The organism is Pseudomonas sp. SIMBA_068 (assembly GCF_046534705.1).
Taxonomy (GTDB): domain Bacteria; phylum Pseudomonadota; class Gammaproteobacteria; order Pseudomonadales; family Pseudomonadaceae; genus Aquipseudomonas; species Aquipseudomonas putida.
Genome location: NZ_JAWRYI010000003.1, coordinates 112,051 through 167,625, shown reverse-complemented (window position 1 = coordinate 167,625; position 55,575 = coordinate 112,051). Strand labels below are relative to the sequence as shown.

55 protein-coding genes, 1 tRNA gene and 1 riboswitch (1 of these 57 only partly in view) are annotated in these 55,575 nt (G+C 63.0%); of the genes, 26 read left to right on the top strand and 30 right to left on the bottom strand.

Going from position 1 to position 55,575, the window contains the following annotated elements; translation table 11 throughout:
- Nucleotides 1–2: 2 nt before the first annotated feature.
- Nucleotides 3–1,193, top strand: coding sequence for a glycosyltransferase family 4 protein (locus SB756_RS09925; RefSeq protein WP_410910759.1), 1,191 nt, complete (start codon nt 3–5; stop codon nt 1,191–1,193).
- A gap of 124 nt (nt 1,194–1,317) precedes the next feature.
- Here SB756_RS09925 and SB756_RS09920 read toward each other — a convergent pair whose 3' ends face one another.
- Nucleotides 1,318–1,800: a glutathione peroxidase gene (locus SB756_RS09920; protein ID WP_341797580.1), complete on the bottom strand. Its 483-nt coding sequence runs from the start codon at nt 1,798–1,800 to the stop codon at nt 1,318–1,320.
- Between the two features lie 145 nt (nt 1,801–1,945).
- Complete coding sequence (locus SB756_RS09915; protein ID WP_016501463.1) at nt 1,946–2,431, bottom strand: peptidylprolyl isomerase; 486 nt, start codon at nt 2,429–2,431, stop codon at nt 1,946–1,948.
- Between SB756_RS09915 and SB756_RS09910 the strand changes: the two genes are divergently transcribed.
- A complete protein-coding gene (locus tag SB756_RS09910; RefSeq protein ID WP_138737441.1) occupies nt 2,430–2,732 on the top strand; it encodes a DUF3565 domain-containing protein in 303 nt (100 codons plus the stop codon). The genes SB756_RS09915 and SB756_RS09910 overlap by 2 nt on opposite strands.
- Nucleotides 2,733–2,763: 31 nt before the next feature.
- Complete coding sequence (gene pta, locus SB756_RS09905; RefSeq protein WP_341797578.1) at nt 2,764–4,851, top strand: phosphate acetyltransferase; 2,088 nt, start codon at nt 2,764–2,766, stop codon at nt 4,849–4,851.
- Nucleotides 4,852–4,958: 107 nt separating this feature from the next.
- Here pta and SB756_RS09900 read toward each other — a convergent pair whose 3' ends face one another.
- From SB756_RS09900 to SB756_RS09865, 8 genes are all read right to left on the bottom strand, one after another.
- Complete coding sequence (locus SB756_RS09900; RefSeq protein WP_016501466.1) at nt 4,959–5,681, bottom strand: OmpA family protein; 723 nt, start codon at nt 5,679–5,681, stop codon at nt 4,959–4,961.
- 109 nt (nt 5,682–5,790) lie between these two features.
- Nucleotides 5,791–6,435: an MBL fold metallo-hydrolase gene (locus SB756_RS09895; RefSeq protein WP_341797577.1), complete on the bottom strand. Its 645-nt coding sequence runs from the start codon at nt 6,433–6,435 to the stop codon at nt 5,791–5,793.
- Between the two features lie 146 nt (nt 6,436–6,581).
- The gene (locus SB756_RS09890; protein ID WP_341797576.1) at nt 6,582–7,274 is read right to left on the bottom strand and encodes a sensor histidine kinase; all 693 of its coding nucleotides are present in this window, start codon (nt 7,272–7,274) and stop codon (nt 6,582–6,584) included.
- Nucleotides 7,271–8,878, bottom strand: a complete 1,608-nt coding sequence (locus SB756_RS09885) for a tetratricopeptide repeat-containing response regulator (protein ID WP_258655237.1) — start codon at nt 8,876–8,878, stop codon at nt 7,271–7,273. The genes SB756_RS09890 and SB756_RS09885 overlap by 4 nt, the downstream gene beginning before the upstream one ends.
- Nucleotides 8,879–9,037: 159 nt before the next feature.
- Nucleotides 9,038–11,755 carry a LuxR C-terminal-related transcriptional regulator gene (locus SB756_RS09880; RefSeq protein WP_341797575.1) on the bottom strand — a complete coding sequence of 906 codons (2,718 nt, stop codon included), beginning with the start codon at nt 11,753–11,755 and terminating at the stop codon, nt 9,038–9,040.
- A 421-nt stretch (nt 11,756–12,176) separates the two neighbouring features.
- Entirely contained in the window at nt 12,177–13,541 is a 1,365-nt protein-coding gene (locus SB756_RS09875; RefSeq protein ID WP_016501472.1) for a DUF1329 domain-containing protein, read from the bottom strand.
- A 25-nt stretch (nt 13,542–13,566) separates the two neighbouring features.
- Nucleotides 13,567–15,453, bottom strand: coding sequence for a DUF1302 domain-containing protein (locus SB756_RS09870; RefSeq protein ID WP_341797573.1), 1,887 nt, complete (start codon nt 15,451–15,453; stop codon nt 13,567–13,569).
- A gap of 332 nt (nt 15,454–15,785) precedes the next feature.
- Nucleotides 15,786–17,468, bottom strand: coding sequence for a fatty acid--CoA ligase (locus SB756_RS09865; protein WP_197864923.1), 1,683 nt, complete (start codon nt 17,466–17,468; stop codon nt 15,786–15,788).
- Between the two features lie 162 nt (nt 17,469–17,630).
- On the opposite strand from SB756_RS09865, the gene SB756_RS09860 reads away from it, so the two are divergent.
- From SB756_RS09860 to SB756_RS09850, 3 genes are all read left to right on the top strand, one after another.
- Nucleotides 17,631–18,596 carry a 2-hydroxyacid dehydrogenase gene (locus SB756_RS09860; protein WP_410910758.1) on the top strand — a complete coding sequence of 322 codons (966 nt, stop codon included), beginning with the start codon at nt 17,631–17,633 and terminating at the stop codon, nt 18,594–18,596.
- A 54-nt stretch (nt 18,597–18,650) separates the two neighbouring features.
- Nucleotides 18,651–19,649 carry a methyltransferase gene (locus SB756_RS09855; RefSeq protein WP_410910757.1) on the top strand — a complete coding sequence of 333 codons (999 nt, stop codon included), beginning with the start codon at nt 18,651–18,653 and terminating at the stop codon, nt 19,647–19,649.
- Nucleotides 19,650–19,688: 39 nt separating this feature from the next.
- Nucleotides 19,689–19,828: riboswitch (yybP-ykoY riboswitch) on the top strand.
- Nucleotides 19,829–19,916: 88 nt separating this feature from the next.
- Nucleotides 19,917–20,501 (top strand): TMEM165/GDT1 family protein, encoded by a 585-nt coding sequence (locus SB756_RS09850; RefSeq protein WP_063423738.1) that lies wholly within the window; start codon nt 19,917–19,919, stop codon nt 20,499–20,501.
- A gap of 150 nt (nt 20,502–20,651) precedes the next feature.
- Here the strand turns inward: SB756_RS09850 and SB756_RS09845 are convergent, their stop codons facing one another.
- From SB756_RS09845 to SB756_RS09830, 4 genes are all read right to left on the bottom strand, one after another.
- Nucleotides 20,652–21,470, bottom strand: coding sequence for a M48 family metallopeptidase (locus tag SB756_RS09845; RefSeq protein WP_410910756.1), 819 nt, complete (start codon nt 21,468–21,470; stop codon nt 20,652–20,654).
- 127 nt (nt 21,471–21,597) lie between these two features.
- Nucleotides 21,598–22,218 (bottom strand): SOS response-associated peptidase, encoded by a 621-nt coding sequence (locus SB756_RS09840; protein ID WP_341797569.1) that lies wholly within the window; start codon nt 22,216–22,218, stop codon nt 21,598–21,600.
- A gap of 15 nt (nt 22,219–22,233) precedes the next feature.
- A complete protein-coding gene (locus SB756_RS09835) occupies nt 22,234–22,494 on the bottom strand; it encodes a putative signal transducing protein (protein WP_341797568.1) in 261 nt (86 codons plus the stop codon).
- The gene (locus SB756_RS09830) at nt 22,494–22,676 is read right to left on the bottom strand and encodes a CPXCG motif-containing cysteine-rich protein (protein ID WP_341797567.1); all 183 of its coding nucleotides are present in this window, start codon (nt 22,674–22,676) and stop codon (nt 22,494–22,496) included. The genes SB756_RS09835 and SB756_RS09830 overlap by 1 nt, the downstream gene beginning before the upstream one ends.
- 125 nt (nt 22,677–22,801) lie before the next feature.
- Between SB756_RS09830 and SB756_RS09825 the strand changes: the two genes are divergently transcribed.
- Nucleotides 22,802–23,968 carry a 1-acyl-sn-glycerol-3-phosphate acyltransferase gene (locus SB756_RS09825; protein WP_410910755.1) on the top strand — a complete coding sequence of 389 codons (1,167 nt, stop codon included), beginning with the start codon at nt 22,802–22,804 and terminating at the stop codon, nt 23,966–23,968.
- 36 nt (nt 23,969–24,004) lie between these two features.
- Here SB756_RS09825 and SB756_RS09820 read toward each other — a convergent pair whose 3' ends face one another.
- Nucleotides 24,005–24,265, bottom strand: coding sequence for a hypothetical protein (locus SB756_RS09820; protein ID WP_016484887.1), 261 nt, complete (start codon nt 24,263–24,265; stop codon nt 24,005–24,007).
- A gap of 159 nt (nt 24,266–24,424) precedes the next feature.
- On the opposite strand from SB756_RS09820, the gene SB756_RS09815 reads away from it, so the two are divergent.
- On the top strand, nt 24,425–24,631 hold the full coding sequence (locus SB756_RS09815) for a hypothetical protein (RefSeq protein WP_016501484.1): 207 nt from the start codon (nt 24,425–24,427) through the stop codon (nt 24,629–24,631).
- A 106-nt stretch (nt 24,632–24,737) separates the two neighbouring features.
- On the opposite strand, the gene SB756_RS09810 is transcribed toward SB756_RS09815, so the two are convergent.
- Nucleotides 24,738–25,322, bottom strand: a complete 585-nt coding sequence (locus tag SB756_RS09810) for a YajG family lipoprotein (protein WP_016484885.1) — start codon at nt 25,320–25,322, stop codon at nt 24,738–24,740.
- A gap of 145 nt (nt 25,323–25,467) precedes the next feature.
- On the opposite strand from SB756_RS09810, the gene SB756_RS09805 reads away from it, so the two are divergent.
- Together SB756_RS09805 and mqo are read left to right on the top strand one after the other, a co-directional pair.
- Nucleotides 25,468–25,701, top strand: coding sequence for a hypothetical protein (locus tag SB756_RS09805; protein WP_410910754.1), 234 nt, complete (start codon nt 25,468–25,470; stop codon nt 25,699–25,701).
- 600 nt (nt 25,702–26,301) lie between these two features.
- Entirely contained in the window at nt 26,302–27,810 is a 1,509-nt protein-coding gene (gene mqo, locus SB756_RS09800) for a malate dehydrogenase (quinone) (protein WP_410910753.1), read from the top strand.
- Between the two features lie 116 nt (nt 27,811–27,926).
- On the opposite strand, the gene SB756_RS09795 is transcribed toward mqo, so the two are convergent.
- The 4 genes from SB756_RS09795 to SB756_RS09780 form a co-directional block, all read right to left on the bottom strand.
- Nucleotides 27,927–28,217, bottom strand: a complete 291-nt coding sequence (locus SB756_RS09795; RefSeq protein WP_016501487.1) for a PA4642 family protein — start codon at nt 28,215–28,217, stop codon at nt 27,927–27,929.
- A gap of 68 nt (nt 28,218–28,285) precedes the next feature.
- Nucleotides 28,286–28,756, bottom strand: coding sequence for a hypothetical protein (locus SB756_RS09790; protein WP_016501488.1), 471 nt, complete (start codon nt 28,754–28,756; stop codon nt 28,286–28,288).
- 51 nt (nt 28,757–28,807) lie between these two features.
- Nucleotides 28,808–29,281: a WbuC family cupin fold metalloprotein gene (locus SB756_RS09785; RefSeq protein ID WP_341797563.1), complete on the bottom strand. Its 474-nt coding sequence runs from the start codon at nt 29,279–29,281 to the stop codon at nt 28,808–28,810.
- 2 nt (nt 29,282–29,283) lie between these two features.
- Nucleotides 29,284–29,841 carry a hypoxanthine-guanine phosphoribosyltransferase gene (locus SB756_RS09780; protein WP_016501490.1) on the bottom strand — a complete coding sequence of 186 codons (558 nt, stop codon included), beginning with the start codon at nt 29,839–29,841 and terminating at the stop codon, nt 29,284–29,286.
- A 160-nt stretch (nt 29,842–30,001) separates the two neighbouring features.
- Between SB756_RS09780 and upp the strand changes: the two genes are divergently transcribed.
- Nucleotides 30,002–30,640 carry a uracil phosphoribosyltransferase gene (gene upp, locus SB756_RS09775; RefSeq protein WP_016501492.1) on the top strand — a complete coding sequence of 213 codons (639 nt, stop codon included), beginning with the start codon at nt 30,002–30,004 and terminating at the stop codon, nt 30,638–30,640.
- Between the two features lie 2 nt (nt 30,641–30,642).
- Entirely contained in the window at nt 30,643–31,917 is a 1,275-nt protein-coding gene (locus tag SB756_RS09770; RefSeq protein ID WP_016501493.1) for a uracil-xanthine permease family protein, read from the top strand.
- 132 nt (nt 31,918–32,049) lie between these two features.
- On the opposite strand, the gene hemH is transcribed toward SB756_RS09770, so the two are convergent.
- Nucleotides 32,050–33,066 carry a ferrochelatase gene (hemH, locus tag SB756_RS09765; protein ID WP_341797562.1) on the bottom strand — a complete coding sequence of 339 codons (1,017 nt, stop codon included), beginning with the start codon at nt 33,064–33,066 and terminating at the stop codon, nt 32,050–32,052.
- 13 nt (nt 33,067–33,079) lie between these two features.
- On the bottom strand, nt 33,080–33,985 hold the full coding sequence (locus SB756_RS09760) for a TIGR01777 family oxidoreductase (protein ID WP_410910752.1): 906 nt from the start codon (nt 33,983–33,985) through the stop codon (nt 33,080–33,082).
- A 187-nt stretch (nt 33,986–34,172) separates the two neighbouring features.
- Here SB756_RS09760 and SB756_RS09755 point away from each other — a divergent pair, with 187 nt between their 5' ends.
- From SB756_RS09755 to SB756_RS09735, 5 genes are all read left to right on the top strand, one after another.
- Nucleotides 34,173–35,159, top strand: coding sequence for an NAD(P)/FAD-dependent oxidoreductase (locus SB756_RS09755; protein WP_341797560.1), 987 nt, complete (start codon nt 34,173–34,175; stop codon nt 35,157–35,159).
- A gap of 100 nt (nt 35,160–35,259) precedes the next feature.
- The gene (locus tag SB756_RS09750) at nt 35,260–36,228 is read left to right on the top strand and encodes a YbgA family protein (protein ID WP_341797559.1); all 969 of its coding nucleotides are present in this window, start codon (nt 35,260–35,262) and stop codon (nt 36,226–36,228) included.
- The gene (locus SB756_RS09745; protein WP_341797558.1) at nt 36,218–37,117 is read left to right on the top strand and encodes a MerR family transcriptional regulator; all 900 of its coding nucleotides are present in this window, start codon (nt 36,218–36,220) and stop codon (nt 37,115–37,117) included. The genes SB756_RS09750 and SB756_RS09745 overlap by 11 nt, the downstream gene beginning before the upstream one ends.
- On the top strand, nt 37,108–38,535 hold the full coding sequence (gene phrB / locus SB756_RS09740) for a deoxyribodipyrimidine photo-lyase (RefSeq protein WP_341797557.1): 1,428 nt from the start codon (nt 37,108–37,110) through the stop codon (nt 38,533–38,535). The genes SB756_RS09745 and phrB overlap by 10 nt, the downstream gene beginning before the upstream one ends.
- Before the next feature lie 11 nt (nt 38,536–38,546).
- Nucleotides 38,547–39,245, top strand: a complete 699-nt coding sequence (locus tag SB756_RS09735; RefSeq protein WP_341797556.1) for an SDR family oxidoreductase — start codon at nt 38,547–38,549, stop codon at nt 39,243–39,245.
- Nucleotides 39,246–39,379: 134 nt separating this feature from the next.
- Here the strand turns inward: SB756_RS09735 and SB756_RS09730 are convergent, their stop codons facing one another.
- From SB756_RS09730 to hemA, 6 genes are all read right to left on the bottom strand, one after another.
- Entirely contained in the window at nt 39,380–39,898 is a 519-nt protein-coding gene (locus SB756_RS09730) for an acyloxyacyl hydrolase (RefSeq protein WP_410910751.1), read from the bottom strand.
- A 104-nt stretch (nt 39,899–40,002) separates the two neighbouring features.
- Entirely contained in the window at nt 40,003–40,800 is a 798-nt protein-coding gene (gene murI, locus SB756_RS09725; protein ID WP_410910750.1) for a glutamate racemase, read from the bottom strand.
- Nucleotides 40,793–41,548, bottom strand: a complete 756-nt coding sequence (locus tag SB756_RS09720; protein WP_049277203.1) for a molybdopterin-synthase adenylyltransferase MoeB — start codon at nt 41,546–41,548, stop codon at nt 40,793–40,795. Before SB756_RS09720 ends, murI begins: the two co-directional genes overlap by 8 nt.
- Nucleotides 41,542–42,372, bottom strand: coding sequence for a peptide chain release factor N(5)-glutamine methyltransferase (prmC, locus tag SB756_RS09715; RefSeq protein WP_063423723.1), 831 nt, complete (start codon nt 42,370–42,372; stop codon nt 41,542–41,544). The genes SB756_RS09720 and prmC overlap by 7 nt, the downstream gene beginning before the upstream one ends.
- Complete coding sequence (gene prfA / locus SB756_RS09710; protein WP_016501505.1) at nt 42,372–43,454, bottom strand: peptide chain release factor 1; 1,083 nt, start codon at nt 43,452–43,454, stop codon at nt 42,372–42,374. The genes prmC and prfA overlap by 1 nt, the downstream gene beginning before the upstream one ends.
- Nucleotides 43,451–44,728 carry a glutamyl-tRNA reductase gene (gene hemA, locus SB756_RS09705; RefSeq protein WP_016501506.1) on the bottom strand — a complete coding sequence of 426 codons (1,278 nt, stop codon included), beginning with the start codon at nt 44,726–44,728 and terminating at the stop codon, nt 43,451–43,453. Before hemA ends, prfA begins: the two co-directional genes overlap by 4 nt.
- A 498-nt stretch (nt 44,729–45,226) precedes the next feature.
- On the opposite strand from hemA, the gene SB756_RS09700 reads away from it, so the two are divergent.
- From SB756_RS09700 to SB756_RS09660, 9 genes are all read left to right on the top strand, one after another.
- On the top strand, nt 45,227–46,948 hold the full coding sequence (locus tag SB756_RS09700) for a tetratricopeptide repeat protein (protein ID WP_410910749.1): 1,722 nt from the start codon (nt 45,227–45,229) through the stop codon (nt 46,946–46,948).
- Between the two features lie 4 nt (nt 46,949–46,952).
- On the top strand, nt 46,953–47,570 hold the full coding sequence (gene lolB / locus SB756_RS09695) for a lipoprotein insertase outer membrane protein LolB (RefSeq protein ID WP_176512172.1): 618 nt from the start codon (nt 46,953–46,955) through the stop codon (nt 47,568–47,570).
- A gap of 4 nt (nt 47,571–47,574) precedes the next feature.
- On the top strand, nt 47,575–48,435 hold the full coding sequence (gene ispE / locus SB756_RS09690; protein WP_341797551.1) for a 4-(cytidine 5'-diphospho)-2-C-methyl-D-erythritol kinase: 861 nt from the start codon (nt 47,575–47,577) through the stop codon (nt 48,433–48,435).
- A gap of 20 nt (nt 48,436–48,455) precedes the next feature.
- Nucleotides 48,456–48,530, top strand: a tRNA-Gln gene (locus SB756_RS09685).
- A 47-nt stretch (nt 48,531–48,577) separates the two neighbouring features.
- Nucleotides 48,578–49,519, top strand: coding sequence for a ribose-phosphate pyrophosphokinase (locus SB756_RS09680; RefSeq protein WP_003247410.1), 942 nt, complete (start codon nt 48,578–48,580; stop codon nt 49,517–49,519).
- 118 nt (nt 49,520–49,637) lie between these two features.
- Nucleotides 49,638–50,231, top strand: a complete 594-nt coding sequence (locus SB756_RS09675; RefSeq protein ID WP_063423720.1) for a 50S ribosomal protein L25/general stress protein Ctc — start codon at nt 49,638–49,640, stop codon at nt 50,229–50,231.
- 79 nt (nt 50,232–50,310) lie between these two features.
- Complete coding sequence (gene pth, locus SB756_RS09670; protein WP_016501511.1) at nt 50,311–50,895, top strand: aminoacyl-tRNA hydrolase; 585 nt, start codon at nt 50,311–50,313, stop codon at nt 50,893–50,895.
- 24 nt (nt 50,896–50,919) lie between these two features.
- Nucleotides 50,920–52,020, top strand: coding sequence for a redox-regulated ATPase YchF (gene ychF / locus SB756_RS09665; RefSeq protein WP_043204081.1), 1,101 nt, complete (start codon nt 50,920–50,922; stop codon nt 52,018–52,020).
- Between the two features lie 217 nt (nt 52,021–52,237).
- Nucleotides 52,238–53,950, top strand: coding sequence for a SulP family inorganic anion transporter (locus tag SB756_RS09660; RefSeq protein WP_341797548.1), 1,713 nt, complete (start codon nt 52,238–52,240; stop codon nt 53,948–53,950).
- Between the two features lie 27 nt (nt 53,951–53,977).
- Here SB756_RS09660 and SB756_RS09655 read toward each other — a convergent pair whose 3' ends face one another.
- Entirely contained in the window at nt 53,978–55,000 is a 1,023-nt protein-coding gene (locus SB756_RS09655; protein ID WP_410910748.1) for a DUF2955 domain-containing protein, read from the bottom strand.
- Nucleotides 54,990–55,575: the 3' portion of an HlyD family secretion protein gene (locus SB756_RS09650; protein ID WP_410910747.1), read on the bottom strand. Its footprint extends 503 nt past the window's final position; the window shows 586 of its 1,089 coding nt (coding positions 504–1,089); its start codon lies beyond the right edge, outside the window — the gene reads right to left on this strand; its stop codon occupies nt 54,990–54,992. The genes SB756_RS09655 and SB756_RS09650 overlap by 11 nt, the downstream gene beginning before the upstream one ends.

The following is a 55,575-nucleotide window of genomic DNA, read 5'->3' as shown; positions in this document are numbered from 1 at the left end:
TCATGAATACACCCGCCCTACGCATTACCTTGGTCAGCGAAACCTTCCCACCCGAAATCAACGGCGTGGCCAACACCCTTGGCCGCCTTGGCGAAGGGCTGCTTCAGCGCGGCCATGAGGTGGAGGTGGTGCGCCCGCGCCAAGCCGGCGAAGCCCCCGTGCACAACGACCCGTACCTGATGCTCTGCCGTGGCTGGGCGCTGCCTGGTTACCCCGGTTTGCAGTGGGGCGAGGTGTCGATGCACAAGTTGTTGCGCCGCTGGCGGCGGCAGCGCCCGGATGTGCTGTACATCGCCACCGAGGGGCCGCTGGGGCTCAGCGCACTGCGCGCGGCCAGGCGCCTGGGAATCGCGGTCGTCAGCGGCTTCCACACCAACTTCCCGCAGTACTCCGGCCAGTACGGCCTGGGTTTGCTGGCACGCTTGCTCACCCACTACCTGCGCTGGTTCCATCGGCGCACGGCAATCACCCTGGTGCCCAGTGTCAGCCAGCGCCTGGAGCTTGAGCGCCGTGGTTTCGAGCGCCTGGAACTGCTCGCTCGGGGTGTCGATGCGTGCCTGTTCAACCCGGCCCGGCGAAGCCAGGCGTTGCGCGAAAGCTGGGGGCTGGGCCCGGACGATCTCGCCGTGCTGCATGTCGGGCGGCTGGCGGTGGAAAAGAACCTTGGCTTGCTGCGGCCTTGCCTTGAGGCACTGCAGACGACTTATCCACAGAAGCGCCTGCGCCTGATCATGGTGGGTGACGGCCCGCAGCGCGCCGCCCTCCAGCAGCAGATGCCGGATGCCATGTTCTGCGGCGCCCAGCGCGGCGAGGTGCTGGCCGAGCATTACGCCAGCGGTGACCTGTTCCTGTTCCCGAGCCTGACCGAAACGTTTGGCAATGTGGTGCTCGAAGCCATGGCTTCGGGGTTGGCGGTGGTTGCCTATGACGAGGCGGCGGCTGCGCAGCATATTCGCCATGGCCACAGCGGGGCGCTGGCCATGCCGGGAGACCAGGCGGCGTTTGTCGATGCGGCTTGCTGGCTGCTGGAGGAAGAGGAAACCTTGCGCCGTGTGCGCCTGAATGCGCGGCAGCATGCCAGCCGCCAGGGCTGGCCGGCGATTGTCGAGCAGTTTGAGGGGTATCTCGATGCGGCCCGGAACCAGGCTGCGACCTCACCCGCTTCGCGGCTGGGTGCGACGCGATCTGTGTAGGAGCGGCCTTGTGCCGCGAATGGGCCGCATGGCGGCCCCGGATCTCCATGTCAAAGCCATCGAGGGGCCGCGTTGCGGCCCATTCGCGGCACAAGGCCGCTCCTACAGGGACCGCGCAAGACTTTCAGGCCAGTGCTTTTTCGATTGCCTGCACCACCGCCGGGTCATCCGGCGCCGTGCGCGGCGAGAAGCGCGCCAGCACCCGCCCGTCCTTGCCAACCAGAAACTTCTCGAAGTTCCAGCTGATGTCGCCAGGGAACTCAGCCCCTTCGCCCGCCAGCAGGCGATACAACGAATGACGTTGCGGCCCGTTGACTTCCAGCTTGCCCCCCAGCGGGAAGCTCACCCCGTAGTTGAGGCTGCAGAATTCCTGAATTTCCTTTTCGCTGCCCGGCTCCTGCCCGGCAAACTGGTTGCATGGCAGGCCAAGCACGTTGAAGCCCTTGGCCTTGTAAACCTGGTAGAGGTTTTCCAGAGCCTTGTATTGCGGCGTGAGACCACATTTGGAGGCAACGTTGACCACCAGCACCACTTGGCCCTTGAACGGTGCGAGGGGCAGCTCCCCGCCGTTCAGCGCGTCCAGTTTCAGGTCGTGAAATGCACTCATGATGACATCCCCTCTCAGGTTCCCGGTTGCCGCGCGGGCGAATTCCGCCCAATAAAAAGGCGCCCGTCCAAACCGTCCACCTCCCGTAGGAAGGCAAATCGGCTTGCCCGAGCGCCTGGCGACTTTCTGAGCTTAGCGCAGAAAATCAGTGGTGATGGCCACCTTCACCGTGGATGTGACGGTGAGCGATTTCTTCTTCGCTGGCGTCACGCACGTCGACTACCTTGACCTGGAAGGTCAGGCGCTGGCCGGCCAGCGGGTGGTTGCCGTCAACGGTGACGTCGTCGCCGTCGAGGTCGCGGATAGTGACGATCTGCATCTGGCCGTCCGGTGCCGAAGCGTGGAACTGCATGCCTACTTCCAGCTCGTCAACGCCTTCGAACAGGCTGCGGTTCAGGGTGCTGACCAGCTCGGCCAGGTATTCGCCGTAGGCGTCTTCCGGCTCGATGGAAACGTTCAGCTCGTCACCGGCCTGTTTGCCTTCCAGGGCTTTTTCCAGGCCCGGGATGATGTTGCCGGCACCGTGCAGGTAGACCAGCGGCGCGCCACCGGCGGAGCTGTCGATGGTCTCCCCGGCGTCGTTGGTCAGGGTATAGTCGATGGAGACAGCCTTGTTGGCGGCGATCAGCATGGGGCAAGACCTTTTGCAAAAGTATGTAGAGCGGACAAGTGTAACCAAGCCATCGTCCGATTGCGAACGCACTGCGGACGAGCAGCGGCCCATCAGTCGGATCACCGGCTTCCATCAGGACGAAGAAGGCCACTGGGTGGCCGAGCTGTCTTGCGGCCATACCCAGCACCTGCGCCACCAACCGCCGTGGCAGGCACGCCCCTGGGTGCTCGACCCGGCGCAACGCGCGCAGCGCATCGGCCAGCCTTTTACGTGCGGCTGGTGCGCGCAAGGGGCCGATAGCGCTACCCTTGGCCGTTAATTTCTTGCACCGCTTATTTCGAGAAGCACGCATGCAGACATTTTTCATTGCGCCGACCGACTTCGGTGTCGGCCTGACCTCCATCAGCCTCGGCCTGGTGCGCACCTTGGAGCGCGCCGGCCTGAAGGTCGGTTTTTTCAAGCCGATTGCCCAACCCCACCCGGGTGACACCGGCCCTGAACGCTCGACAGAACTGGTGGCGCGCACCCACGGCATCAAGCCTCCCGTGCCACTGAGCCTGGCCCAGGTCGAGCGCATGCTCGGCGACGGCCAGCTGGACGAATTGCTCGAAGAAATCATCCGCCTCTACCAGCAAGCCTGCGTCGGCAATGACGTGGTGGTGGTCGAGGGCATGGTGCCCACGCGCCACGCCAGCTACGCGGCTCGGGTCAACCTGCACCTGGCCAAGAGCCTGGATGCCGAAGTGATCCTGGTATCGGCCCCGGAAAACGAAGTGCTCAGCGAATTGTCCGGCCGGGTTGAACTGCAGGCCCAGCTGTTCGGCGGCCCACGCGACCCGAAGGTACTCGGGGTAATCCTCAACAAGGTGCGCACCGACGAAAGCATGGCGGATTTCGCCACCCGCCTGCGCGAGCACTCGCCCCTGCTACGCGGCAACGACTTCCGCCTGCTCGGCTGCATCCCCTACCAGCCCGAGCTGAACGCCCCGCGCACCCGCGACGTGGCCGAGCTGCTCGGCGCCCAGGTGCTCAACGCCGGCGACTACGAGCAGCGGCGCATGAGCAAGATCATCATCTGCGCACGCACCGTGGCCAACACGGTGCCGCTGCTGACTTCGGGTACCCTGGTGGTCACCCCGGGCGATCGCGACGACATCATCCTCGCTGTCAGCCTGGCCGCCATCAATGGCGTACCGCTGGCCGGGCTGCTGCTGACCAGCGACAGCAAGCCGGACACGCGCATCCTCGGCCTGTGCCGCGGCGCGCTGCAGGCCGGCCTGCCGATCCTGTCGGTCAGCACCGGCTCGTACGACACCGCCAACCAGCTCAATTCGCTGAACCGCGAAATCCCGGTCGACGACCGCGAGCGCGCCGAGTTCATCACCGACTTCGTCGCCAGCCACCTCGATGCGGCCTGGTTGCACCAACGCTGCGGCACCCCGCGCGAGATGCGCCTGTCGCCAGCGGTGTTCCGCTACCAGCTGATTCAGCGGGCGCAGCAGGCCAACAAGCGCATCGTCCTGCCAGAGGGTGCCGAGCCGTTGCTGGTGCAGGCCGCAGCCATCTGCCAGGCGCGCGGCATCGCTCGCTGCGTGCTGCTGGCCAAGCCCGAAGATGTCGAGGCGGTGGCACGCGCCCAAGGCATTACCCTGCCGCCTGGCCTGGAAATCCTCGACCCCGAGCTGATTCGCGGGCGCTACGTGGAGCCGATGGTCGCGCTGCGCAAGAGCAAGAACCTCAACGCACCAATGGCCGAGCAGCAACTGGAAGACCCGGTGGTGATCGGCACCATGATGCTGGCCCTGGACGAAGTGGACGGCCTGGTATCGGGCCTGGTGCACTCCACCGCCAACACCATCCGCCCGGCCCTGCAGTTGATCAAGACCGCGCCGGGCTCCAGCCTGGTGTCGTCAGTGTTCTTCATGCTGTTCCCCGAGCAGGTGCTGGTGTACGGCGACTGCGTGATGAACCCACACCCGAGCGCTGCCGAACTGGCGGAGATCGCCCGGCAGAGTGCCGAGTCGGCGCAGGCCTTCGGCATCGCGCCGCGGGTGGCGATGATCAGTTATTCAAGCGATTCGGCCAGTGATGAAGAGGTCGGGAAAGTGCGCGAAGCGACACGCCTGGCGCAGGGTGCAGCGCAGCAGCTGCTGATTGACGGGCCGCTGCAGTATGACGCGGCGGCCAACCCGGCGATTGCACGGGAACTGGCGCCGGATAGCCCGGTGGCCGGGCGTGCCACGGTGTTCGTGTTCCCTGACCTCAATACCGGCAACACCACGCACAAAGCGGTGCAACGCAGTGCCGACGGGGTCAGCCTGGGGCCGATGCTGCAGGGGTTGCGCAAGCCGGTGAACGACTTGCCGCGCGGGGCTCAGGTTGACGATATCGTGCATACCATTGCCCTGACGGCGATTCAGGCCAGCGTGGTGCGCTAAAAGCTGGGGCTGCTTTGCAGCCCATTCGCGGCACAAGGCCGCTCCTACAGGGATCGTATAATGCCTGTGGGAGCGGCCTTGGGCCGCAAAGCGGGCCCGGGCATCAATCAGGGATATTGCTGAACCTGGCCTTGTTGCTGGTCATACTGCTGGCCCGGAATCGGCTTCAGGTTCACTTCCACCCGGCGGTTCTGCGCCCGGCCATTGGCGTCGGCGTTGCTGGCGATCGGCTGGTCCGGGCCCATGCCACGCACCGAGATACGCGAAGCATCCACACCCTGCGAGGTCAGGTAGGTGCTGACCGCCTGCGCGCGGCGCTGGGACAGGTCCATGTTGTGCTGGCGGCTGCCGGTGCTGTCGGTGAACCCGACCACTTCAATGGTGTTCTGGTTGAACTGCTTGAACGAGCCTGCGAGGTTGTTCAGCGGCGAGTAGAAGCTTGGGGCGATGTTGGCCGAGTCGGTGGCAAAGGTGATGTTGCCCGGCATGATCAGTTTGATCTGGTCGCCCTGACGCTGTACTTCCACGCCGGTGTTGGCCATCTGGGCGCGCAGTTCGGCCTCTTGCTTGTCGGCGTAGTAGCCATAACCCGCTGCTGCAGCACCTACCGCGGCGGCGCCGATCAGCGCACCCTTGCCACGGTTGTTGTGGTCGATGGCAGCACCGGCGATGGCGCCAGCCAGCGCGCCCAAGCCGCCGTATTTGGCAGTCTTGCTCATCCCCGTGGAGCCCTGCGCCTGACCCTGGTTGTCATAAGGGTTCTGGCCGGCACAGCCAGTCATCAGGGCAGCGGCAGTTGCGACGATAATCAGACGACGCATGGTGAACATGGACAAGCTCCTACTGAAATTCATAAATGCGGCAGATCACGAAGGGATCTATGCCAGCCTTGGATTGCATCGGCAATGAAAAATTCAATGAAAGTGCCTTCATGTGCACTCAGGCACGCACGAAAGGGTTTTCTCGCATCTCGTCACCCAGGCGGGTATCGGGCCCGTGGCCAGTCACCACAATGGCCTCTTCGTCCAGCCGGTACAGCCGCTCCTTGATGGAGCGCACGATAGCCCGCTGGTCACCCCCCCACAAATCGGTGCGGCCAATGCCACGGCGGAACAAGGTGTCGCCGGCGATCAGCAGTTTGGCATCGGCGAACCAGAAGCTCATCGACCCCGGGGTGTGGCCAGGCGTATGCAATGCCACGCCACAGCCACAGGCCAGCGCTTCGTCATCGCCCAGCCAGCGATCGGGTGCCGGTACCGGCGTGTAGGGAACGCCGAACATCTGGCACTGCATCTCCAGGTTGTCCCACAGTACCTGGTCGTCCTTGTGCAGGTGCAGGGTGGCGCCGGTCAGCGCCTTGAGCTTGCCCGAAGCAAGAAAATGATCGAAGTGCGCGTGTGTATGGATGATGCTCACCAGCGTCAGGCCGTGGGCCTGCAGGCGCGCCAGGATCTTCTCCGGGTCACCGCCTGGGTCGACGACGATGGCTTTCTTGGTCAGCGGGTCGCCAATCAGCGTGCAGTTGCACTGGAGGGGGCCTACGGGGAAAGTTTCGCGGATGAGGACAGGTGGGGTTTGGGTCATCATGAGCTCGAAAGCAAAGCCTGGGGTCTTTCAAGAGCGTGACAGGAAAATGGGGCGGGCGCACGTGGTTCATGCCTTGGGAGGTGTGGCGTCCATGAGATCGAGCGCCGCGCGGGCGGCGCTCGATCTCATGGACGCCACATATCTTAAGGCAGGAACAACCTGAACAACCCGCCCCCAAGCGCCCCGCCATTGGAGATCTCGATCCGTCCGCGCACCCCGCCGCTTTCATGCAGTGCCGCGATCCGCGCCGCAAAGTACAGGCCAAGGCCCGTGCTGCCGCTGGTCGAGTCGATGCCCTGGATGTATTCCTCCTGGCGCTCGAGCATGTGCTTTGGATAACCCGGGCCGTCATCGTTTACACAAATGGCCAGCTGGTTGTCGGCTTCTTCGATGGTGATCAGCAAGGCGTGCCCAGCGAAGCGGGTGGCGTTGGTGATGACGTTTGCAATCACCGAGGCCACCAGCTCGCGGTCGAAGAAGCCCAGCGGGTTGTCGGTGTCGATGCGCCAGGTGGCGAGGATGTCGTTGTGCTTGAGCACTTCCTGATGCGCCGCCAACTGGGCTTCGATGAAATCGTCCAACTCGTGGTAGTCCGGGCACACCGGCAACTGGTTGATACCCAGTTTGTACAGGCCCAGCAACTGCACCAGCATGCCGTTGAGGTGGCGAAACTCGTGCTCCATGATTCCCTGCTCGGCACCACCACGCAGCTCTTCGGGCAAGCGCTCCATCCACTGGCTGTGGGACTGGATCAGCGCTGACAAAGAGCTTTTGAGGTCGTGCACGGTGGAGGCGATCACCGTGGAAAAATCCAGCCCCTGATTGTCTTGATTCATGCGCCGAACACTCGGATGTGCAGTTTGCGGTAACGGTCATAGCGATTGTCGCTGGCAGGGATACCGGCCACGCTGGTCAAGGCGTCCTGGCATTCCTGCATGATCGCGGGCTGAGGGTTTTCACCGCCAATGCGCAGCAGCGCCTGGGCGGTGTTAAGGGCGATGCTGATGTTTTTCGGCTGCATACCCAGCGCCTTGCGGAACATCTGCAACGCCTCGCCAAGCTGCCCTCCCTGGTAACTGCGCACACCCTGGCGATTGAGGGTGACCGCTTCGGTAATGGCGTTGAGCACGCTGGGGTCGTCCGTCAGCTTGCCCACTTTCTCCATGACCTTGGGGTCATCGCCATAACTTTCCACACAGCTCTTCAGCACGCCGAGGGCGGCGGCTTCCTGCCCCATTGCCTGCAACTGTGCGGCAACGGTCAGGGCCGAATCGACCGAGAAGAACTGGTTCATCTTGTCCAGGCGCTGGATCGCCTGTTCGGTCAGCTTGCCGGCCGTTTCCGGGTCGCCCGCCTGTTGCAGGCTGGCGGCCTTCATCATCCGCGCACGTACCTGCAAGCCTTGGTCCTCGGGGTTTTCCTTGGCCACCTCGCTGAGCGTGGTGTTGATTTCGACCCGGGTACGGGCGTCCAGGCCAAAGCCTGCGTTCTTGCTCATCAGCGCCTGCACCAGGCCAAGGTTGTTTTCAGCATCCTTGTAGCGCGAGCTCTGCCCCTGGTTCACCGCATGGCGGAACGCCTTCGACGCGCTCTCGAAGTCTTCGTTTTCCAGCGCCAGCTTGCCCAGCGTCGACTGCCGACGTACCGACAGTGGCGACAGCCGCACGGCTTCTTCAAGCAGGTTTTGCGCGCGCCGGGTATCGCCCTGGGCCACCAGCACCTCGGCCATGCCGTCGTACAGGCCGGGCATGATCGGGAACGCCTTGAGCGCCTGCTCGTACACACCCTGGGCCTGGGCATTCTGGCCACGCTTGTGCATCAGGGCGCCCAGCGCGGCGTACACCCAAGGCTGCGGGCGGCTGGCCAGGATGGCCTTGAGGAACTTTTCCAGTTCCTCGAAGCGGTTGAGGTTACGCAGGGCATCGGCCCGATAACGCAGGCACAGCGGTGCCAGGCGCGGGTCTTTCTTGCACAGCTCGGCACAGGCGGCCAGCACTTCGGCCGGGCGATTGCGGTCCAGCGCCTGCAAAATCGGCTTTAGCAACGTCTTGCGCTGGAACAGTTTCTCGACGCGCTGGGCCAGGCCTACGCGGTTGAACGGTTTGGTCAGGTAGGCATCGGGCTCGTGCTCGATGGCGCTGAGGACAATGGCCTGGCTGCTTTCGGCCGTGACCATGATGAACACGCACTCATGGCTAATGTGCTTGTCGATGATCAGGTCTTCGAGCACCTGCTGGCCGTTCTTCTTGCCGTCGCCCAGGTGGAAGTCCTGCAGGATGAAGTCATAGCGCTTCTGCGCGCACATGCGCAGCGCCTGCTCGCCGCTGTCGGCGGTGTCCACGTCGCGCACGCCCAACTCGCGCAGCATGGAACGGGTCGACGTGCGAAAGTCGGTAAAGTCGTCGACGATCAGAAAGCTTTTTTGCCCGTACTGCAGCATCAACACGACCTGCCTTGGAATGATTGAAAAATCGCGCGAGGCGATGCCACCGATCGCTGTATCGGCAGCTGGTCGGGAAAGATGAGGGTAGAGCATCACCGGCCACAATCCATGGCCTCAGGCCATCACTTTAGCGGGCAATGACCTGCAGGGCCAGTATCACGCCAGCACCCCCAGGGATTTGGCCTTGGCAACCGCCTGGGTACGCCGCTCAACGCCCAGCTTGCTGTTGATGTGGCTGGCGTGGGTCTTCACGGTGTGCAGGGAAATGAACAGCCGCTCGCTGATCTGCTGGTTGGAACAGCCCTGGGCAATCAGTTCGAGCACGGCCAGCTCGCGGCCGCTCAGGGCTTCGCCGGTGCCGGTGGTGGCGCTTCGCTGCTGCGGCAGGCGCTTGAGCAATTCCGCCTGAACCGGGCAGGACGAACCTGCCTGCAATTGCTCAGAAAGCCAGTGCGGGTGCTTTTCCAGCAGCGGCTGGAACGGTTGCAGCACGCCGCCATGAGCGGATGCCAGCAGGCTTGGCAGCAATTGCGCGGCCTGCCCCTCCCGGCCTTCGTCCAGCAGCAGGGAAAGCCATTGGCACAGGGCGCTGACGGTGAGCAGCATGCCGCCACTGGCCTGGCCACGCTCAACCAGACTTGCCAGGCGTTGTACGGCGTCGTCACCGCGTAACTGGATGCGCTCCAGCAGCGCCTGCTGCAACGCAATGTGCAACGGCAGCAGCGGGTGGAACTCCGGTGCGGCTGCCGGCTGCTCGCCGCCGTAGGTCTGGCCCAGGCGCAGCAGCCAGGACTCGGCCAGGTCGGTACGCCCCTGGGCCAGCCACAGTTCGCATTTGATCAGGGTAATCATGGCCAGGTAGTAGACCGGGGGCACGTCCCAGATATGCATCAGGCGCTCGGCCTCGGCCAATTCGGCAAAAGCCTCTGAAAAGTGCCCTTCCCGGCCATCGAGCGTAGCAATTACGCAATGGCCGATAAGCACACTGATATCCCGGCAGGCCCGCGCCTCGCCCAGCCCCGCGCGCAAACGCGCACGGCCCTGGGCCGGCTGCAGGCGCGAGACCAGCAGGTAACCTTCGTAAAGCGTCAGGCGCGCGCGCACCGCATACAGCCGCTGCGCCGAAAGCCCTTGCAGGCGCTGAAGCCCTTGGCGCACTTCGTCCAGTGCGCGCAACACCTCGCCACGGGCATGCAGCACCCGCGCACGGTCGTAATGGGCCAGCGCCTCGAACAACGGGTTGCCAACCCGCTGGGCCAGCTCCAGGGCTTCGCGGTTCCAGCCTCGGGCCCGCCAGAAGTCGCCGTCGGCAATGGCCAGGTTGGACAGCGTCGACAAACACACCAGGCGTTGACCATAACGCTTGCTCGGCAGGCTCTGCAGCGCTTCGCCGCAATAGGCCAAGGTGCGTTCGCGGTCGCCACGGCCGCGGGCAATGACCCCACTCAGCGCCAGCCACTGGGCCAGCATCGACTTTTGCGCGGTGGCCGAAGGCGCGGGCAGAAAGCGGCTGAGGTAGCCGGCCAGTTCCTCGGCGGCGTCCAGCTGGCACGCCAGCCCCAACGCCCAGCTGTACAGCACGATCAAGCGTGGCGTGCTGATCAGCAGGCTGTCGGGCAGGTCCATCTTCCAGCGCAGCAGCATGCCGACGTTCTGTTCAGCCAGCAGTTGCTCCTCGGACAGGCTCTGCACCAGGTCGGCAGCGACATCGAGGTGGCCGGCACGCAGCGCCTGCTCCACCGCCTCGTCCAGCAGGCCCTGCTTTTCAAACCAGCGACAGGCACGCAGTTGCAAACCGGCAAGTGGTTCGCTGGCCTGCCGGCTGCGCAGCAGGTCGGAGAACAGGTGGTGGTAGCGGAACCAGTGGCCATGCTCGTCCAGCGGCACCAAAAACACTTGGTGCGCCTGCAGGAAACGCAGCACAGCTGCGCTGTCCTGGCGGCCACGCAGGGCGTCGCACAACGGGGCGCAGAAGCGCTCCTGGCAGGCCGTGTCGTACAGGAACGCCTGTACGTCAGCGGGCAGCATGTCGATGACTTCTTCAAGCAGGTAGTCGCGGATCAGGCCTTCGCCGCCATGTAAGGCCTGGGGCAAGGCTTGCTCGTCCGCCGACTCGCTGGCTGCCAGTTGCCAGAAACGCAAACCGGCCACCCAACCGTCGCTGCGCTGGATCAGGTTATCCAGTGCCTGGCCGCGCAGGGCCGTTGGCTGCCGGCCGATCACCGCCAGCGACTCTTCGTCGGTGAGGCGCAAATCCTGTTCGTTCAGTTCGACAAGCTGGCGCGACAGCCGCAAGCGCGCCAGGTGCCAATCCGGGCGCTGGCGGCTGGTAACCAGCAACACCAGGCCGGCGGGCAGGTGGTTGAGGAAGAACTGCAGGCAGCGGTCGAGCACCGGCCCCTGGGCCAGGTGATAGTCGTCCAGTACCAGCAGCAAAGGGGTATCGGTTTGCAGGTACAGCGCCAGCTCGTCGAGCAGGCCGTCGATCCACTCCTCGAAGGCGAACGGCTGGTGGCGCTGGCGCATTTTCAGCAAGCCCATGGCCTGCCCGCCCAGTGCCGGGCAGTACTGCTGCAGGCCTTCGAGCAGGCGTTCAAGAAAGCGGCCTGGGTCGGCATCACGCTGGCTCAGGCCCAGCCACAGGCTACGCCAATGCTCGGGCAGCGCTTCGCAAAATTCGATGGCCAGGGAGCTTTTGCCGAAACCCGCCGGGGCATTGACCAGCAACAGCCGGCCACCCAACCCGGCTTGCAGACGCTGACACAGGCGCAAGCGCGGCACATGGCCGTCCGGCAGCGGCGGCCGGAAGAAACGCCCGTCCAGCAGGCCCAGGGCTTGGCTGGCAAATCCATGTGTACGGGACAAATCTGTCATGGCCGGCTCGTTCTGGGTGGAGGACTTCGGCGATATGGATGCTTGCGAGACTAGCCGGTAACGCAGCGCATTTGAAGATGATGGGCGCAATTGCCCCGGAAAAGACTGCGACAAAAAGCAACATGGCAGATGGACAGGGGGCTGGGGCGGGGGTTTGGGTGGGTATTCAGCAGATTTATCGCCCGCTCACACAGGGATTGCACAGCTTTCAAGGCCAGTGCAGTAGCGGTAGGAGCAGCCTTGTGCTGCGAAGAGGCCATTGCAGCCGAAGATAGTCTTTAGCCTTACCGGCCTCTTCGCAGCACAAGGCTGCTCCTACAGGGCCTGTGTTTGACTGGAAATTATCGCCGGAGCAGTAAACAGAAACGCCCCGGGCAGGCCGGGGCGTTCTGGGGATCACACGGAGCGAAGGGTTGTCAGATCAACGAATACCCGACTGGCGCAAAGCCGCAGGCTGGAAGTCGGCCTTGCTGGCACTGAAGCCGAAGTCGTAGGCACGCTTCTCTTCGTTTTTCATGCCCAGGGCCAGGTAACGACCCGACTGCAGGTCGTAGATGGTTTCCAGGGTGTACCAAGGCACCTCTTTGTTGTAATACGGCTGGGAATGGGCTTCGGACACGCGCCACAGCTGGCCACGGCCGTCGTACTGGTCGATCACTGCGGCCTGCCAGGTGTCCTCATCGATGTAGAAGTCCCGCTTGGCGTAGATGTGCCGCTGGCCCGGTTTCAGGGTTGCGACCACGTGCCAGACGCGGCGCAGTTCGTAACGGGACAGGTCCTGGTTGATGTGCCCGGCCTTGATGATGTCGGCGTACTTCAGCTTGGGGTCATCCAGCTTGAAGGCGTTGGAGGCGATGTACAGCTCCTTCTTGCCTTCCAGCTTCCAGTCGTAGCGGTCTGGCGCACCGTTGAACATGTCCAGGTTGTCCGAGGTACGCAGGCCGTCGGCGGCGGTACCCGGGCCGTCGTACGACACTTGCGGCGCCTGGCGTACGCGACGCTGGCCGGCGTTGTAGATCCACGCCTTGCGCGGCTCCTTCACCTGGTCGAGGGTTTCGTGCACCAGCAGCACGGTCCCGGCCAGGCGCGCTGGCGCGGTCACTTCCTGCTTGAAGTAGAACAGGATGTTGCCTGGGTTGTTCGGGTCGTAATCCTTCATCCTGTCGCGGAAGACGAACTGGTCGGAGAAGTAAACCGGGCTGAAAGAGCCGTTCTGCTGTGGCGTGGCCTGGATCACCAGGCGGCTGACACTGCCCCCCCGGTAACGGGTGATGTGGTTCCAGATCACTTCCAGGCCGGTTTTCGGGATGGGGAACGGCACTGCCGTGTTGAAGTTGTTCAAACCGTTGCCGCCTTCCGTCAGCGTGGTCTGGGTGGCGTTTTTCTTGATGGCGGCGAACACGTCCGCAGGTACCGTGGAGCCGCGATGGGTTTTGAATACAGGGATCTTGAAGGTGTCCGGGTAGCGCTTGAGCATGGCCATCTGGCCCGGCGAAAGCTTGTCCTTGTACTGCTCGGCGTTTTGCGCAGTGATGGTGAACAGCGGCTTTTCACTACCATACGGGTCGGCCAGGAAACCCTTGCCGTCGACGCTGCCCGCACTCTTCGACAGCGGCTCCCAAGGGCCGATCGAGCCATCGGCGTTGCCGGCCTTTTCAGCCCCCATCGGGGTCAGGGTACTGCCCAACTTGGCCGCCTCGTCAGCGGATACCGCAGCCATGACGCTGGTCGCCAGCAGGGACAGGCCCAGTACACCGGCTTGCAGCAGACTTCTGGTCTTGTTCATGTCGTGTCGTCCTGGATCTGTATGCTTAGAAGTTCACGCCGAAGCTGAGCGCGACGAAGTCACGGTCATCCACGGTGCTGTACTTGCCATCGAAGAAGTTGGTGTACGACAGGCTCGCCGTGTAGGTGTTCTGGTACTCGGCGTCCAGGCCCAGGCTGACTGCCTTGCGGCCTTCCTCGAAGTTGGCACCAGGGCCGGGCGAGTAGCCGGAAACGTCATGCGACCAGGCCACACTGGGCTTGAGGTTGACCCCGGCGAAGACGTCGTTGTAGTCCCAGATGACCCGTGCGCGGTAACCCCAGGAGGTACTGGTGGTGTAGCCGTCGTTTTCGCATTTACGATTCAAGTTGGTGGTGGATGCCCCAGCACCTGCGCCGGCGATGGTGCTGGCATTGAGTGCCTGGCAGGTGTCCGCACCGCCAGTGGCAGGCAGCGGGCCTGGCCCGAAGACCGGGTCACGGCCATAGCGGGTCTCGCGGGCGTTTTCCAGGCCGCCAACGTGGGTTACCCCAACTTCGCCCACCACAGTCATGCGGCTGGCACCCATTACCTGGTCGAAGAAGTGCGTCAGCGTGGTCTGGAACTGGGTGATTTCCTTGCGACGGTAGCCGTGCAGGTCTTGGCCGGGGGTACCGGAGAGCAGCGAAGCGTTGGTCAGTGCGCCACCAATCGGACGCACGCCCGAGAACAGGATGTCGGTGGTATTCAGTTGCACGGGGGCATTGGGGCGATAGCTGACTTCACCACTCCAGGCCGTACCTGTAGGCAGCGTAGTGGAGAAGCTCAGGCCGTACAGGCGGATGTCTTCGGGGTACTCGACGAAGTACTCGGAGTTGCCGGCCACAATCAGCGGTGCCAGCGCCCGCAACTGGGCAGGCAGCGCGCTCAGGCCGGCGAACACCGATGGTGGGGCGCCGGTGGCACTGAAGATCGGTGCGCGGCTGTGGTAGTTCATGAAGTAGGCGCCGAACTCGGTGTCCAGCGGGTCGAACATATAGCGCAGTGCCACGCCGAACTGGCCGCTGTCGCGGGCATCACGGTCGGCGCCGCGGCGCACCATCACCCCTTCCTCGTTGATGTCCACGCCCCGGGAGGCGAGAAACTGCTGGGCCGCGCCGGGCACCGTGCGGCTGCTGTTGAGCACACGCAGGTTGTCGGTACAGCCGTCGGCGATGATGTCCGGCTGGGAGAAGAACGTACCGCAGTTATCAACTACCGTCTGGTCCCACTCGATCTGGTAGAAGGCCTCGGCCGACAGGTTGTCGGTCAGGCTTTGCGAGATATAGAACATGTTGACCGGGATCAGGCCTTCCTTGATCTCGGCCCCTGGGCGGCGGAACGCCGACACGTCGATGGGGTTGATCGAGTTGATGCCGCCGCCGATGAAGGTACTCTCACCCCAGCTCACCACCTGCTTGCCCAGGCGCACCGAGCCCGGCTGATCGCCGATGGAATAGTTGTGATAGACAAAGGCGTCGAGCAACTGGGCGCCGGACGACTTGGCGCCCTCCTTGCGGCCGGAGTCGCTGATGTCCTTGAACTCGCGGCCTTCGTCCTTCAGCTCGAAGTCGTACCAGTACTTGCCGCGCACGAACACGCCGGTATCGCCGTACTTGAGCTCCAGGTCGTGAATGCCCTTGAAGATCTTGGAGAAGGTTTCGCCCTTCTTGAAGTTCAGGTGGCCGTCGTCGGATGTCTGCGACAGGCCCTTGCCGCCGTTGTTCACCCCGATCAGGTTCTTGTTGGGGTTGGCCGTCGACCAGCTGGCGCCGATGGAGAGCGACGAGTCGAACTGCCCTTCGATTTCACCAATGTTGAAACTGACAGCGAAAGCAGGACTTGCGAGCGTGGAAGCAAGGCTGACGGCCAGGGGCAACTTGGCCCGGCGCCAGAACAGGTTTGCAGATTTCATCGACGCTACTCCATGTACTTTATTGTTATGGCAGTGAGTCCTTTCAAGAACGGCCCGAGCGACCGGTTTGCAGGTTTTCACCTGCGGCGACACGGCTTGCGCGTGTCGCCCTCCCCCATTCCTGAAAATCCCCTGGCCCCGACTATAGCCAGCAAGGCACAGGCGCTTGATCCCTCTAAAGTGTGATTTGCGCTCCATGCCGCCAACTCGCTGCAGTATTGTCCCGATTGCGGGCTGGCAGAGCTCAAGGATGGCGCATTTTTGCCATTTGGCAAGGCGCCGGGGCCTCTAGCGTGCGGGTCGCGTTCTGACGTTAGCGACCCGCACGGCGGTCACAGCGTGGAAAGGAACGCGCTGTTGCTGGCCTGCCACTGGACGATGTCCTGGCGGATGCGTTTCTTGTCGAGCTTGCCGACACTGGTCTTGGGAATTTCAGTAACAACGGCGATCTGGCTAGGAATCGCCCACTTGTTGATGTGCCCTTGCTCGACAAATGGCTTGAGATGGTCCTTGAGCGCCTTGGCATCGATGGCCTGGCTTTCGCGCACCACCAGCAGGGCAAACGGGCGCTCGCCCCATTGCGGGTCGGCTACCCCCACCACCGCCACTTCGCGCACGGCCGGGTGACGGCTGATCAGGTCTTCGAGGTCGAGCGAAGAAACCCACTCGCCACCGGTCTTGATCACATCCTTGATGCGGTCACGAATGTCGATGTAGCCCATGCCGTCGAGGGTAGCGACATCGCCGGTGTGCAGCCAGCCCCCCTGCCACAGCTCCTCGCTCTTTTCCGGTTCCTTGAAATAACCCATGGTCAGCCACGGTGCACGCAGCACCAACTCGCCCTGGGTCTCGCCGTCTGCCGGCAGGAAGTTGCCGTCGCCATCGACAATGGCTGCCTCGACCAGCGGCACCGGCACGCCGGCCTTGATGCGGTAGGTGACGCGCTCATCCTCGCTGCCGGCCTGCAGCTCGTCGTTCAGGTGCGCGGCGGAGATCAGCGGGCAGGTTTCGGACATGCCATACGCGGCGGTCAGCTGGATGCCACGCGCCAGGGCAGCCTGGTACAGCGAACGGTTGAGCGAGCTGCCGCCGATGATGATCTTCCAGCCGCCGAAGTCCTGCCCTTGCGCGTTCGGGCAGTTGAGCAGCATCTGCAGGATGGTCGGCACGCAATGGGAGAACGTGACCTTTTCTTCGCGCCACAGCTTGACCAGCATGTCCGGCTCGTAGCGCCCCGGGTATACCTGTTTCATGCCAAGCATGGTGGCGGCGTAGGGAATGCCCCAGGCATGCACATGGAACATCGGCGTGATGGGCATGTACACGTCGTTGCTGCCCAGCAGGCGCACGCTGTCGATGCTGCCGGTGACCGAAGCCTCGGCCAGGGTGTGCAGTACCAGTTGCCGGTGGGTGAAGTACACACCTTTGGGGTTACCGGTGGTGCCGGTGGTGTAGAAGGTAGTGGCCACCGAGTTTTCGTCGAAGTCCGGGAAGTCATAGCGTGGGCTGGCGGCTGCCAGCAGCTGCTCGTACTCGCCCACCAGCCCAGGCAGCTCGGCGGTCTTGTCCGGGCCATCGGTCAGCAGCAGGGTCTTGTCAACGGTGGTCAGCTGCCCGGCAATGGCCTGGTAGAGGCCGACGAAATCGCTGTTGACCAGCACCACGCGGTCTTCGGCGTGGTTCATGGTGTAGAGGATCTGCTCGGGCGACAGGCGCACGTTGATGGTGTGCACAACAGCGCCGATCATCGGGATGGCGAACATGCACTCCAGGTAGCGGTGGCTGTCCCAGTCCATTACCGCCACCGTGTCACCCGCTTTTACCCCGGCCTCGGTCAGCACATTGGCCAGACGCGCAATACGCTCGTTGAGCTGTGGGTACGTCAGCCGCAACTGGTCGCGGTAGACGATTTCGCGGGTCTTTTCATAGCGGCTGCCGGACATCAAAAGGCGTTTGATCAGCAGCGGGTAGTCGTAGGCGCCCTCGGCGGGCTTGATGATGCGGGTCTGCAGCATGGGTATCCCTTTTCTGAAAAAGCGGGCCGGAGAAGTCTGGGAACAACTGTAGTTCGCGAATGTGACGGCTAAATCAGCCGAAGGAATGATTTGGCTGCGCGGGGTATGAGTGGCATTGTCCGGGTGATGGATCATCCCTGCCCTGCCAACGGAGCCTTACTGATGCCAAGCCCGCGTCGCGCCGTGTTTCTCGATCACCAATCCCTGGACCTTGGTGACCTCGACCTTTCCCCGCTACGAAGCCAGTTCGATGAGTTGGAGCTGTTCGATGCAACCCGCCCTGACCAGGTAAGCCAGCGCCTGCAGGGCGCCGTGGCGGTGGTCAGCAACAAGGTCATGCTCGACGCCGCGACCCTGGCTGCCAACCCACAGCTCAAGCTGATCCTGGTGGCCGCCACCGGCACCAACAATGTCGACCTGGCAGCAGCGCGCGCACAGGGCATCACGGTATGCAACTGCCAGGGCTACGGCACGCCGTCCGTCGCGCAGCACACCCTCGCCCTGCTGCTGGCCATGGCCACCCGCCTGTGCGACTACAACCAGGCGGTGGCGGACGGCCAGTGGGCCAAGGCCAGCCAGTTCTGCCTGCTGGACTTTCCCATCGTCGAGCTCGAAGGCAAAACCCTCGGCCTGCTCGGCCACGGCGAACTGGGCGGCGCGGTGGCGCGGCTGGCCGAAGCCTTCGGCATGAGCGTACTGAGCGGGCAGATTCCCGGCCGCCCGGAACGCGCCGACCGCCTGCCGCTGGACGAGCTGCTGCCACAAGTCGACGCCCTGACCTTGCACTGCCCGCTGAACGAGCACACCCGGCATATGCTCGGTGCCCGCGAACTGGCCCTGCTCAAACCCGGTGCGCTGGTGGTGAACACCGCCCGTGGCGGCCTGATCGACGAGCAGGCGCTGGCCGATGCCCTGCGCAATGGTCACCTGGGCGGCGCGGCCACCGACGTGCTCAGCGTGGAGCCGCCGGTCAACGGCAACCCGTTGCTCGCACCCGGCATCCCACGCCTGATCATCACCCCGCACAGCGCCTGGGGGGCAGTGGAATCGCGCCAACGCATCGTCGGCCAGCTCAGCGAGAACGCCCAGGCCTTCTTCGCCGGCCAGCCACGCCGCGTGGTCAGCTGAGCGGGGCGCCCGCCTCTGCTACACTGCGCCACTTTTTTCCAGGAGGCGTCGTCCATGGACCCGCGCAGTGAAGTATTGCTCCGCCAGGCAGAGCTGTTCCAGGGGCCGCTGCTGATTGCCGGCGCCCCCGCCGATGGCCTGCTCGGCCAATTGCCACAGGCCCAGGCCTGGACATGGCACGCAGGCGATCAGGCCCTGCTCGACAGCCGCTTTGCCGGCCGCAGCCACCATGGTGTCGAACCACCTGAAGTGCCCTTCGACAGCGCCGTGCTGTTCCTGCCCAAGTCCCGCGAACTGGCCGCCTACCTGCTCAATGCCCTGGCGTCGCGCCTGGCCGGCCGTGAGCTGTACCTGGTCGGCGAAAAGCGCGGCGGCATCGAAGGCGCGGCCAAACAGCTGCAGGCCTTTGGCAAACCGCGCAAGCTGGACAGCGCCCGGCACTGCCAGCTGTGGCAAGTGACCATCGAGCAGACGCCTGAGGCCACGCCGCTGGAAAGCCTGGCCGAACGCTTCGAACTGGCCCTTGACGACGGCCCGTTGCAAGTGGTCAGCCTGCCTGGCGTGTTCAGCCACGGGCGCCTCGACCGCGGCACCGCCCTGCTGCTCAAGCACCTCGACAGCCTGCCGAGCGGGCATGTGCTGGACTTCGGCTGCGGCGCCGGGGTATTGGGCGCAACGGTCAAGCGCCGCTATCCGCAAAGCCGGGTAACCCTGCTGGATGTGGACGCCTTCGCCGTGGCGGCCAGCCGCCTGACGCTGGCGGCCAACGGCCTGGAAGGCGAGGTGATCAGCGGGGATGGTATCGACGCGGCCCCGACCGATCTCAGCCTGATCCTGAGTAACCCTCCGTTCCACACCGGGGTACACACCAACTACCACGCTTCGGAAAACTTGCTGAAAAAATCGGCCGTTCATCTGCGAAAAGGCGGCGAAATGCGCCTGGTTGCCAACAGCTTCCTGCGTTACCAGCCGCTGATCGAAGGGGCGCTGGGCAACTGCCAGGTGCGCGCCGACGCTGACGGTTTCCGTATCTATCAGGCAACACGCGGATAAAAACAGCGCTTGCCGAAAGCGTTTTGCCTAGGCAGAATCCGCACCGTCCTAGGGGAGTAGTCTCCCGCGAGCACCCTGCTCGCCCGGTACGCGTCAACATACTTGGTCAACAGACCATGGCGCGTGCGACCCACCATGCCAGCCTGCATGGAGAGATCCGCAGAGACGGATCCAGGGTTTGACAAGACCTATGACACGCACACCTTACCCGGGGCGGGGAGGATGTACGTGTCATAGCCGTGTCGACCCGCCCCCGTAGGAAACCTGATGCTGGAATCTCTGTTGGTCCCCACCGCCATCGTTGCCCTCGCAGAAATCGGCGACAAGACGCAACTGCTCGCGCTCATTCTCGCTGCCCGCTTCCGCAAGCCCTGGCCGATCATTGCCGGCATCGTCGCCGCCACCTTGGCCAACCATGCCGCCGCTGGCGCCGTGGGTGCCTGGTTCGGCAGCTTCTTCAGCGACTCGGCATTGCACTGGATCCTGGCCGCGAGCTTCACCGCCACTGCGCTGTGGACCCTGGTGCCCGACAAGATGGATGACGACGAGAACCCGGCGCGCCGCTTCGGGCCGTTCCTGACTACGCTGATCGCGTTCTTCCTGGCAGAAATCGGTGACAAGACCCAAGTCGCCACCGTGATGCTGGCGGCGCAGTATCCGCACCTGATCATGGTGATCATCGGTACCACCCTGGGCATGCTGATCGCCAACGTGCCGGTGGTTCTGGCGGGTAACTTCGCGGCAGACAAGCTGCCATTGACCCTGATCCGTCGCCTGGCGGCAACGGCGTTCTTCGTGCTGGCCATCGTGGCGGTCTATACGGCGATGAAAGCCAGTGGTTGGGTGGGTTGACCAAAAGTTGCAGCCTGACGCAAAGCCTGTAGGAGCAGCCTTGCGCTGCGAAGAGGCCGGTACAGGCACCCCAAGTGGACTGCCCTTACCGGCCCTTTCGCAGCACAAGGCTGCTCCTACAATGGGACCGCGTAAACCGAAAACAAAGTCTTACGGCTTGGCCGCAGCCTGATACAGCGGCATCACCTTCGGAATCGCCGCCTGCAGTGAAGCGATGCGGCTTTCGGACGCCGGGTGAGTGCTCATGAACTCAGGCGGTGCACCTTCGGAAGCCTTGCTCATCTTGTTCCACAAGGTAATCGCGGCATTCGGGTCGTAGCCGGCACGCGCCGAAAGCTCCAGGCCAATCAGGTCGGCCTCGTTCTCGTTGGCCCGGCTGTTGGGCAGGGTCATGGCGTAGTTCACCACGGTGTCGGCCATGGCCATGCTGCCTTGGCCGAGGCCGAAGATGGCACCGGCACCCTGACGGGCCATTTCCACGCCGTACGCCTTGGACATGGCCTCGCGGCTGTGCTCACGCAGGGCGTGGGCAATCTCGTGCCCCACCACCGCGGCGATTTCCGCATCGGTGAGCTTGAGCTGATCGATCAGCCCGGTGTAGACAATGATCTTGCCGCCCGGGCCGCAGTTGGCGTTCAGTTCGTCGCTCTTGATCACGTTGACTTCCCAGTTCCATTGCGCGGCATCCGGGCGGAACTTGGGCGCCTGGGCGATCAGGCGGTTGGCGATGGCCTGTACGCGCTTGGCATCGGCACTGGATTTGTCGAGTACACCTTTGCTCGATGCCTCACCCAGGGTCTGCTGGTACGACTGGGCGTACATCTGGTTGACCTCATCGGTCGAGAGCATGCTGAACATGTACTGCTGGCGCTGCACGCCGACAGCGCCGCCGCTGGTGGTGTTCACCGCCTGGCAACCGGCCAGCAGGATGCCAGCACTCAACAGGCTGACGACAAAAGACTTACGCATGAAAACACTCCCTTTTTACATGCGCCGTATCCTAGGCCGAGTCGCCAGTGCCCGCTATAGCCGTAGGGAAGATTTTCTTCGCCTGTACCGGCCCTTTCGCGGGCATGCCCGCGAAAGGGCCAGAGCATCAGGCCGGCGTGAGGCACTCCGGCGCATCCAGCTTCGGGTCATTGACGAAATTGGCCAAGGCCCGCTCTCGCAATGTTACCGACGGGCTGGCCAGCAACTCATGCAGGCGGGTAATCGGCGTATCCGGATCAAGCCATGCTGCCTGCCCCGCCTCGTCCAGTATCAGCGGCCGACGCTGGCTCATGGCCGCCTGGGTCACCACCGCGCAGCTCAGCCACACCTGGTCCTGCACCGGGTAGGCCTCCCACACTGCTGCAAAATACAGCGACGAGCCCTCCCCCGGGGTTAACCAGTACGGGCGTTTACGCACGTTGCCACGCCACTCGTAAAAGCCATTGGCCGGCATCAGGCAGCGACGCTGGCGAAATGCGTCGCGAAACATTGGCTGCTCGACCAGGGTTTCGGCGCGGGCATGCGCGGGGGTGCGGGACAGGTCTGTGAGCCAGGCCGGGGTAAGCCCCCAGCGCGCCTTGGCCAGTTGCTGCTGGCCGTCGAGCTGGCGCTGGATCAACACCGAAGCCCCGGGCGAAATGTTCCATTGGGCCGGCTGGCCTTCGGGGAAGCCAGGCAGGCTGGCAAGCGCCTGGGGCCAGCGAAACAGGGCATAACGTCCACACATGGGCGAATTCAGAACCTAGCAGATCAAGGTACCGGGGAAGCTCTCCGGTTCGTCGCCAACCAGTGGCTGGGCAGCATTGTACGCATCGATCAGCTGCCGTGCGTACTCGGCCTGCTCATCAGCTACCGCAAGCCCGAGCAGGCCTTGCAGGGGCAGTTCGCCTACGCCCCCCATCAAGTCACGGCCCACCAGCTGCACGTTGATGCCTTCACTGGCCAGCATGCCGACCAGCATTTCGGCTTCCAGCAGGTTTTCAGGTTCGTAGATACGCCGCATCAGTCGTTCTCACCGAAGACGTCCAGCATCCACTCCTCGCCATGCACCTGCAGCACGAAGCGGATAGGCTTGCAGCACACCTGGCAGTCCTCGATGTACTCCTGATCGCCACCGGACAGGTCGACCGTGGTTTCGACTTCTTCGCCACAATAAGGGCATTCGTAGTTCGCAGTTTCCAGCATCGCGGCCTCCGGGGTGACTTATGCGTATAATTGCCGGTCTGTTTACAGGGCCTGTGTGTGTCCGAGCCGTTTTTCGGAGCCCGCCCCTACCTTATTACCCTAGCCGTTTCCAACAAGAGAGCATGATGGGCGAATTCGATGCCATCCGACCGTACGACGACGCTGAGGTCCCTGCCGTTCTGGCACGCCTGCTCAGCGACCCGGCATTCCTCGATATCCTCACCCACTTCCGCTTCCCGCGTGCGGCCGGTGCTCTCGGCTGGTTGCTCAAGCCACTGATTGCACGCCGCCTGCGCAAGGAATTCGCCGGCGTCACCTGCGTTTCGACCTTGCAGGACAAAGTCGAGTATTACGTCGACCAGACCATCGACCGCGCCACAGACGGCGTTACCTATTCGGGCGTGGAACAACTCAAGGCCGGCACCGCCTACCTGTTCCTGGCCAACCACCGTGACATCGTCATGGACCCGGCGTTTGTCAACTACGCGGTGTACCACGCAGGCTTGCCCACCCCTCGCATTGCCATTGGTGACAACCTGCTGCAAAGGCCGTTTGTCAGCGACATGATGCGTCTGAACAAGAGCTTCATCGTGCACCGTTCGATCAGCGGGCGCCGCGAGAAGCTGGCAGCCTATCAGTTGCTCTCGGCCTACATCAGCCACTCGATCCGCAACGACGCCACGTCGATCTGGATCGCCCAGGCCGAAGGCCGCGCCAAGGACGGTGACGACCGCACCGATTCGGCGATCCTCAAGATGTTCCACATGAGCCGCAAGGACGAACCATTCGGTGCGGTGATCCAGAGCCTGAACCTGACGCCGGTGTCGATCAGCTACGAATACGACCCGTGCGACCAGGCCAAGGCCCGCGAGCTGTACATCCGCGCCACCACCGGTACCTACAAGAAGGCACCCGGCGAGGATGACAACAGCATCGCCAAGGGCATTACTGGCTACAAGGGCCGGGTGCACATCACGTTCACCCCGCCGGTGACCGCGTACTACGAGGACACCAAGCAGCTGGCAGCCGAAATCGACCGGCAGATCCTTGGCAGCTACCGCCTGTTCCCGGTGCATTACCTGGCGTATGCGATGTGGGACAGCAAGGATGAGGCGCTGCAGGTGCCGAGTGCCGAAAAGGTGTTCCCGGCGGACGAGCTGGCCAAGGCCAAGGAAGAATGGCAGCGCCGGCTAGATGCCTGCCCTGAAGAGCAGCGGCCTTACCTTGTGTTGCAGTATGCGACGCCGGTGCGTAACCAGTATCAGGTCAGGCAGCAGACGCCGGTCGCCTGATCGATCCCGGGGGCTGCGTTGCAGCCCCAATGGTTCTCAGACCCAGGTACTGAACCAGGACAACAGCAACGCCATCGCCAGGCACGAAAAACCGAGAATGTAGAAGTAGCGTGGCACCCGCAGGTCGAACGCGTCCACCACCCCCTCCTCCACCGCCATGTATTCGCGGGTCTCGGCCTCGCGCCGCCGTGCGCTGTGCAGCAGCAACCCGCCCGGGCAGGTCAGCAGCAGCGCCAGCAGGTTGATCAACTTGGTGGGATGGGCGGCCAGGAACCCCCAGAGCACTTGCAAGGACATCACGCAACCTCGGTGTGAGCAGCGGCAAAGGCACGCATTCTACCCAAGTCGCTGTTCGGCGCCCGGCATGGGCGACAAAGTGTCATTAAATTTCATCTGTCATTTGCTCGTCATCTGAACAGGCCACCCTGTCGGCCTCTCATGATCCGGAGCTTGTTCATGTTGCACGCCGAAAACCAGGACCGCCTCTACCTCGTTGCCCAGAGCGATGAACAACAGGCGTTGATCGATGGTTTTGCCATCAATGTGCAGGACCGCCAGTGGCTGGTCTACTGTGCGCTGGGCGGGCATGTACATGAAGATTTGCCAGAGGTCGATGCCGGGACGGGCTTCAGCTTGCTGGATTTCTACGTAGAAGCAGCGTAAGCCTGAACCGGCCTCTTCGCGGGTTTACCCGCGAAGAGGCCAGCACAGGCAACAAAAAACCCGCTACCTGGCACAGGGAGCGGGTTTTTTTCATCCAGCCAAACGCTTACTGGCCCAGCACCTGCCCGATGGTCGGGTCTTTGAACAGGCGGGTCAGGGCATCGCTCAGCACATCACCCACCAGCTGGGTATTGGTGTCCTGGTTCGGCGCCATGCCGAAACGCTGGTCCAGCGAAGCGCCGTAGCGACCGCTGTAGCTGCGCCCGCCATTGCGCACGTCGGCGCGGAAGGTGGCGCCGATAGTAGCCTCGGTCACGTACAGGTTGTCTTTAGGCGACTGATATTTCAGCTCGGCCAGGGTCACGGTCAGCTGGGGTGCACCAGAGGCGTTCGGCGTCGGGGTGAAGCCGAGCAGGCGCACGGCAGCTTCGGCCTGGGCCTGCAGCTTGGGTACCACGTCGTTACCGCTGACGCTGATGGTGCTGGTCTCAGGGTACATGCCACCACGGGTGCCCAAGGATTGCGAAGGCCGGCCGTCAACCACCCGCACCACGACCGGCTGGCCGTGACCCACAGGGGCGAGCTGGGCCTTGAGCGTGGGTTGCGGGTTGAGTTGTTGCGGGCTGTGGGCACAACCGACCAGGCTGAGGCTGGCCACGGCAATCAAACCGAACAACAGACGTTGCAACATGCGCGTTTCTCCAGAAAATGCGGCAAAGGCCCACAGTATACCTAGCCAGGCACAGACCAGTCATCGGCCCGACCCGCTTGTCACAATCGTTTCATGGCCCCACCCTTATCCTTGCGCCAAGCCCTCATGCAAAGGACTCGCCGCCATGGCCTCGCTCTGGACTCTGCTTTTCCAACGCCCGCGCCACAACACCTACGCCTGCCTCGATGGCCAAGGCAAATGCTTGGCTTTCAAGCAATGCAGCCAGGTGCCAAGCGGCAGCGGCTGGGTCCAGGTTGGTGACATCCAGCTGGCCTGGCTGGGCCGCGAGCTGCCCGCCGACGCCCGGGTTTGCGCTCGCGCAAGCCGCCGCTGGCACCAGCGCATCCTCGCGGCCTGACAAACGCTGCAATAAAAACCACGAATGGCGACATTTCTGCCCGCGACATCGCTATAATCTCCCCCCGATTATAAGGACGTCTCCTGATCGGGCCCCGCACTCGCCGATTGACCCCGGCAACTTCACCGCTTCGCCCACAGAGAGCCTTCCACTCAGGTCTTGCATCGGCTGTCGTGCCTGCTTTTCCGGCCCTTCACACTGCATGAACCTGCGGGTTGCCATCGCGCAGTCCCCTTTTGAGGTTCACGTCTCCAAAAGAGCGTGAAAAAACGGTTTTCACAACTTCACAAGAGTGTGGCGAGCAAATGAACAGTCTGGCATGTGCAAAAGCGGCAGATGTGTCCCGAACAGCCCTGAACAGGCGGCAAATGCGCTCATCCCGTATGAGTGTCTGAACCGTTCCATAACGCACGCACGACACCTTGACCATAAGTCGAATTGCCGCACCCGTGGCAAACGGCGTTCAATAGCTGAACCCGAAGACTGATTGGCGGTGTCCGCGGAAGTTGCAAGAACTGCGAAAAGTCGGACATGGCGACCCTGGCTACCCCAGGTCCTATGCTGTCAATTAGGTAGCTGTAGATTGTGGAGACGCGTTAAATGGCGCAGAACGAATCGGTTGATGTAGTACTGGTAGGCGCGGGCATCATGAGTGCCACCCTGGCCGTACTGCTGAAGGAGCTTGACCCGACCCTGAAGCTTGAGGTCGTCGAGGCGATGGACTCCGGAGCCGCGGAAAGCTCCAACCCCTGGAACAACGCAGGTACCGGCCACGCTGGTCTGTGCGAGCTTAACTACACGCCCCAGGCCGCCGATGGCAGCATCGACATCAAGAAGGCCGTGCACATCAACGCCCAGTTCGAGGTGTCGCGCCAGTTCTGGGCCTACCTGAGCAAGAAGGGCAACTTCGGCTCGGCGCGTGCGTTCATCAACCCTGTCCCGCACCTGAGCTACGTCGAGGGTGACAAGGGTGTTTCCTTCCTCAAGAAGCGCTTCGAGCTGCTCAAGCAGCACCATGCCTTCGCTGACATGGAATACACCGAAGACAAGGCGGTGATGAGCGACTGGATGCCGTTGATGATGCCAGGCCGTCCGGCCGACCAGCACATTGCAGCTACTCGTGTAGCCAAAGGCACCGACGTCAACTTCGGCGCCCTGACCAACAAGCTGCTCAAGCTGCTGGGCGACTCGCCGGACGCGCAGGTGAAATACAGCAAGAAGGTCGTCGGCCTGCGCCGTAACGGCAAAGGCTGGACCGTGAGCATCAAGGACGTCAACAGCGGCGGCAGCCGCGAAGTCGACGCCCGCTTTGTCTTCCTCGGCGCCGGCGGCGCGGCCCTGCCGCTGCTGCAGGTCTCGGGCATCCCGGAAAGCAAAGGCTTTGGCGGCTTCCCGGTCAGCGGCCAGTGGCTGCGTTGCGACAATCCGGAAATCGTCAAGCAGCACCAGGCCAAGGTCTACAGCCAGGCCGCCGTGGGCGCCCCGCCGATGTCGGTACCGCACCTGGATACCCGCGTTGTGGACGGCAAGACTTCGCTGCTGTTCGGCCCGTACGCCGGCTTCACCACCAAGTTCCTCAAGCACGGTTCGCTGATGGACCTGCCGCTGTCGGTGCGCATGGGCAACATCGGCCCGATGCTGGCCGTGGCCCGTGACAACATGGACCTGACCAAGTACCTGGTCAGCGAAGTGATGCAGTCTATGGAGCAGCGTCTGGAAGCCCTGCGTCGCTTCTATCCGCAGGCCAAGGCCGAAGACTGGCGCCTGGAAGTGGCTGGTCAGCGCGTGCAGATCATCAAGAAAGACCCGAAAAAAGGTGGTGTGCTGCAGTTTGGTACCGAGCTGGTCTCGGCCCAGGACGGCAGCCTCGCCGCACTGCTCGGCGCTTCGCCAGGCGCTTCGGTGACCGTGTCGATCATGCTGGAACTGATCGAACGCTGCTTCCCCGAGCAGGCCAAAGGTGCCTGGGCTGCCAAGCTCAAGGAAATCTTCCCGGCGCGCGAGAAGACACTGGCAACCGATGCTGCCCTGTACCGAAAGATCAGTGCCGACAACGATGTGGCGCTGGACCTGGTGGAAAGCAGCCCGGCGGCCAAGCACTACGCCTGAACCGCCCGGTAACGAAAAAACGCCCCTCGGGGCGTTTTTTTGTGCCTGAGGCGTTATCTGCCTGTACCGGCCTCTTCGCGGCTGAAGCCGCGAAGAGGCCGGTACAGGCTTACAAATCAACCGCGGGCGTTGTCGATGATCTCGATGTACTCAGGCGCATTGCGCTGGTCGGCAATTTGCTCGACGAAGGTCTTGCCGTGCTCGTCCTTGCCATCCAGGTCCAGGCCAGCTTCGACAAAGAAGCCGACAAAGCGCTCGAAATCGTCGACACGCAGCCCGCGGTACGCCTTGACCAGCTTGTGGTGCGAAGGAGAGGTCACGCCATCGGCCGGTTCGAACTGAAGGAACGACTTGATGTAGTCGTCGCTGATTTCGTCGCCGATTACCTGTTTCTTGTCTTTACGCATTGCCGACTCCAACTGGACCATCACGGGATTTCGAAGGCCGGCAGTTTACCCCTCGCAGGCCGCGTGGCTCAACGCGTACGTACGGTACCGGTGTGCAGGTCGGCCCAGATGTGGCCGTTACCATAGGTGAGAAACTGCACGTACAGGGTCTCGTTACGCAGCAGGTCCATGATTACCCGGTAGTCACTGACCGGGTAATTAAGGCTCAAGGTGCGGCTTTTTTCGTCATACACGGGCTTCTTCAAGCTCTTGGCCGCTTCGCCGTCGAAGGTCAGCAGCACTTGGGCGATGGTCGCGCCCTTGCTCAACGGCTTGCCCTTCAGGCGCACCTGCAACGACGAGGTGATCGGGATCGGCTGCTGGTCGGACTGGCGCTGGGCCCCCACCACCACCGAGTAGTCGGTCACTTGCAGCAGTTGCTGACCGGTCGGCGCTTCCTGGCGCAAGGACTGATCATCGGGCGGCAGGAACTGGCTGTGCAGGGGGGCGGCGGCGAGTGGCATGCTGACGGCCAGCAGGAGGGGAAGAATCGCACGCATGTGAGGCTCCTTGTATGAAGGAGCACTCTAGCATGCCGGGTGCAGGCAACCTCAATCGAACTGCGCGAGCATCCAGGCCTGGTACTCGGCCACGCCGGCTTCCCCCTCGCGCGGCGCCCAGTGTGCATGTTCGCCCTCGCCCACCGGCCGGTAAGGCCCGGCCTTGCATTCGAACAAGATGCTGTCCGGCTCCAGCACCACCAGCCCATGGTAGGTATCGGGTGCCAAGTCCACACCCAGGCAATCACCGCCTGCCTGCAGCTCCCGCTTGTCAGTCACCCTTCCCTGATCATCGAATATCAGCAGGCCGAAGCGCCCCTTCAGCGCTAACAAGGTCTCGGCCTTGTCGGCGCTCAGGTGGCGGTGCGGCGGAATGTAGGTACTCGGCTGCAGCCCGACCGCCATGCGGTGGCAGGGCTCTTCCATTTCATGGAAGGTATGGTGCTGCCGCCCACGCGGGTTGGCGGCAGCCTTTTCGGCCAGCCCGGCGAACAGCGATTGGTCGATGAACGCAGGCTGGCGCATGGTCACAGCCCCTTGACGGCGAAAATGCCGTTGGCATTGCGCCAGTAGCCTTTGTAGTCCATGCCGTAACCGAAGATGTAGCGGTCGACACACGGCAGGCCCACATAGTTGGCCTTGAGGTCCGGGCTGGCCTTGCGGTCGTGGTCCTTGTCGATCAGGACAGCGGTGTGCACCGAGCGCGCGCCGGCATGCTTGCAGAACTCGATGATGGCGCTGAGGGTGTGGCCTTCGTCAAGGATGTCGTCGACGATCAGCACGTCACGGTCGATGAACGACACTTCAGGCTTGGCCTTCCAGAACAGCTCGCCGCCGCTGGTCTGGTTGCGGTAGCGGGTGGCGTGCAGGTACGAAGCTTCCAGCGGGAACTGCAGGTGGGTCAGCAGTTTGCCGGAGAAGATAAGGCCACCGTTCATCACGCAGAACACCACCGGGTTCTTGTCGTGCAGGTCCTTGCAGATCTGCTCGCCGACTTTGGCGATGGCCGCTTCGACTTCGGCTTCGGTGTACAGGCAGTCAGCTTCACGCATGACTTGACGGATGTGCTCGAGATCGGCGGACATGGCGCTCTCCGGGGGTGCATTTTGGAAAAGCGGGCAAAGGTACGCATCCGCTCGTCCCAGATCAAGCATTTATGGACTAACGTCCAGAATGACCAGACGACAGCACAGGCTGAATAGATTAATCTAGCGCGGTTTTTTTGCCCGCCTTTCGGAGCCCCCTATGCCCACTCGTGAGATCCGCCACCCGCTGATCCGCCACAAGCTCGGCCTGATGCGCCGTGCCGATATCAGCACCAAGAATTTTCGCGAACTCGCCCAGGAAGTCGGCGCGCTACTGACCTACGAAGCCACCCAGGACCTGCCACTCGAAACCTACGAGATCGATGGCTGGTGTGGCAAGGTGCAAGTTGAAAAAATTGCCGGCAAGAAGATCACCGTGGTACCGATCCTGCGCGCGGGTATCGGCATGCTTGACGGCGTGCTCAGCCTGATCCCGGGTGCCAAGGTCAGTGCCGTTGGCGTTGCCCGCAACGAAGAAACCCTCGAAGCCCATACCTACCTGGAAAAGCTCGCGCCGGACATCAACCAGCGTCTGGCCCTGATCATCGACCCGATGCTGGCTACCGGCGCTTCGATGGTCGCCACCATCGACCTGCTGAAAAAGGCCGGCTGCAAAGAGATCCGCGCCATGGTGCTGGTCGCCGCGCCAGAAGGCATCGAAGTGGTGGAAAAAGCCCACCCGGACGTGAAGATCTACACCGCTTCGATCGACCAGCGCCTGAACGAGCACGGCTACATCGTGCCGGGCCTGGGCGATGCCGGTGACAAGATCTTCGGCACCAAGCAAAAGGACGCCTGACCATGCAGGACGGCTTCAACGACCCGCTCTGGCGCCAGGTCGTTTCGGGCGCGCAGATGCTCTTCGTGGCATTTGGCGCGTTGGTGCTGATGCCACTGATCACCGGCCTCGACCCGAACGTCGCGTTGTTCACTGCCGGCATCGGCACGCTGCTGTTCCAGCTGGTAACCGGCCGCCAGGTACCGGTGTTCCTGGCCTCCAGCTTTGCCTTCATCACCCCGATCATCCTCGCCAAGGGCCAGTTCGGCCTGGCCGAGACCATGGGCGGCGTGATGGCTGCAGGTTTCGTGTACACCTTCATGGGCCTGATGGTAAAAATCAAAGGCACCGGTTTCATCGACCGCATGCTGCCGCCTGTGGTGATTGGCCCGGTGATCATCTCCATCGGCCTGGCCATGGCACCGATCGCTGCCAACATGGCGATGGGCAAAGGTGGGGACGGCGCAGCACTGATGCCGTACAAGACCGCCATGCTGATCTCCATGCCAGCCCTGCTGACCACCTTGATCGTCGCCGTGTTCGGCAAGGGCATTTTCCGCCTGGTACCGATCATCTCCGGCGTGCTGGTGGGCTTTGCCCTGGCCTTCGCCTTTGGCGTGGTCGACACGGCGAAGATCGCCGCTGCACCGTGGCTGGAAATCCCTAACTTCACTGCACCAGCATTCAACTGGCAGGCCATCCTGTTTATCGTCCCGGTTGCCCTGGCACCGGCGATCGAGCACATTGGCGGGGTGATTGCGGTCGGTAGCGTGACCGGCCGTGACTACCTGAAAAAGCCTGGCCTGCACCGCACCTTGCTGGGTGACGGCCTGGCCACCACGGCAGCCGGCCTGTTCGGCGGACCGCCCAACACCACCTACGCCGAAGTGACTGGCGCGGTGATGCTGACCAAGAACTACAACCCGAAAATCATGACCTGGGCGGCGGTCTTCGCCATTACCCTGGCGTTCATCGGCAAGTTCGGCGCACTGCTGCAAAGCATCCCGGTACCCGTGATGGGCGGCATTCTGTGCCTGCTGTTCGGTTCGATCGCGGCGGTGGGCATGAACACCATGATCCGCCACAAGATCGACCTGGCCGAAGCGCGCAACCTGGTGATCGTGTCGGTAACCCTGGTGTTTGGTATCGGCGGCGTGCTGATCGGCAGCGGTGACGGCCCGGATGACTGGGGCCTGAAGGGCATCGCCCTGTGCGCCATCGTGGCAATTGCCCTGAACCTCATCCTGCCGGGCAATGATGGCTGGAAGCACAAGAAGCTGGATGATCAGTTGCCTTGATCCGGCTTTAACCTGAGCCGGCCCTATCGCCGGCAAGCCAGCTCCCACAGGTACACCACAGGTTTCAGAGACTGTGATGCCCTTGTGGGAGCTGGCTTGCCGGCGATAGGGCCGGTACAGGCAGCCGCAGTGTCAGGCCTTTTCGCACATATCCGCCAGCACCCTCACCCACTCGGGGTGATCATTCAGGCACGGCACCAGCACCAGCTCCCGCCCGCCGGCCTCGACAAACTGTTCGCTGCCCCGCATGCCGATCTCTTCCAGCGTCTCGATGCAATCGGCCACAAATGCCGGGCACATCACCAGCAGCCTCTTCACACCAGCCTTGGCCAGCTCATCCAGCCGCGTCTCGGTGTAGGGCTCGATCCACTTGTCCCGCCCCAGCCGAGACTGGAACGATACCGACCATTTGCCATCCGGTATGGCCATTCTCTGCGCAAAGGCTTTGGCCGTAGCCAGGCATTGCCCGCGGTAACACACCGCACGTACCTCGGCGGATGCACCGTGGCAGCAATCGGCGGTACGCAGGTCGTGCTTGCTGCCCTTCGGAAACAGCTTTTTCAAGTGCCGCTCCGGCAAGCCATGGAAACTCAGCAGCAGGTGGTCGTAATCCTGCTCCAGGTAAGGCCGGGCGCTGGCCGCCAGCGCCTCGATGTATTCAGGGTGCTCGTAGAACGGCTGCAGCACGCGCATCTGCAACGGCAACTGGCGCTCGTTGATCACCTGTTTAGCCAGCTCGACCACAGTGGTCACGGTACTGTCGGCGAACTGTGGATAAAGCGGCGCCAAGGTCACCTTGCGCACGCCTTGGGCTGCCAGGCGTTCCAGCACTTGGGGCAAGGCTGGCTGGCCATAGCGCATGGCGATTTCCACCGGCCCATGGGGCCAGTGCTCCACCATTGCTGACTGCAGACGACGGGTCAGCACCACCAGCGGCGATCCCTCCTCCCACCAGATCGAGCCATAGGCATGCGCCGACTGCTCCGGGCGCTTGACCAGGATCAGCGACACCAACAGGCGCCGCACCGGCCAAGGCAAGTCGACCACGTACGGGTCCATGAGGAACTGGTTGAGGTAGCGGCGCACATCGGCCACCGAGGTGGAAGCCGGGGAACCCAGGTTGACCAGCAGCAGGGCGTGATCGGTCATGCAGCGTCCTATGTCAGAGGCGGCTGGACAGGTTGTCCAGGGCCGATTGCAGATCGTTGAAGCGGAAAGTGAAGCCAGCCGCCAGCAAGCGTACCGGGCGTGCCCGCTGCCCGCCCAGCAGCAAGGTCGACATCTCGCCCAGGCCAGCCTTGAGCAACAGTGCCGGCACTGGCAGCAGCGCTGGCCGATGCAGGGCCCGGCCCAGGCGCCTTGCGAACTCGCGGTTGCGCACCGGCTCCGGGGCGCAGGCATTATAAGGACCGCTGGCATCGTTGTGCTGCAAGAGAAAATCAATCAGGGCGACCTGGTCGTCTATATGGACCCACGGCATCCACTGCCGGCCATTGCCCAATGGCCCGCCCAGCCCCAGCTTGAAGGGCACGCGCAGGCGCGACAAAAAGCCGCCATCGCTGGCCAGCACCAGCCCGGTGCGCACCAGTACCACGCGGATACCCTGAGCCTGGGAGCGCTGGGCCGTCTCTTCCCAGGCAATGCACAACTGGCTGGCGAAATCTTCGCGCACCGGTGGCGAAGCCTCGGTCAGTTCGCGTTCGCCACCGTCACCGTACCAGCCCACTGCAGAGCCGGAGATCAGCACGTGCGGGCGTTGCTCACGGGTGCCCAACCAGGCCAGCAATTGCTCGGTCAGGGTGACCCGGCTGGCCCACAGCAGGTTGCGTCGGGCAGCCGTCCAGGGCCGATCGGCAATCGGCGCACCGGCCAGGTTGACCACCGCATCAAGGTGATCGTCCGCCTCCAGTTGCTCCAGGCGGGCGATGCCACGTACGCCACTGCCACATATTTTTGCCACCTGTTCAGGTCGCCGGCTCCAAACCGTAAGCCGATGCCCCTGGCCAAGCCAGTACTGGCAAAGATGCTTGCCAATCAAACCGGTGCCACCTGTCAGCAATATATGCATGGCTGTGTCCTCGCAGAGTGCGGCGGTGGTCTATTTTTAACATCAAGGCACTTTTTTGACCCGACGCTCTCGGATAAACATAGGCCAACCTGACCGCCAAAGCGGAATAACCTTATACAGAATTTCTGGATTGTACAGGTTTGCCTGACAGCGTAGTCTGCTAACAGCAAGGTTTGAAGAGGCCATCATGACAGTACCTATTGCCATCATCGGGGCCGGTATCGCCGGCTTGTCAGCCGCCCAGGCGTTGCAAAAAGCCGGGCAATCCGTGCATCTGTTCGACAAAGGCCACGGCAGTGGTGGACGCATGGCCAGCAAGCGCAGCGAGGCCGGCGCGCTAGACCTCGGCGCCCAGTATTTCACTGCCCGTGACCGGCGCTTCGTCGAGCAGGTGCAACACTGGGTTGCCGCCGGCTGGGCCGAGCAGTGGAAGCCACAGCTGTACAACTACCGTGATGGCGAGCTCACCCCCTCCCCTGACGAACAGACCCGCTGGGTAGGCGTACCACGTATGAGCGCCATCACCCGTGGCCTGCTCAAGGATGTGACGGTGAACTTCGGCTGCCGTATCGCCGAAGTGTTCCGTGGCAAGCAGTACTGGCACCTGCAAGATACCGAAGGCTGCAGCCATGGTCCTTACAGCCGCGTGGTGATCGCCGTGCCGGCACCGCAGGCCACGCCACTGCTAGCCTCCACCCCGAAACTGGCCGCCGTGGCTGCGGGCGTGCAAATGGAACCTGTCTGGGCTGTCGCGCTGGCCTTCCAGACACCTTTGGACACCCCGATGCAAGGCTGCTTCGTGCAGGACAACCCGCTTGACTGGCTGGCCCGTAACCGCAGCAAGCCCGGCCGCGACGAGCAACTCGATACCTGGGTGCTGCACGCGACCTCCGACTGGAGCCGGCAGCACATCGACCTGCCCAAGGAGCAAGTGATCGAACAGCTGTGGGGCGAGTTCGCCGAGCTGGTCGGCTGCGTGGTACCGGCGCCCACCTTCGCCCTGGCCCACCGCTGGCTGTATGCGCGCCCCAGCAGCAATCATGAGTGGGGCGCACTGGCCGATGCTGACCAAGGCTTGTACGCCTGCGGCGACTGGTGCCTGTCCGGGCGCGTAGAAGGCGCCTGGCTCAGCGGCCAGGAAGCGGCGCGGCGGCTGCTCGAACACTTGGAGTGATGTAGCGTTATACACAAATTCTAGTTTGCATAACTCCCCGGCTGTGCTGGAATAAACTTGTACAAAATTTTAGACTCGTACAGGTTTACCGGAGGCAGCCATGCACGACCCTTCCGCCCACAGCAAGCCGCGTATCGCTATCAGCGCCTGCCTGACCGGGCATAGCGTGCGTTACAACGGCGGCCACAAAGCCTCGGACCTGTGCCGTACGCAACTGGATGCCCATTTCGATTGGTTACCGGTGTGCCCGGAAGTCGCCATCGGCCTGGGCATACCGCGCGACCCGATCCGCCTGGTGGGCAATCCGGAACGACCGATAGTGGTCGGCACCCGCAACCCTGGTATGGACCTGACCGGCCCGCTACGCAGCTATGGCGAGCAGATGGCCGCCGAGCTCGACGATATCTGCGGCTATATCTTCATGCAGAAGTCGCCTTCCTGTGGCCTGGAGCGGGTCAAGGTGTATCAGGACAACGGCCATCCGGCCCTCCACGGTGGGCGCGGCGTTTACGCCCAGGCTTTCTGCGCTCAACGCCCGGACCTGCCAGTAGAAGAAGAAGGCCGCCTGCATGACCCCGTGCTGCGCGAGAACTTCATCAGCCGCGTGTATGCCTACGCCGACTGGCAGCGCCTGCTTGCCGAGGGCCTTAGCCGTGGCAGCCTGGTCCGCTTTCATTCGCGTTACAAATACCTGGTGATGGCCAACAACCCCCAGGCCTATCGAACCTTGGGCCGCCTGCTGGGCAGCATGAGCAAGGATGACGACCCACACAGCATCGGCCCACGCTACTTCAGCCAGCTGATGCAGGCCCTGCGCCGCTGCGCCAGCCGCGGCACCCACTGCAATGTGCTGCAGCACCTCAGCGGCTATTTCAAGGACAGCCTGACGCAACAGGACAAGGCCGAGTTGCAGACACTCATCAGTCAGTACCAACAAGGCGTGGTGCCACTTGTGGTGCCGCTGACCCTGCTCAAGCACCATTTGCGCAAGCACCCCGACTCCTATCTGCAGCAGCAAGCCTACCTGCAGCCGCACCCCGAGAGCCTGGGCTTGCGCAATGCGGTCTGAGGACTTGCTGCCCATCGGCGAACTGGCCCGCCGCACCGGCGTCAACCCGGTCACCCTGCGCGCCTGGGAACGCCGGTATGGCCTGCTCAAGCCCCAGCGCACCGCCAAGGGGCATCGCCTGTACCCGCAGGAACAGGTCGAGCGGGTCGAGGCAATCCTTGGCTGGTTGCAGCGTGGGGCATCGGTCGGCCAAGTGAGCGAGCTGCTCGACAAGCCGTCCAGCACGCCGCCCAAGGGTGACTGGCAGGCCCGGCAGTTCCAGCTGATCGAGGCCATTGCCAACCTTTCACAGCGCGCCCTTGACCAACAGCTTAACCAGGCCATGGCCCTGTACCCGGCCGTTACCCTGTGCGAACAACTGCTGCTGCCGCTGCTCGACCTCCTCGACCTGCGGTGGTGCAATTACTTCAATGCGCAGCTGGAACAGGCGTTTTTCCACAGCTGGCTTCGCAGCAAGCTTGGTGCCCGCGTCTACCATGACAACCAGTTATTGCAGGGCCCTGCGGTGTTGCTGGTGGAAGACAGTGAACGTGCCTTCAGCGCCGGTTTATGGCTATGCGCCTGGCTGTTCACCAGCAACGGGTTCCCAGTCGAAGTACTGGAAAACCCCGTTGCAGGCCCGCACCTGCAACGCGCGGTCAGCACACTCAACCCCCGCGCCGTGCTCCTGCACCTGGGGCCCCGCATCGATGGCAAGGCACTGCAACGCACCCTGCACAACCTGCCCATGACAATCCTGGCCGGCGGCCCGATGCTGTTGCTGCATGAAAATCAGCTGCTTGCCCTCGAGCTCCCCAACCTCGCCTTGTTCGAAACCCCGCAGGTGGCACTGCGCTTGCTTCAAGCCCAAAGCGGCCACCCTGTAGAGATGAATGCCCCATGCACCTGACCTGGCTGCGCAGCGACCTGCGCATCAATGACAACACCGCACTCAGCGCCGCCACCGAGCGCGGGCCGACCATTGCCCTGTGGCTGGTCAGCCCCGGGCAATGGCAAGCCCATGATGATGCCGCCTGCAAAGTCGATTTCTGGCTGCGCAACCTGCGCGACCTGCGCCAGTCGCTGGAAGGCCTGAATATCCCCCTGCTGATCCGCAAGATCGACACCTGGGACCAGGCACCACAAGCCGTGCTTGAGGTATGCCGCCAACATCAGGTGGCAAGCGCCCACTGGAACGAAGAGTACGGCATCAACGAGCAGCGCCGTGACGATGCCACCCGTGCCCTGCTGGAAAAGTCGGGCATTCAGGCCCACAGCCACCTCGACCAGCTGTTTTTCCGCCCGGGCACCATCCTGACCCGCAGTGGTGACTACTTCCAGGTTTTCAGCCAGTTCAAGAAAACCTGCCTGGAGCACCTGCACCGCAGCCTGCCTGCCCTGGCCCACCGGGTTAAGCGCCAGGCACCGCTGCACATCCCTGCCGACCCGGTTCCGCAACACGTGGACGGTTTTGAAACACCCACGCGCGCCTTGCGTGACCATTGGCCGGCGGGTGAAGCCGAGGCGCAGGGGCGGCTGTCCCGCTTCCTTGACGAAGCCATCGACGACTACCAGCTTCAGCGTGACCTGCCTGCCAAGCCCGGTACCAGCCAGCTTTCGACTTACCTGGCCGCCGGCGTGATCTCGCCCCGACAGTGCCTGCACGGCGCACTGGCCAGCAACCGAGGCGAGTTCGACAGTGGCAGTACGGGCGTACAAACCTGGATCAACGAACTGCTGTGGCGCGAATTCTACAAGCACATCCTGAGCGGTTATCCACAGGTCTCACGCCATCGCGCCTTCCGCGCCCAGACCGAAGCCTTGCCCTGGCGTGACGCCCCGGCAGACCTGGAGGCCTGGGAACAAGGCCGCACCGGCTTCCCGATCATCGACGCCGCCATGCGCCAGCTGCTGGATACCGGGTGGATGCACAACCGCCTGCGCATGGTCGTGGCGATGTTCCTCAGCAAGAACCTGCTGATCGACTGGCGCAAGGGCGAGCGGCACTTCATGCGCCACCTGATAGACGGTGACCTGGCTGCCAACAATGGCGGCTGGCAGTGGAGTGCATCCACCGGCACAGACGCAGTGCCCTATTTCCGTATCTTCAACCCGATTTCACAGTCTCAACGTTTCGACCCTCAAGGGCATTTCATTCGGCACTGGCTGCCGGAGTTACGTGACATAAGCGAGAAAAATATCCATGAACCGATGAAATGCAGGGATTTATTTGCTAATAATTTGTATCACAGTCCTGTGGTCGATCTCGGCAGCAGTCGCCTGCGTGCACTGGAAGCCTTCAAGGCCCTTCCACGCCGGCAGTATTAGAGGACAACGTCTTGAATGACTCACGAAGTTTTTGGGTCACGGGCGCCAGCAATGGACTTGGTCTGGCTTTGGTGGAACGCTTGCTCGAACAGGGCCATCGCGTTGCCGCCAGTGCTAAGGAAAGCGATGAATTGAATAGGTTGGCAGCACAACATGGTCGGCGTTTTTTGCGCCTGCCATGGCAGCTGCATGCCGAACCCGACGCAGCCGATGCCTGCCAGCAGATATGCCATGCCTGGTGCTCGCTGGATGGCTTGATCATCAATGCGGGTACCAGTGATTACCTGCCGGCCGATGTAGCAGACAGCGAACTGTTCGAGGCGATAGGCAGTACCAACCAGCTGGCAGGTGAGCTGTGCCTGAGCAAAGCGCTGCCTTTGCTGGCAAAGGGCGATTCGCCGCAGGTGATGGCGTTGTTCAACCGGTATTCAGCGTTGCAGCTGTATGCACCGACACAGGTCATTGCGGGCTGGAACAACCTGCCGCAATGGATGCGTGAGCAACGCAAGCCTCTGAAGGAGCTGGGCATCGGGCTGACTGTAGTGGCGCCACAGTCGCTGAAGGTGCCGGTGACGTCGGTGCAGGCGATACCGGAAGAGTGGACGCCGCAGGGTGTCGCTGAAGCGTTGTTGCGTCGGTGGCCGCAGGGAGAACCGGAACTGATCCTGGAAACCCTGGACGTCAGTAGCCTGTGGCCGTTGACGCGCTAATACCTGAAAACAGGGTTAGCTTCTTCGCGGGCGCGCCCGCTCCCACAGGAATACCCAGATCTTGAATGCTGCGGTATCCCTGAGGGAGCGGGTTTATCGAAGCGTCGAACCGCCAGACGCCGGCGCAGGTAAACTCAGAGCGCCATGCGGTAATGGAGGCTGTAGCTTTCCACCCCATCGTTGGGCTCTTTGATACCCGCATTGGAGTAATGGATCGCCCGCACCCCGATCTCATGCCCGCCGGCAAAGCGCAAACCAAAGCCGATGCGGTCCTCGAACTGGAACGCCGAGCCTAGCTCGTTGCTTTCAAGCTCGGTGCTGGAAAACGCCGCCACACCAATCCCTGCCTCGATGTAGGGCTTCACTGACTCCCCGGCAAATTCATAGACGAAGACTGGCGCGAACGACAGGCTGTGGTTGCTCGCCGTCTCGTCACCATCCCAATAGGTGTAGGCCCCATCCCAGTAGCCAGTCAGCCGACCAACGCTGGTCTGCCACCAGCTCGCATCCCAGTTCGATTGCAGCCCTAATCGGTAGACCATGGTCGAGTCACCGGTCTGCCCTACCGAAAACGAAACGTCGGCAGCCTGTGCCGACATCGCTTGCCCCAAGGTAAAGGCAGCAGCCGCCGCCAAGCCAAGCAGTTTCCTCATAAGAAACATCCTTCTTCCTGATGCTGTTATTAGTGTCCGCCTCAAGCAGGCAAGCGGTAGAAAGCGGAAGTGGAACGATAGTTCAGCTGCTTTTCACGTTTTTTTCACAACGCAAAGCTTTGCACATCGTCGGACTTACGCCACAGCACAGGTAGGATTTTTCTGAGATTGTCTGGATCAGCGCTGGTCCAGAAGCGGGCATCGCCGGCCGGGCCTTCGGCCAACAGATCGTTGGCACCCAGCAGCCGCTGCAGTTGGCGCGCCACCGCGGCGCCGGTGTCGATGATAGCCACGTCCGCCGGCACCAGGTCGGCCAGCAACGGGCGCAGGAAGGGGTAATGGGTGCAGCCGAGGATCAGCGTGTCGCAGCCGGCGGCCAGCAACGGCTGCACATAGCCAAGCAGCATCTGGCGCAGCACCAGGCTGGTCAGGTCTCCGGTTTCAATCAGCTCGACCAGCCCCGGGCAAGGCTGGGTGATGACCTGCACGTCGTTGGCAAAGCGGTCGAGCAAAGCGGCGAATTTGGCGCTCTGCAGGGTACCGGTAGTGGCCAGCACACCGACCACGCCCGAGCGGGTAGCCGCCGCCGCAGGCTTCACGGCGGGTTCCATGCCCACCAGCGGCCAGGTCGGGTACAACTCGCGCAAATCAGCCACCGCCGCTACCGTGGCGGTGTTGCACGCCAGCACCATGGCCTTGGCGCCTTGTGCATGGAAGAACGCGGCAATACGCCGGCAGCGTTCACGGATGTAGTCTGGCGACTTCTCGCCATAAGGCACATGGCCACAGTCGGCCACGTACAACAGCGTCTCGTTGGGCAGCAGGCGCTGGATCTCGGCGAGCACCGACAAACCGCCGACCCCCGAGTCCATCACGCCGACCGGCGCCGAGCGCTCAGCCATCGCGCTTGCCGCAAACAGTACAGGCCGGGTCACGCTTGACCCGCAACTCGCGAATGCGGGTGCCGAGGGCATCGATCAACAGCAGGCGGCCAACCAGCGGCTCGCCGAACCCGGCCAGCAGCTTCATCGCCTCCAGCGCCTGCAGGCTGCCCACCAGGCCCACCAGCGGCCCGATAACGCCCGCTTCGCTGCAGGTCAGCTCATCTTCACTGCCATGCCCATACAGACAGTGGTAGCAGGGGCTGTAGTCGCGCCGAGGGTCGAACACCGACAGCTGCCCTTCCAGGCGGATCGCCGCGCCGCTTACCAGCGGTTTGCAAGCAGCCACACAGGCAGCGTTGACCGCTTCACGGGTAGCGAAATTGTCGGAGCAATCCAGCACCAGGTCGACCGCCGCCACAGCAGCAGCGAGCGAGTCTTCATCCAGGGCCTGGCGATGGGCGACCAGGCCGATCTCCGGGTTGATTGCCTGCAAGCGTTGCAAGGCCGAATCGACCTTGCTCATGCCGACGCTGGCACTGTCGTGAATCACCTGGCGTTGCAGGTTGGTCAGGTCGACGGTGTCGAAGTCGGCCAGGTGCAGCTCACCGACCCCGGCGGCAGCCAGGTACAGCGCAACCGGCGAGCCCAGGCCGCCGAGCCCGACGATCAGGGCCTTGCTCTGCTTGAGCCGCAACTGGCCGTCGATGTCGATCTGGGCCAGCAATACCTGCCGGCTGTAACGCAACAGTTCCTCATCACTCAGCATGGCAAACGCCCCAGGGTAATGCGTTCATGGCCGCCCAGGTCCGTGCGGCTGGCAACCTCGATAAAACCTTGCTCAGCCAGCAAGGCGCGTACTGCCGCTGCCTGGTCGTAACCATGCTCCAGCAGCAACCAGCCACCCGGCAACAGGTGCGCGGGGGCCTGGGCGGCAATCACGCGTAGGTCGTCCAGGCCATCGGCGCCGGCCACCAGCGCACTGCTGGGCTCGAAGCGCACGTCACCGGCCACCAGGTGCGGGTCTGCGGCGGCAATGTAGGGCGGGTTGCTGACAATCAGGTCGAAACGCTCGCCGGCCAGGCTGTCGAACCAGTGGCTTACCCGCACCTGGGCGTTGCCCAGGCCCAGGCGCTGGCGGTTGCGCTCGGCCAAGGCAGCGGCCTCCTCCACCCGGTCAACCGCAGTTACCTGCCAGGCCGGGCGATCGCTGGCCAGGGCCAGGGCAATTGCACCGGTACCGGTGCCCAGGTCGAGGACCTTGGCTGGCGAGGCAGGTTGCAACTCGAGGGCCGTCTCGACCAACAGTTCGGTATCCGGCCGCGGGATCAGGGTATGCGGCGCCACTTCCAGGTCGATCTTCCAGAAGCCCTGCTGCCCGAGGATGTAGGCGACCGGCTCGCCGCCACGGCGGCGCTGCAGGTAATCGGCGTAGGTCTGGGCATCTTCGCTGCTGACAATTCGCTCGGGCCAGGTGTGCAGGTAGCTGCGCGATTTGCCGATGGCAGCAGCCAGCAGCAGTTCGGCATCCAGCCGCTCGGTGGGCGATTCGGGCAGCTGCGCGTTGCGCAGCAAGCTGGCGATGATGGTCATCAGTCCCCCAGGGCAGCCAGTTGATCGGCCTGGTATTCGGCCAGCAGCGGTTCGATCACTGCGTCCACGCCTCCGCTGAGGATGTCGTCCAGCGAGTACAAGGTCAGGTTGATACGGTGATCGGTCACCCGGCCCTGTGGATAATTGTAGGTGCGGATGCGCTCGGAACGGTCACCGGAGCCCACCAGCAGCTTGCGCTCGCTGGCAATGGCATTCTGTGCTGCGCTGGTCTGCATGTCGTTGAGCTTGGCCGACAGCCAGGACATGGCACGGGCGCGGTTCTTGTGCTGCGAACGCTCTTCCTGGCATTCGACCACGATGCCGGTGGGCAAGTGGGTGATACGGATCGCCGAGTCGGTCTTGTTGACGTGCTGGCCACCCGCGCCAGATGCACGGTAGGTGTCCACGCGCAGGTCGGCCGGGTTGATTTCGATGGCTGCTTGTTCGTCCGGCTCGGGCAGCACCGCCACCGTGCACGCGGAGGTGTGCACGCGGCCTTGGGATTCGGTTTCGGGCACGCGCTGGACGCGGTGCGCTCCGGACTCGAACTTGAGCTTGCCGTAGACGTTCTCACCCTCGACACGGGCGATGATTTCCTTGTAGCCGCCGTGCTCGCCTTCGTTCTCGGACAGGATCTCCAGGCGCCAGCCGCGTTTTTCGGCGTAGCGCGAATACATGCGGAACAGGTCGCCGGAGAAGATCGCCGCCTCGTCGCCACCGGTGCCAGCGCGGATTTCGAGGAACACGTTGCGGCCGTCGTTGGGGTCTTTGGGCAGCAGCATGCGTTGCAGCTTCGCCTCCAGCGTCAGCAGCTGCTCCTTGGCTTCACGCACTTCTTCCACGGCCATTTCACGCAGGTCCGGGTCGCTGTCCTTGAGCAGCGCCTGGGCACCTTCAAGGTCGCCCTGGACTTTGCACCACTCTTTATAAGCAGCGTAGACCGGCTCGACCTCGGCGTATTCACGGGAATACGCGCGAAAGCGCGTCTGGTCGGAAATGACCTCGGCATCACCGAGCAGTGCGGTGAGCTCTTCGAAGCGGTCCTGGAGGATATCCAGTTTGTTCAGCAGCGACGCTTTCATTGCGGGGATTTGTCCGTGGAGCCCTCGTTGAGGGCAAAGAGTTCCTGGGCCATGGCCAGCGCATCAAGGCGGCCCTCGGCCGAGAGCTTTTTCAACTGCACGCTGGGCGCATGCAGAAGTTTGTTGGTCAGCCCCCGGGCCAGTTGGGCCAGCACGTCCTCGGGGTTGCCGCCGTTGGCCAGCAGGCGCTGGGCCTTTTGCAGTTCTTCGTCGCGCAGACGCTCGCTTTGCTGGCGATAGGCCTTGAGCACGTCCACCGCAGCCAGTTCGCGCAAGCGCACCATGAAATCTTCGGCGCCCACCGATACCAGCTCTTCGGCAGCCTGGGCGGCGCCCTGGCGGCTCTTGAGGTTTTCCGCCACCACGTCGTGCAAGTCATCGACAGTGTACAGGTAGACGTCGTCCAACTCGCCGACTTCAGGTTCGATGTCGCGCGGTACGGCGATGTCGACCATGAAGATCGGCTTGTGCCGGCGCTGTTTCAGCGCACTCTCGACCGCGCCCTTGCCCAGGATTGGCAGTTGGCTGGCGGTGGAGCTGATGACGATGTCGCTGTTGGCCAGTTCCTGGGGGATGTCGGCCAGCAATACGGCATGCGCGCCGAACTGCTCGGCCAGGATACTGGCCCGCTCCAGGGTGCGGTTGGCCACGACGATACGCCGCACGCCTTGCTCATGCAGGTGGCGGGCGACCAGGGTGATGGTTTCGCCGGCACCGATCAACAAGGCCTGGCTACGGCCCAGGTCGCTGAAGATCTGCTTGGCCAGGCTGACCGCGGCAAACGCCACCGATACCGGGTTTTCACCGATGGCGGTGTCGGTACGCACCTGCTTGGCAGCGCTGAAGGTGGCCTGGAACAGGCGCCCGAGCAGCGGGCCGACGGTGCCGGCCTCGCGTGCCACGGCGTAGGCGGACTTCATCTGGCCGAGGATCTGCGGCTCGCCAAGCACCAGCGAGTCCAGGCCCGAAGCTACGCGCATCATGTGCTTTACCGCATCGTGCTCTTCATGCACGTAGGCGCTGGCGCGCAGCTCGTCCAGGCTGAGGCGGTGATAGTCGGCCAGCCATTGCAGCACGGCGTCGGCGGACAGGTGATCCTGCTCTATATAGAGCTCGCTGCGGTTGCAGGTCGACAGGATCGCCGCCTCGCGGCTGGAGGTCAGTCGGCAGAGCTGCTGCAGGGCGTCTACCAGCTGCTCTGGGGTAAACGCCACGCGCTCGCGTACGTCTACCGAGGCAGTCTTATGGTTGATACCAAGTGCAAGAAAGGCCATGCAAGGTCGCTGGTTGTGACGGGAAGCCGATAATTGTCCTCTTTCGCAGGTTTTAGAACAACCACCGTTCGCTATTGCGCTGATAGCGCTGCGGCTATCGCCGCTCCCGGGCCAGCATGAGCGTTGATTTCAGGTTTCACTCCCGCTTTTGATCTGCCTTTGATCTGCCTTTGATCTGGCTTTTGATCTTCGCGACTTCAGGAGGCCGAACGCAGGGCTTGCGAAGGGAGGTGACGGGCATGGATGCCCGTCACCTCCCTCCGCAAGCCCTGCGCTCCGCCTCCTAAAGTCGCAATCCGCGTCGCCTGAGCTATCGCGCGCTTAGAAGCAAGAGCAAGAGCCGGAGCCCTGGGCATTGTGGCAAGCCTGGGGCGAACCCTGCGCGCGCTGCGCGGTCTGCATGTGCTAAGCATATGCTTCATACCTTCGCAGGTGGGTTTTGCCCCCGCGCTTGTGTCATCATGCTCCGACCGCCGGTGAGTCCTCCTAAAGCCTTCTATGAACAAACCATACGCATTGCTGCTTGCCTTCGCCCTGCTCCAGGGCTGCCAGAGCCTGGCCCCGCAAAAGGCCGAGCCTCCCGTCGCCGAAGCCGGCAAGGGCGAGGCCCAGAAGCCCGTGGTGTATGGCTCGTTCAAGCAGGACACGCTGTATAGCCTGCTGGTCGCGGAGCTGGCCGGCCAGCGCAACCGCTTCGACATTGCCCTGGCCAACTACACCGACCAGGCAGCAAAAACCCAGGACCCCGCGGTTTCCGAACGCGCCTACCGCATCGCTGAATACCTCGGCGCCGACGAGCCGTCACTGGACAACGCACTGGTCTGGGCCCGCAACGACCCGCAGAACCTCGACGCCCAGCGCGCCGCCGCCATCCAGCTGGCCCGCGCCGGCCGCTATGACGACTCCATGGCCTACATGGAAAAGGTGCTGCAGGGCCAGGGCGACACCCACTTCGACTTCCTCGCCCTGTCCGCCGCCGAAACCGACCAGAGCACCCGCGACGGCCTGCTGCAAAGCTTCGAGCGCCTGCTGGTGAAATACCCGGACAACGGCCAGCTGGTGTTCGGCAAGGCCCTGTTGCTGAACCAGGACGGCAAGGCCGAAGAGGCGCTGGAACTGCTCGAATCCCACCCGGCGCACAACGGCGAAATTGCCCCGATCTTGCTGCGCGCCCGCCTGTTGCAAGCCCTGGACCGCGGCTCCGAGGCACTGCCCCTGCTGCGCGGTGCAATTCGCGACAACCCGGATGACAAGCGCCTGCGCCTGACCTACGCCCGCACCCTGGTCGAGCAGGACCGCATCGCTGATGCCAAGGGCGAGTTCCTCAGCCTGGTCCAGCAATACCCGGACGATGACGAGCTGCGCTATTCCCTGGCCCTGGTGTGCCTGGAGAACAAAGACTGGGATGAAGCCGAAGGCTACCTGCAGGAACTGGTCGAGCGTGACAGCAACGTCGACGCCGCGCACCTGAACCTGGGCCGCATCCGCGAGGAACGCCACGACCCCGCTGGCGCCCTGCGCGAATACGCCCTGGTCGGCCCTGGCCCCGACTACCTGCCGGCGCAGCTGCGCCAGGCAGACATCCTGATTGCCAACGGCCGCGGCACCGAGGCCTCGCGCCTGCTCGCCGAGGCCCGCGAAGCCCAGCCGGACTATGCCATCCAGCTGTTCCTGATCGAATCGGAAAGCTACAGCAACAACAACAAGGACGCCCAGGCCAGCCAGGTATTGCAACAAGCCATCCAGCGCTACCCCGACGACCTCAACCTGCTGTACACCCGCGCCATGCTGGCCGAAAAACGCGACGACATGGTGCAGCTGGAAAAAGACCTGCGCGCCATCATCGCCCGCGAACCGGAAAACGCCATGGCGTTGAACGCCCTGGGCTACACCCTGGCCGACCGCACCACGCGCTACGCCGAAGCCAAGGCGCTGATCGACAAGGCCCACCAGCTGACCCCGGACGACCCGGCGGTACTCGACAGCCTGGGCTGGGTCAACTACCGCCTGGGCAACCTCGACGAGGCTGAAACCTACCTGCGCCAAGCCTTTGCCAACTTCCCCGACCACGAAGTGGCCGCCCACCTGGGCGAAGTGCTGTGGGCCAACGGCAAGCGCCGCGAAGCCCGCCAGGTATGGGCCAAGGGCTTCGAAGCCCAGGCCGACAGCCCCATCCTGCGCAAGACCCTCCTGCGCCTGACCGGATCCGAGACCCTTTAACGCCATGTTTTTGCGCCATTGCATCACCTTCACCCTGATCGCCCTGCTGGCCGGCTGTGCCGGCTTCGGTAGCCGCGAAGCCCTGCAAGGTCACGGCGACCCACAACAGTGGCGGGCCCATAAAGAGCAGCTGAGCAGCCTTGATGGCTGGCAGATCAACGGCAAGGTCGGGATCCGCGCCCCGCGCGACTCCGGCAGCGGCACGCTGTTCTGGCTGCAGCGCCAGGACTATTACGACATTCGCCTGGCTGGGCCGCTCGGCCGTGGTGCCGCACGCCTGACCGGCCGACCCGGCGGCGTGGTGCTGGAAGTGGCCAACCAAGGCCGCTTCGAGGCCACCAGCCCGGAAGCCCTGCTGGAAGAGCAGCTTGGCTGGCAGTTGCCCGTGTCGCACCTGGTCTGGTGGGTCCGCGGCCTGCCCGCTCCCGACAGCAAGAGCAAGCTGACCCTGGACGGCGACAGCCGCCTGGCCAGCCTCGAGCAGGATGGCTGGCAGGTGCAGTACCTGAGCTACACCGAGCAGAATGGCTACTGGTTGCCCGAGCGCCTGAAACTGCACGGCAAGGACCTGGACGTGACCCTCGTGGTCAAGGACTGGCAGCCACGCCAGCTGGGGCATTGATCACATGCAGAAAATCACCCTGCCCGCCCCGGCCAAGCTCAACCTGTGGCTGCATATCATCGGCCGTCGCGCGGATGGTTATCACGAGCTGGAAACCGTGTTCCAGTTTCTCGACCATGGCGACGAACTGAGTTTCGCCGTTCGTGACGATGGCGTGATCCGCCTGCACACCGAGATCGAGGCCGTACCGCACGACAGCAACCTGATCGTGCGTGCCGCACGCAAGTTGCAGGAACAGTCCGGCAGCCCACTGGGCGCCGACATCTGGCTGACCAAGGTGCTGCCCATGGGTGGCGGCATCGGCGGCGGCAGTTCGGACGCCGCTACCACCCTGCTGGCCCTCGCCCACCTGTGGCAACTGGACTGGGACGAAGACCGCCTGGCCGCATTGGGCCTGAGCCTGGGCGCCGACGTACCGGTATTCGTACGCGGCCATGCGGCGTTCGCCCAGGGCGTGGGCGAGCAACTGACCCCGGTCAACCCGCACGAGCCCTGGTATGTCGTGCTGGTGCCGCAAGTGTCTGTCAGCACAGTAGAAATTTTTTCACATCCACAGTTGACACGTGATTCCCTCCCCCTTAATATGCGCCCCGTTCCCGAGGGAAACAGTCGAAATGACTGCCAACCGGTGGTAGAGCAGAGTTATCCAGAAGTTCGCAATGCGTTGAATTCACTGGGTAAATTCACTGAGGCTCGACTAACCGGCACTGGAAGTTGTGTGTTTGGGGCCTTCCCAAACAAAGCCGAAGCTGATAAAGTTCTGGCCCTTCTTTCAGCGACCCAAACAGGGTTTGTGGCGAAAGGAAGCAATATTTCGATGTTGCATCGCAAGCTGCAAAGTCTGGTCAAGAAGTCGAGCGCATAAGCGTTCGCAGCAACAGATACAGGGGCGTCGCCAAGCGGTAAGGCAGCAGGTTTTGATCCTGCCATGCGTTGGTTCGAATCCAGCCGCCCCTGCCATTTTCCTATACTCATCCAGGTATACCCTCAGCCTTCAGGTACTGCGCGTGTCCAAGATGATGGTCTTTACGGGGAACGCTAACCCCGATCTGGCTCGGCGTGTCGTACGTCAGCTGCATATCCCTCTCGGTGACGTCTCTGTCGGTAAATTCTCCGACGGCGAGATCAGCACTGAGATCAATGAAAATGTTCGCGGTAAAGACGTTTTCATTATTCAGCCGACTTGTGCCCCGACCAACGATAACCTGATGGAACTGGTAGTGATGGCCGACGCCTTCCGCCGCTCCTCAGCATCCCGAATCACCGCCGTGATTCCTTACTTCGGATATGCCCGCCAGGACCGCCGTCCGCGTTCGGCACGTGTAGCCATCAGCGCCAAAGTTGTCGCTGACATGCTCACTGTCGTAGGTATCGACCGTGTACTCACCGTCGACCTGCACGCTGACCAGATCCAAGGCTTCTTCGATATCCCCGTCGACAACATCTACGGCTCGCCCGTACTTGTCGATGACATCGAAGACCAGCGTTTCGAGAACCTGATGATCGTCTCCCCGGACATTGGTGGTGTCGTGCGCGCACGTGCCGTTGCCAAGTCCCTGGGCGTCGACCTGGGTATCATCGACAAACGCCGCGAGAAGGCTAACCACTCCGAGGTTATGCACATCATCGGCGACGTCGAAGGGCGCACCTGCATCCTGGTAGACGACATGGTCGACACCGCCGGCACCCTGTGCCACGCGGCCAAAGCCCTGAAAGAGCACGGCGCTGCCAAGGTTTACGCCTACTGCACGCACCCTGTTCTGTCGGGCCGCGCGATCGAGAACATCGAGAAGTCGGTACTGGACGAGCTGGTGGTGACCAACACCGTTCCGCTGTCCGCCGCTGCTCAAGCCTGTGACCGTATCCGCCAGCTGGATATCGCACCGGTTGTGGCTGAAGCGGTCCGCCGCATCAGCAACGAAGAATCGATCAGCGCGATGTTCCGCTAAGCGGAACGCGTGTTGATGTGAAGCGCCCCGCCCCAACATGTGTTGGGGCGGGGCTTTTTTGCCATCCCCGTTGGCGCTGGTCGCAAACGCCTTCGGGGGGCTATTTTGGAGAAACAAAATGACTGATTTTATTCTGAACGCCCAAGCGCGTACTGACCTGGGGAAAGGTGCGAGCCGCCGCCTGCGTCATGCGCTGAGCATCCCGGCCGTTGTCTACGGTGGTGATAAAGAAGCTCAATCCCTGACCATCGTGGCCAAGGAAATCACCAAGCTGTTCGAAAACGAAGCTGCTTTCAGCCACGTTATCGAGCTGAATGTTGACGGTGTCAAGCAGAACGTCATCATCAAGGCCATGCAGCGCCACCCAGCCAAGCAGTTCATCATGCACGCCGACTTCGTTCGCGTTGTTGCTGGCCAGAAACTGACCGCTGTTGTTCCAGTGCACTTCATCAACGAAGAAGCACCGGCCAAGAAAGGCGGCGAGATCTCCCACGTTGTTGCCGAGATCGAAGTTTCCTGCGAAGCCAAAGACCTGCCTGAGTTCATCGAAGTTGACCTGGCCAACGCCGAAGTCGGCACCATCATCCACCTGTCGGACCTGAAAGCTCCGAAAGGCGTAGAGTTCGTAGCTCTGGCCCACGGTGATGACAAAGCTGTTGCCAACGTTCACGCTCCACGCGTTGCTCCAGAAGCAGAAGGCGCTGCCGAGTAATCCACTCGCACGCCGGCGTTGATCGGGTTACAGTGCCGCGCGCACTGTAACCCACCAACTCCAAGGAAGAGCCCCTGACGTGACCGCCATCCAGTTGATCGTTGGCCTGGGTAACCCCGGCCCCGAATACGAACAGACCCGGCATAACGCAGGGGCTCTTTTCGTTGAACGCATTGCCAGCGCCCAGCGTATTTCGCTTACCGCTGACAAAAAGTATTTCGGCCTGACGGCTAAATTCAGCCATCAGGGCAACGACGTTCGTTTGTTGATCCCCACCACCTACATGAACCGCAGCGGCCAGTCCGTAGCGGCCTTGGCCAATTTCTTCCGCATCAAGCCGGAAGCAATCCTGGTGGCACACGACGAACTCGACCTGCCTCCGGGCGTTGCCAAGCTCAAGCGCGGCGGCGGCCATGGTGGGCACAACGGCCTGCGCGACATCATCGCGCAGCTCGGCAACCAGAACGACTTCCACCGCCTGCGGCTTGGCATTGGCCACCCGGGCGACGCCAAACTGGTCTCCAACTTCGTCCTGGGCCGCGCGCCGCGCGCCGAGCAGGAGAAGCTCGACGCCAGCATCGATTTTGCCCTCGGCGTGCTGCCGGACGTGCTTGCCGGCGACTTTGCCAAGGCGATGCGCGAACTGCACAGCCAGAAGGCCTGATTTCCTTTAGAGAGGGGAATACCCATGGGTTTCAATTGCGGCATCGTCGGCCTGCCCAACGTCGGCAAGTCCACCCTGTTCAACGCCCTGACCAAGTCTGGCATCGCGGCGGAGAACTTCCCTTTCTGCACCATCGAGCCAAACAGCGGCATCGTGCCGATGCCCGACGCTCGTCTGGCTGCGCTGGCTGAAATCGTCAAGCCAAACCGCATCCTGCCGACCACCATGGAATTCGTCGACATCGCCGGCCTGGTTGCCGGTGCCTCGAAAGGCGAAGGCCTGGGTAACAAGTTCCTCGCCAACATCCGCGAGACCGACGCCATTGCCCACGTGGTGCGCTGCTTCGAAGACGAGAACGTGATTCACGTTTCCAACAGCGTCGACCCCAAGCGTGACATCGAGATCATCGACCTCGAACTGATCTTCGCCGACCTCGATAGCTGCGAGAAGCAACTGCAGAAGGTTACCCGCAACGCCAAAGGCGGCGACAAGGAAGCCTTGGCGCAAAAGGCCATTCTGGAAAAGCTGATCCCGCACTTCACCGAAGGCAAGCCTGCGCGCAGCCTGATGAAGAACATGGCTGACGACGAAAAAGCCGTCATCCGTGGCTTCCACCTGCTGACCAGCAAGCCGGTGATGTACATCGCCAACGTCGCCGAAGACGGCTTCGACAACAACCCGCACCTGGACGTGGTCAAGGCCATCGCCGAGGAAGAAGGCGCGGTAGTGGTGCCGGTGTGCAACAAGATCGAAGCAGAAATCGCCGAGCTGGACGACGGTGAAGAGAAGGACATGTTCCTCGAGGCCCTGGGCCTGGAAGAGCCTGGCCTGAACCGCGTGATCCGCGCCGGTTACGAGCTGCTGAACCTGCAAACCTACTTCACTGCCGGCGTGCAGGAAGTGCGTGCCTGGACCGTTCGCATCGGTGCCACCGCACCGCAAGCGGCCGGGGTTATCCACACCGACTTCGAAAAAGGCTTCATCCGCGCTGAAGTGGTGGCCTATGACGACTTCATCCAGTTCAAGGGTGAAAGCGGTGCCAAGGAAGCCGGTAAATGGCGCCTGGAAGGCAAGGATTACATCGTCAAAGACGGCGACGTGATGCACTTCCGCTTCAACGTCTGATGGGTGCCGTGGAACTCCACGGTACTTGAAAGACTTCAAAACCCCCGTAATCGCCAAGCGATACGGGGGTTTTGTGTTTAAGGGCCATGCATTTGCAGCACCGGCCGAGAAAAAGCCGGGGCCAGGATGTTGCTTGGTCAGCGATGGGCCGCAAAGCGGCCCCCGATGTCAGCATCTAAGCTGTGATGGAGCACCCTCCTCCCCCAGAGCCTGCGCCATGCCCGAACCACCTCGCGTCGACTGGCAACGCTGGCTGCCCGGCCTGGTCACCCTGCTCCACTATCAACGCGCCTGGCTAGCCAAGGACATCGCCGCCGGCCTGGTGCTGACAACCATGCTGGTCCCCGTGGGCATCGCCTACGCCGAAGCGTCCGGCGTACCCGGTATCTACGGCCTGTACGCCACCATCATCCCGTTGCTGGCCTACGCCCTGTTCGGCCCTAGCCGCATCCTTGTGCTGGGCCCGGACTCGGCACTGGCCGCGCCGATCCTGGCGGTGGTGGTGCAGTACGCTGCGAGCGACCCGCAGCGGGCAATCGCCATCGCCAGCATGATGGCGCTGGTCGCCGGGGCGTTCTGTGTGATTGCCGGACTGCTGCGCCTGGGCTTCATCACCGAGTTGCTGTCCAAGCCGATCCGCTATGGCTACATGAACGGCATCGCCCTGACGGTGTTGATCAGCCAACTGCCCAAACTGTTCGGCCTGTCCGTGGACAGCCAAGGCCCACTGCGGGATATCTGGAACCTGATCCAGGCCTTGCTCGCCGGCCAGGGTCATTGGCCAAGCTTCATGGTCGGTGGCGCCAGTTTGGCGCTGATCCTGCTGCTCAAGCCATTCAAGCGCCTGCCAGGCATCCTCATTGCCGTGGTACTGGCCACGCTCGCGGTGAGCCTGCTGGGGCTCGACCAGCAAGGCGTGAAAGTGCTCGGCAAGTTGCCGCAAGGGCTGCCCAGCTTTGCCTTGCCCTGGGTCAGCGATATAGACCTGGTGGAGGTGCTGCTTGGCGGCATCGCGGTGGCGCTGGTGTCGTTCGCCGATACCAGTGTGCTGTCACGTTCCTATGCCGCACGCCTGAAAATGCCGGTCAACCCGAACCAGGAAATGTTTGGCCTGGGCGTAGCCAATCTCGCCTCAGGGCTGTTTCAGGGCATCCCCATCAGCAGCAGCTCGTCGCGCACACCGGTGGCCGAAGCTGCCGGTTCGCAAACCCAGCTCACCGGCATTATCGGTGCGCTGGCGGTCACCCTGTTGCTGCTGGTGGCGCCCAACCTGATGCAGCACCTGCCCAACAGCGCCCTGGCGGCTGTGGTGATTGCCGCAGCAGTGGGGCTGTTCGAGTTCGCCGACCTCAAACGTATATTCCGCATGCAGCAGTGGGAGTTCTGGCTGTCGTTCACCTGCTTCGTCGGCGTGGCGGTGTTTGGCGCCATTCCCGGTATCTGCATTGCGGTGGCAATAGCGGTGATCGAGTTTCTGTGGGACGGCTGGCGGCCACACCATGCAGTGCTGGGCCGGGTGGATGGCACCCGGGGGTACCACGATGTGCAGCGTTATCCACAGGCACGACGCATTCCGGGGCTGGTGTTGCTGCGTTGGGACGCGCCGCTGTTCTTTGCCAATGCCGAGCAGTTCCAGAGCACAGTGATGGCGGCTGTAGACGAGTCGCCGACGCCGGTGCAGCGGCTGCTAATCGCCGCGGAACCGGTGACCAGTATCGACATCACCTCGGCAGATATGCTGGCCGAGCTGGACCGTGCACTGGAGGCACGAGGGGTGGAATTGCAGTTTGCCGAGATGAAAGACCCGGTGAAGGACAAGATGCGGCGGTTCGGGTTGTTTCAGCATATGGGGGAAAAGGCCTTTCACCCCACGGTGGGTGCCGCTGTGGATGCCTATCTGGAAGAAAGTGGGGTTGATTGGCAGCCCTAGGTTCCCTGTGCTGGCTGCTTCGCGAACTCACCCGCGAAGCAGCGCACGCCGAGCACGAAGCCGGTCAATCCAGATCAACATGGCACTGGCATACACCGAGACCGCCAGAAACAAGGCCATGCGCACCGCAAAGGCCTTGTACACATCCTGCCCACCCGCACTGTCCTGCACCGACTGCCCAAGCAAGATCAGCAGGGTCGTCAGGCAACTGACCCAGTACGCCGGGCCCTGCCGACTCGGCACGGCTTGATACAGCCGCCGCGCCTGCCACAGGACGAACAGCAGCACCCAGAGGAAGAACATCCACAGGTGCACGAACAGGCTCAACGCGCCCCACATCAGTATCGCCAGCAGGCCGGCAAGCAAGGTCGAACCAATCAGCTCTCGGCTGGCATGCCGTGCGCGGGTTTCCCCGGCCTGCTGCCCCAGGCTTACCGCCTTCATGATCAGCGGCATGTACTGGTCCGGGGCAATCAACGCCAGCAGAAACGCAGGCATCACGATCAGCGTGGCGCGCAATGCCACCCAGCTGACATGCTCGGTGCCCGGCAGCGGTGGTACCGGTTGCGCCGATGCACCAGCAGGTTCGGGAAACAGCATATGCGCCAGCGCCGTGCCCAGCACTGCCAGCAGCATGCCTTTGGCCAGCGCTTCGACCACCGACAGCGCCAAGGTGAAGTCGCTGGTGCCGGCGGCGGCGATCATGGTCAGGCCGACCACCAGCAAGTTGGCCAGCAGGCCGTTGCCGCCCTCAAGGGCGTAGCGCAAGGTGAGGAAAACACCTACGCCCACCAGCAACACCCCGCTCAGCGGTGCGTGGCGCAACAGCGGAATCAGCAACAGCCCGCTGCCACAGGCGAGCAGTACCAGCACCGCCAGGGCCGGCGCCGCTCGCAGGGGCAGTGGGTGGCTGCGCATGGCCAGCAACAGCACAGCGAACACCGGTGCCAGGATCGGCACCGGCAAGCCAATGCCAAAACTCACCGCCAGGCACAGCGCCACACCCCAGGCCAGGCGCAGGGCGCGCAGGCGGCGCAACTCAATAGGCATAGGACAACCAGCTCATCAACCACATGAACAGCCGGCCCAGCAGGTTCAGCGGGTTACCTTCGCTGGGCAGCGCCATGACCTCCGCCTGCCCGCCTACCCGCAGCCCGCGCTTGTCCGGCAGCTGATCACGCTCCAGCTCGACAATTACCGGAAAGCGCTGGGCCGAACGCAGCCACTCGCGGCTGTTCTGCACGGTGGGCAATGTGCCCGGCGGGGTGCTCTGGCCCACGCTCACGCCGTAGCCGATGCTGCGGATACGCCCCTTCAGCACGGTGCCGGGCAGCGCATCAAGCACTACCAGCACCGGGGTGTCGGGGCGCAGGCGGCCGAGGTTGTTCTCGGTCATGTCGGCACTTATCCACACGTCATGGATTGTGATCAGGGTCATCATCGGGCTGCCAGCCCCGACATAGTGGCCAACGTCGGTACGCAAATCGGTGATCAGGCCGTTGGCGTCGGCGCGCACCACGGTACGGGCAAGGTCCAGGCGAGCCTTTTCCACGTTAGCTGCGGCACTGCGCAACTGGGCGTTGTCATCTTGCGCCCCGCCCTGCTGCTCACGGGCGCGCTCCACT

Bases quoted from the DNA above. Each gene is read 5' to 3' on its own strand.
- SB756_RS09675 (WP_063423720.1), top strand. From the start codon at position 49,638: ATGACTGATTTTATTCTGAACGCCCAAGCGCGTACTGACCTGGGGAAA.
- SB756_RS09730 (WP_410910751.1), bottom strand. From the start codon at position 39,898: ATGAGGAAACTGCTTGGCTTGGCGGCGGCTGCTGCCTTTACCTTGGGG.
- prmC (WP_063423723.1), bottom strand. From the start codon at position 42,372: ATGACCATCATCGCCAGCTTGCTGCGCAACGCGCAGCTGCCCGAATCG.
- SB756_RS09810 (WP_016484885.1), bottom strand. From the start codon at position 25,322: ATGTTGCAACGTCTGTTGTTCGGTTTGATTGCCGTGGCCAGCCTCAGC.
- SB756_RS09870 (WP_341797573.1), bottom strand. From the start codon at position 15,453: ATGAAATCTGCAAACCTGTTCTGGCGCCGGGCCAAGTTGCCCCTGGCC.
- hemH (WP_341797562.1), bottom strand. From the start codon at position 33,066: ATGACCGATCACGCCCTGCTGCTGGTCAACCTGGGTTCCCCGGCTTCC.
- SB756_RS09660 (WP_341797548.1), top strand. From the start codon at position 52,238: ATGCCCGAACCACCTCGCGTCGACTGGCAACGCTGGCTGCCCGGCCTG.
- SB756_RS09920 (WP_341797580.1), bottom strand. From the start codon at position 1,800: ATGAGTGCATTTCACGACCTGAAACTGGACGCGCTGAACGGCGGGGAG.
- SB756_RS09760 (WP_410910752.1), bottom strand. From the start codon at position 33,985: ATGCATATATTGCTGACAGGTGGCACCGGTTTGATTGGCAAGCATCTT.
- lolB (WP_176512172.1), top strand. From the start codon at position 46,953: ATGTTTTTGCGCCATTGCATCACCTTCACCCTGATCGCCCTGCTGGCC.
- upp (WP_016501492.1), top strand. From the start codon at position 30,002: ATGCCCACTCGTGAGATCCGCCACCCGCTGATCCGCCACAAGCTCGGC.
- ispE (WP_341797551.1), top strand. From the start codon at position 47,575: ATGCAGAAAATCACCCTGCCCGCCCCGGCCAAGCTCAACCTGTGGCTG.
- SB756_RS09720 (WP_049277203.1), bottom strand. From the start codon at position 41,548: ATGCTGAGTGATGAGGAACTGTTGCGTTACAGCCGGCAGGTATTGCTG.
- SB756_RS09815 (WP_016501484.1), top strand. From the start codon at position 24,425: ATGTTGCACGCCGAAAACCAGGACCGCCTCTACCTCGTTGCCCAGAGC.
- SB756_RS09790 (WP_016501488.1), bottom strand. From the start codon at position 28,756: ATGCGTGCGATTCTTCCCCTCCTGCTGGCCGTCAGCATGCCACTCGCC.
- SB756_RS09910 (WP_138737441.1), top strand. From the start codon at position 2,430: ATGGGGCAAGACCTTTTGCAAAAGTATGTAGAGCGGACAAGTGTAACC.
- SB756_RS09895 (WP_341797577.1), bottom strand. From the start codon at position 6,435: ATGACCCAAACCCCACCTGTCCTCATCCGCGAAACTTTCCCCGTAGGC.
- SB756_RS09845 (WP_410910756.1), bottom strand. From the start codon at position 21,470: ATGCGTAAGTCTTTTGTCGTCAGCCTGTTGAGTGCTGGCATCCTGCTG.
- SB756_RS09860 (WP_410910758.1), top strand. From the start codon at position 17,631: ATGCCAAGCCCGCGTCGCGCCGTGTTTCTCGATCACCAATCCCTGGAC.
- SB756_RS09885 (WP_258655237.1), bottom strand. From the start codon at position 8,878: ATGCTGCAGTACGGGCAAAAAAGCTTTCTGATCGTCGACGACTTTACC.
- SB756_RS09880 (WP_341797575.1), bottom strand. From the start codon at position 11,755: ATGACAGATTTGTCCCGTACACATGGATTTGCCAGCCAAGCCCTGGGC.
- SB756_RS09700 (WP_410910749.1), top strand. From the start codon at position 45,227: ATGAACAAACCATACGCATTGCTGCTTGCCTTCGCCCTGCTCCAGGGC.
- SB756_RS09745 (WP_341797558.1), top strand. From the start codon at position 36,218: ATGCGGTCTGAGGACTTGCTGCCCATCGGCGAACTGGCCCGCCGCACC.
- SB756_RS09835 (WP_341797568.1), bottom strand. From the start codon at position 22,494: ATGCGGCGTATCTACGAACCTGAAAACCTGCTGGAAGCCGAAATGCTG.
- SB756_RS09770 (WP_016501493.1), top strand. From the start codon at position 30,643: ATGCAGGACGGCTTCAACGACCCGCTCTGGCGCCAGGTCGTTTCGGGC.
- SB756_RS09785 (WP_341797563.1), bottom strand. From the start codon at position 29,281: ATGCGCCAGCCTGCGTTCATCGACCAATCGCTGTTCGCCGGGCTGGCC.
- mqo (WP_410910753.1), top strand. From the start codon at position 26,302: ATGGCGCAGAACGAATCGGTTGATGTAGTACTGGTAGGCGCGGGCATC.
- SB756_RS09755 (WP_341797560.1), top strand. From the start codon at position 34,173: ATGACAGTACCTATTGCCATCATCGGGGCCGGTATCGCCGGCTTGTCA.
- phrB (WP_341797557.1), top strand. From the start codon at position 37,108: ATGCACCTGACCTGGCTGCGCAGCGACCTGCGCATCAATGACAACACC.
- SB756_RS09820 (WP_016484887.1), bottom strand. From the start codon at position 24,265: ATGTCCTTGCAAGTGCTCTGGGGGTTCCTGGCCGCCCATCCCACCAAG.
- SB756_RS09865 (WP_197864923.1), bottom strand. From the start codon at position 17,468: ATGCTGCAGACCCGCATCATCAAGCCCGCCGAGGGCGCCTACGACTAC.
- SB756_RS09750 (WP_341797559.1), top strand. From the start codon at position 35,260: ATGCACGACCCTTCCGCCCACAGCAAGCCGCGTATCGCTATCAGCGCC.
- SB756_RS09840 (WP_341797569.1), bottom strand. From the start codon at position 22,218: ATGTGTGGACGTTATGCCCTGTTTCGCTGGCCCCAGGCGCTTGCCAGC.
- SB756_RS09830 (WP_341797567.1), bottom strand. From the start codon at position 22,676: ATGCTGGAAACTGCGAACTACGAATGCCCTTATTGTGGCGAAGAAGTC.
- SB756_RS09900 (WP_016501466.1), bottom strand. From the start codon at position 5,681: ATGTTCACCATGCGTCGTCTGATTATCGTCGCAACTGCCGCTGCCCTG.
- SB756_RS09855 (WP_410910757.1), top strand. From the start codon at position 18,651: ATGGACCCGCGCAGTGAAGTATTGCTCCGCCAGGCAGAGCTGTTCCAG.
- SB756_RS09925 (WP_410910759.1), top strand. From the start codon at position 3: ATGAATACACCCGCCCTACGCATTACCTTGGTCAGCGAAACCTTCCCA.
- SB756_RS09795 (WP_016501487.1), bottom strand. From the start codon at position 28,217: ATGCGTAAAGACAAGAAACAGGTAATCGGCGACGAAATCAGCGACGAC.
- SB756_RS09890 (WP_341797576.1), bottom strand. From the start codon at position 7,274: ATGAATCAAGACAATCAGGGGCTGGATTTTTCCACGGTGATCGCCTCC.
- SB756_RS09825 (WP_410910755.1), top strand. From the start codon at position 22,802: ATGGGCGAATTCGATGCCATCCGACCGTACGACGACGCTGAGGTCCCT.
- murI (WP_410910750.1), bottom strand. From the start codon at position 40,800: ATGGCTGAGCGCTCGGCGCCGGTCGGCGTGATGGACTCGGGGGTCGGC.
- ychF (WP_043204081.1), top strand. From the start codon at position 50,920: ATGGGTTTCAATTGCGGCATCGTCGGCCTGCCCAACGTCGGCAAGTCC.
- SB756_RS09875 (WP_016501472.1), bottom strand. From the start codon at position 13,541: ATGAACAAGACCAGAAGTCTGCTGCAAGCCGGTGTACTGGGCCTGTCC.
- pta (WP_341797578.1), top strand. From the start codon at position 2,764: ATGCAGACATTTTTCATTGCGCCGACCGACTTCGGTGTCGGCCTGACC.
- prfA (WP_016501505.1), bottom strand. From the start codon at position 43,454: ATGAAAGCGTCGCTGCTGAACAAACTGGATATCCTCCAGGACCGCTTC.
- SB756_RS09805 (WP_410910754.1), top strand. From the start codon at position 25,468: ATGGCCTCGCTCTGGACTCTGCTTTTCCAACGCCCGCGCCACAACACC.
- SB756_RS09850 (WP_063423738.1), top strand. From the start codon at position 19,917: ATGCTGGAATCTCTGTTGGTCCCCACCGCCATCGTTGCCCTCGCAGAA.
- SB756_RS09915 (WP_016501463.1), bottom strand. From the start codon at position 2,431: ATGCTGATCGCCGCCAACAAGGCTGTCTCCATCGACTATACCCTGACC.
- SB756_RS09655 (WP_410910748.1), bottom strand. From the start codon at position 55,000: ATGCCTATTGAGTTGCGCCGCCTGCGCGCCCTGCGCCTGGCCTGGGGT.
- SB756_RS09780 (WP_016501490.1), bottom strand. From the start codon at position 29,841: ATGTCCGCCGATCTCGAGCACATCCGTCAAGTCATGCGTGAAGCTGAC.
- hemA (WP_016501506.1), bottom strand. From the start codon at position 44,728: ATGGCCTTTCTTGCACTTGGTATCAACCATAAGACTGCCTCGGTAGAC.